General features: G+C 37.9%; 56 protein-coding genes and 2 pseudogenes (1 of these 58 running past the window's edge). 53 read left to right on the top strand and 5 right to left on the bottom strand.

All coding sequences use genetic code 11. The features are described 5' to 3' along the window. The 53 genes and pseudogenes from JZO85_RS02795 to JZO85_RS02535 all read left to right on the top strand — a co-directional run. Positions 1-677, top strand: the 3' portion of a protein-coding gene (locus tag JZO85_RS02795) for a winged helix-turn-helix domain-containing protein (RefSeq protein ID WP_207106982.1). 43 nt of this gene lie to the left of the window's left edge; only the last 677 of its 720 coding nucleotides appear in the window; its start codon lies off the left edge, out of view; the stop codon is at positions 675-677. Between the two features lie 18 nt (positions 678-695). Beyond that, positions 696-2,972 carry a glucosaminidase domain-containing protein gene (locus JZO85_RS02790; protein WP_207106981.1) on the top strand — a complete coding sequence of 759 codons (2,277 nt, stop codon included), beginning with the start codon at positions 696-698 and terminating at the stop codon, positions 2,970-2,972. A gap of 16 nt (positions 2,973-2,988) precedes the next feature. Then, a complete protein-coding gene (gene lepB / locus JZO85_RS02785) occupies positions 2,989-3,492 on the top strand; it encodes a signal peptidase I (RefSeq protein WP_207106979.1) in 504 nt (167 codons plus the stop codon). A 15-nt stretch (positions 3,493-3,507) separates the two neighbouring features. After that, positions 3,508-4,269, top strand: coding sequence for a hypothetical protein (locus JZO85_RS02780; RefSeq protein ID WP_207106978.1), 762 nt, complete (start codon positions 3,508-3,510; stop codon positions 4,267-4,269). A 4-nt stretch (positions 4,270-4,273) separates the two neighbouring features. Next, a complete protein-coding gene (locus JZO85_RS02775) occupies positions 4,274-5,395 on the top strand; it encodes a coiled-coil domain-containing protein (protein ID WP_207106977.1) in 1,122 nt (373 codons plus the stop codon). A gap of 18 nt (positions 5,396-5,413) precedes the next feature. Continuing rightward, complete coding sequence (locus tag JZO85_RS02770; RefSeq protein ID WP_207106976.1) at positions 5,414-6,913, top strand: immunoglobulin-like domain-containing protein; 1,500 nt, start codon at positions 5,414-5,416, stop codon at positions 6,911-6,913. 15 nt (positions 6,914-6,928) lie between these two features. After that, the gene (locus tag JZO85_RS02765) at positions 6,929-7,342 is read left to right on the top strand and encodes a hypothetical protein (RefSeq protein ID WP_207106975.1); all 414 of its coding nucleotides are present in this window, start codon (positions 6,929-6,931) and stop codon (positions 7,340-7,342) included. Between the two features lie 13 nt (positions 7,343-7,355). Continuing rightward, positions 7,356-8,450: a hypothetical protein gene (locus tag JZO85_RS02760; RefSeq protein ID WP_207106974.1), complete on the top strand. Its 1,095-nt coding sequence runs from the start codon at positions 7,356-7,358 to the stop codon at positions 8,448-8,450. A 92-nt stretch (positions 8,451-8,542) separates the two neighbouring features. After that, positions 8,543-9,259, top strand: coding sequence for a CPBP family intramembrane glutamic endopeptidase (locus JZO85_RS02755; RefSeq protein ID WP_207106973.1), 717 nt, complete (start codon positions 8,543-8,545; stop codon positions 9,257-9,259). 76 nt (positions 9,260-9,335) lie between these two features. Beyond that, positions 9,336-9,911: a hypothetical protein gene (locus JZO85_RS02750; RefSeq protein WP_207106972.1), complete on the top strand. Its 576-nt coding sequence runs from the start codon at positions 9,336-9,338 to the stop codon at positions 9,909-9,911. A 51-nt stretch (positions 9,912-9,962) separates the two neighbouring features. Continuing rightward, positions 9,963-10,571, top strand: coding sequence for a hypothetical protein (locus tag JZO85_RS02745; protein ID WP_207106971.1), 609 nt, complete (start codon positions 9,963-9,965; stop codon positions 10,569-10,571). Between the two features lie 95 nt (positions 10,572-10,666). After that, positions 10,667-11,485 (top strand): efflux RND transporter periplasmic adaptor subunit, encoded by an 819-nt coding sequence (locus tag JZO85_RS02740; protein WP_207106970.1) that lies wholly within the window; start codon positions 10,667-10,669, stop codon positions 11,483-11,485. Next, complete coding sequence (locus JZO85_RS02735; RefSeq protein WP_207106969.1) at positions 11,482-12,168, top strand: ABC transporter ATP-binding protein; 687 nt, start codon at positions 11,482-11,484, stop codon at positions 12,166-12,168. The genes JZO85_RS02740 and JZO85_RS02735 overlap by 4 nt, the downstream gene beginning before the upstream one ends. Next, positions 12,158-13,366 carry an ABC transporter permease gene (locus tag JZO85_RS02730; protein ID WP_207106968.1) on the top strand — a complete coding sequence of 403 codons (1,209 nt, stop codon included), beginning with the start codon at positions 12,158-12,160 and terminating at the stop codon, positions 13,364-13,366. Before JZO85_RS02735 ends, JZO85_RS02730 begins: the two co-directional genes overlap by 11 nt. 13 nt (positions 13,367-13,379) lie before the next feature. Further along, positions 13,380-14,222, top strand: coding sequence for a CPBP family intramembrane glutamic endopeptidase (locus JZO85_RS02725; protein WP_207106967.1), 843 nt, complete (start codon positions 13,380-13,382; stop codon positions 14,220-14,222). Between the two features lie 90 nt (positions 14,223-14,312). Then, positions 14,313-15,359, top strand: coding sequence for a hypothetical protein (locus tag JZO85_RS02720; protein WP_207106966.1), 1,047 nt, complete (start codon positions 14,313-14,315; stop codon positions 15,357-15,359). Positions 15,360-15,611: 252 nt separating this feature from the next. Beyond that, positions 15,612-15,818, top strand: coding sequence for a hypothetical protein (locus JZO85_RS02715; RefSeq protein WP_207106965.1), 207 nt, complete (start codon positions 15,612-15,614; stop codon positions 15,816-15,818). 420 nt (positions 15,819-16,238) lie between these two features. Then, entirely contained in the window at positions 16,239-16,508 is a 270-nt protein-coding gene (locus JZO85_RS02710; RefSeq protein WP_207106964.1) for a type II toxin-antitoxin system Phd/YefM family antitoxin, read from the top strand. A 35-nt stretch (positions 16,509-16,543) separates the two neighbouring features. Further along, positions 16,544-16,924, top strand: coding sequence for an ASCH domain-containing protein (locus tag JZO85_RS02705; RefSeq protein WP_207106963.1), 381 nt, complete (start codon positions 16,544-16,546; stop codon positions 16,922-16,924). A gap of 396 nt (positions 16,925-17,320) precedes the next feature. Further along, positions 17,321-17,554 (top strand): DUF3850 domain-containing protein, encoded by a 234-nt coding sequence (locus tag JZO85_RS02700; protein WP_207106962.1) that lies wholly within the window; start codon positions 17,321-17,323, stop codon positions 17,552-17,554. Positions 17,555-18,551: 997 nt separating this feature from the next. Continuing rightward, positions 18,552-18,902 (top strand): hypothetical protein, encoded by a 351-nt coding sequence (locus JZO85_RS02695; protein WP_207106961.1) that lies wholly within the window; start codon positions 18,552-18,554, stop codon positions 18,900-18,902. Positions 18,903-18,904: 2 nt separating this feature from the next. Continuing rightward, positions 18,905-19,315 (top strand): DUF961 family protein, encoded by a 411-nt coding sequence (locus tag JZO85_RS02690; RefSeq protein WP_207106960.1) that lies wholly within the window; start codon positions 18,905-18,907, stop codon positions 19,313-19,315. 180 nt (positions 19,316-19,495) lie between these two features. Further along, a complete protein-coding gene (locus JZO85_RS02685) occupies positions 19,496-21,310 on the top strand; it encodes a hypothetical protein (protein ID WP_207106959.1) in 1,815 nt (604 codons plus the stop codon). A gap of 183 nt (positions 21,311-21,493) precedes the next feature. Then, the gene (locus JZO85_RS02680) at positions 21,494-22,711 is read left to right on the top strand and encodes an FtsK/SpoIIIE domain-containing protein (protein WP_207106958.1); all 1,218 of its coding nucleotides are present in this window, start codon (positions 21,494-21,496) and stop codon (positions 22,709-22,711) included. A gap of 574 nt (positions 22,712-23,285) precedes the next feature. After that, complete coding sequence (locus JZO85_RS02675; RefSeq protein WP_207106957.1) at positions 23,286-25,094, top strand: reverse transcriptase domain-containing protein; 1,809 nt, start codon at positions 23,286-23,288, stop codon at positions 25,092-25,094. 188 nt (positions 25,095-25,282) lie between these two features. Next, on the top strand, positions 25,283-25,516 hold the full coding sequence (locus JZO85_RS02670) for a hypothetical protein (protein ID WP_242550174.1): 234 nt from the start codon (positions 25,283-25,285) through the stop codon (positions 25,514-25,516). Between the two features lie 34 nt (positions 25,517-25,550). Continuing rightward, positions 25,551-25,862 (top strand): hypothetical protein, encoded by a 312-nt coding sequence (locus tag JZO85_RS02665; protein ID WP_206918150.1) that lies wholly within the window; start codon positions 25,551-25,553, stop codon positions 25,860-25,862. A gap of 397 nt (positions 25,863-26,259) precedes the next feature. After that, positions 26,260-27,510: a replication initiation factor domain-containing protein gene (locus tag JZO85_RS02660; protein ID WP_207106956.1), complete on the top strand. Its 1,251-nt coding sequence runs from the start codon at positions 26,260-26,262 to the stop codon at positions 27,508-27,510. Then, positions 27,500-28,048, top strand: a complete 549-nt coding sequence (locus JZO85_RS02655) for a hypothetical protein (protein ID WP_207106955.1) — start codon at positions 27,500-27,502, stop codon at positions 28,046-28,048. Before JZO85_RS02660 ends, JZO85_RS02655 begins: the two co-directional genes overlap by 11 nt. Positions 28,049-28,064: 16 nt before the next feature. Continuing rightward, complete coding sequence (locus JZO85_RS02650; RefSeq protein ID WP_207106954.1) at positions 28,065-28,550, top strand: antirestriction protein ArdA; 486 nt, start codon at positions 28,065-28,067, stop codon at positions 28,548-28,550. 30 nt (positions 28,551-28,580) lie between these two features. Beyond that, entirely contained in the window at positions 28,581-29,093 is a 513-nt protein-coding gene (locus JZO85_RS02645) for a hypothetical protein (protein WP_242550173.1), read from the top strand. 93 nt (positions 29,094-29,186) lie between these two features. Further along, positions 29,187-29,780, top strand: coding sequence for a DUF1989 domain-containing protein (locus JZO85_RS02640; protein WP_207106953.1), 594 nt, complete (start codon positions 29,187-29,189; stop codon positions 29,778-29,780). Between the two features lie 170 nt (positions 29,781-29,950). Continuing rightward, entirely contained in the window at positions 29,951-33,235 is a 3,285-nt protein-coding gene (locus JZO85_RS02635) for a VaFE repeat-containing surface-anchored protein (RefSeq protein ID WP_207106952.1), read from the top strand. Positions 33,236-33,291: 56 nt separating this feature from the next. Next, on the top strand, positions 33,292-34,254 hold the full coding sequence (locus JZO85_RS02630; RefSeq protein WP_207106951.1) for a sortase domain-containing protein: 963 nt from the start codon (positions 33,292-33,294) through the stop codon (positions 34,252-34,254). Positions 34,255-34,400: 146 nt separating this feature from the next. Further along, positions 34,401-35,780: a glucosaminidase domain-containing protein gene (locus JZO85_RS02625; protein WP_207106950.1), complete on the top strand. Its 1,380-nt coding sequence runs from the start codon at positions 34,401-34,403 to the stop codon at positions 35,778-35,780. 65 nt (positions 35,781-35,845) lie between these two features. Beyond that, a complete protein-coding gene (locus JZO85_RS02620) occupies positions 35,846-36,397 on the top strand; it encodes a hypothetical protein (protein WP_207106949.1) in 552 nt (183 codons plus the stop codon). Positions 36,398-36,401: 4 nt separating this feature from the next. Further along, complete coding sequence (locus JZO85_RS02615; protein WP_207106948.1) at positions 36,402-36,761, top strand: hypothetical protein; 360 nt, start codon at positions 36,402-36,404, stop codon at positions 36,759-36,761. Between the two features lies 1 nt (position 36,762). Then, complete coding sequence (locus JZO85_RS02610) at positions 36,763-37,140, top strand: hypothetical protein (protein ID WP_207106947.1); 378 nt, start codon at positions 36,763-36,765, stop codon at positions 37,138-37,140. A gap of 17 nt (positions 37,141-37,157) precedes the next feature. Continuing rightward, positions 37,158-37,886 (top strand): LPXTG cell wall anchor domain-containing protein, encoded by a 729-nt coding sequence (locus tag JZO85_RS02605; RefSeq protein WP_207106946.1) that lies wholly within the window; start codon positions 37,158-37,160, stop codon positions 37,884-37,886. 35 nt (positions 37,887-37,921) lie between these two features. Further along, positions 37,922-38,878 carry a conjugal transfer protein gene (locus JZO85_RS02600; RefSeq protein ID WP_207106945.1) on the top strand — a complete coding sequence of 319 codons (957 nt, stop codon included), beginning with the start codon at positions 37,922-37,924 and terminating at the stop codon, positions 38,876-38,878. An 18-nt stretch (positions 38,879-38,896) separates the two neighbouring features. Continuing rightward, positions 38,897-39,115 carry a TcpD family membrane protein gene (locus JZO85_RS02595; protein WP_207106944.1) on the top strand — a complete coding sequence of 73 codons (219 nt, stop codon included), beginning with the start codon at positions 38,897-38,899 and terminating at the stop codon, positions 39,113-39,115. A 2-nt stretch (positions 39,116-39,117) separates the two neighbouring features. Next, positions 39,118-39,507: a TcpE family conjugal transfer membrane protein gene (locus tag JZO85_RS02590; RefSeq protein WP_207106943.1), complete on the top strand. Its 390-nt coding sequence runs from the start codon at positions 39,118-39,120 to the stop codon at positions 39,505-39,507. Between the two features lie 296 nt (positions 39,508-39,803). Continuing rightward, a complete protein-coding gene (locus JZO85_RS02585) occupies positions 39,804-40,670 on the top strand; it encodes a type IV toxin-antitoxin system AbiEi family antitoxin domain-containing protein (RefSeq protein ID WP_207106942.1) in 867 nt (288 codons plus the stop codon). Next, a complete protein-coding gene (locus JZO85_RS02580; protein WP_207106941.1) occupies positions 40,671-41,555 on the top strand; it encodes a nucleotidyl transferase AbiEii/AbiGii toxin family protein in 885 nt (294 codons plus the stop codon). Positions 41,556-41,559: 4 nt separating this feature from the next. Then, positions 41,560-41,730: a hypothetical protein gene (locus tag JZO85_RS02575; RefSeq protein ID WP_207106940.1), complete on the top strand. Its 171-nt coding sequence runs from the start codon at positions 41,560-41,562 to the stop codon at positions 41,728-41,730. 21 nt (positions 41,731-41,751) lie between these two features. After that, on the top strand, positions 41,752-43,320 hold the full coding sequence (locus tag JZO85_RS02570; protein ID WP_242550172.1) for an ATP-binding protein: 1,569 nt from the start codon (positions 41,752-41,754) through the stop codon (positions 43,318-43,320). Positions 43,321-44,039: 719 nt separating this feature from the next. Then, positions 44,040-45,869 (top strand): group II intron reverse transcriptase/maturase, encoded by a 1,830-nt coding sequence (gene ltrA, locus JZO85_RS02565; RefSeq protein ID WP_207106939.1) that lies wholly within the window; start codon positions 44,040-44,042, stop codon positions 45,867-45,869. A gap of 153 nt (positions 45,870-46,022) precedes the next feature. Continuing rightward, positions 46,023-47,015 (top strand): annotated as a pseudogene (locus JZO85_RS02560) (ATP-binding protein); the annotation flags it as partial. Between the two features lie 73 nt (positions 47,016-47,088). Continuing rightward, positions 47,089-47,532 (top strand): hypothetical protein, encoded by a 444-nt coding sequence (locus tag JZO85_RS02555; RefSeq protein WP_207106938.1) that lies wholly within the window; start codon positions 47,089-47,091, stop codon positions 47,530-47,532. 68 nt (positions 47,533-47,600) lie between these two features. Then, positions 47,601-49,664 carry a CD3337/EF1877 family mobilome membrane protein gene (locus tag JZO85_RS02550; protein WP_207106937.1) on the top strand — a complete coding sequence of 688 codons (2,064 nt, stop codon included), beginning with the start codon at positions 47,601-47,603 and terminating at the stop codon, positions 49,662-49,664. A gap of 48 nt (positions 49,665-49,712) precedes the next feature. Beyond that, positions 49,713-50,900, top strand: a complete 1,188-nt coding sequence (locus tag JZO85_RS02545) for a phage tail tip lysozyme (protein WP_242550171.1) — start codon at positions 49,713-49,715, stop codon at positions 50,898-50,900. Positions 50,901-51,051: 151 nt separating this feature from the next. Further along, entirely contained in the window at positions 51,052-51,675 is a 624-nt protein-coding gene (locus JZO85_RS02540) for a hypothetical protein (RefSeq protein ID WP_207106936.1), read from the top strand. 206 nt (positions 51,676-51,881) lie between these two features. Continuing rightward, positions 51,882-53,129, top strand: a pseudogene (locus JZO85_RS02535) (IS256 family transposase). A gap of 204 nt (positions 53,130-53,333) precedes the next feature. Here the strand turns inward: JZO85_RS02535 and JZO85_RS02530 are convergent. The 5 genes from JZO85_RS02530 to JZO85_RS02510 form a co-directional block, all read right to left on the bottom strand. Then, positions 53,334-53,834 (bottom strand): DnaD domain protein, encoded by a 501-nt coding sequence (locus JZO85_RS02530; protein ID WP_207106934.1) that lies wholly within the window; start codon positions 53,832-53,834, stop codon positions 53,334-53,336. Next, positions 53,827-55,485 carry a hypothetical protein gene (locus JZO85_RS02525; RefSeq protein WP_207106933.1) on the bottom strand — a complete coding sequence of 553 codons (1,659 nt, stop codon included), beginning with the start codon at positions 55,483-55,485 and terminating at the stop codon, positions 53,827-53,829. The genes JZO85_RS02530 and JZO85_RS02525 overlap by 8 nt, the downstream gene beginning before the upstream one ends. Before the next feature lie 123 nt (positions 55,486-55,608). Further along, a complete protein-coding gene (locus JZO85_RS02520; RefSeq protein WP_207106932.1) occupies positions 55,609-55,839 on the bottom strand; it encodes a hypothetical protein in 231 nt (76 codons plus the stop codon). A gap of 19 nt (positions 55,840-55,858) precedes the next feature. Next, complete coding sequence (locus JZO85_RS02515; protein ID WP_207106931.1) at positions 55,859-56,521, bottom strand: ABC transporter permease; 663 nt, start codon at positions 56,519-56,521, stop codon at positions 55,859-55,861. Next, a complete protein-coding gene (locus JZO85_RS02510; protein ID WP_347401778.1) occupies positions 56,518-57,261 on the bottom strand; it encodes an ATP-binding cassette domain-containing protein in 744 nt (247 codons plus the stop codon). Before JZO85_RS02510 ends, JZO85_RS02515 begins: the two co-directional genes overlap by 4 nt. Positions 57,262-57,671: the final 410 nt, after the last annotated feature.

The following is a 57,671-nucleotide window of genomic DNA, read 5'->3' as shown; positions in this document are numbered from 1 at the left end:
AGGAGCTAGAACAACAGCTGCAGCAGCTGGACTGTGAAGTGTATGTGAGTAAACGAGTGTTGGAGCAGTGTCTCTATGATGAAGTGAACCTGAATTTATTACGCAGCTTTGAAATTATTCTTGTCAGCGAGACCATCAGTAACAATGAACTCAGTTGGCTCCTGCCAGCGATCAAGGAAGCAAATGCCTTTATCATCCGAAAAACAGATAGTGACCTGTCTGGAGAAGAGAAAAGAGACTGGAAAAAGCAAGGCGTCTTTAGTTGGATCAAGACACACAATACATTAGAGGAATTAAGAGAATCCATCGATGAAGTGGTGAATCGCAAGAATGCGAAGTCGCTTACGTCAAATATCGTCGCTCTCAGACGTTCCAATGAACAAAAACGATTCAGTACTCTGACCCTTACCCATAAGGAGCGCCGGTTAATGACACTTCTTTTCCAAGCCAATGGGTCAACGGTTTCTCGTGAAGAGCTGAGCTATAAGTTATGGGGAAAAGCTCCTTGTAATTCCACCTTGACGCAATTATCGACCTTGACCAATAAAATGAAAATCAAACTGGCGGAACAAGGCATCTACGGAGATATTATCCAAACGGTCTGGGGTGTCGGCTACAAATTAATGGATGATTTCTATGATCAAGTGATCTCAGATGAAGTAGTCGTGGAGATGTAAAGACAAAAGGAGAGACTTATGAAGAAAGCCTTAGGTAGTGCAGCGGTTATTCTGCTACTGGGAATAACCCTGCGATTAGTAACCGGCCAACAATTAAGAGCCGATGATGCGCCGCAGCAAACCACCGACACTTCCGTCACCAGCGTCGACTCACTGGCATCAAGTGAACCAGCACCAGCTGAGGAGCCGCAAGAATCGACTCCTGCGGTAGATGACTCTGAGGAGATTCCGGTGATTCCTGAGAATTCAACGAGTGTTTCGATGGAAGAGTCTGTTTCTGAAGCGCCCAGCTCTTCAGAAAACACCACCGATTCTTCTTCTGAGGAATCAGTGGAATCCAGTACGAGCAGTTCAAGCAGCAGCTCAACCAGTACAACGAGTAAAACGTCAACGACGAGCGCCAGCTCTTCGTCAAGCACTAGTACGTCAACAACGAAGAGCAGTTCCTCGACCGTGCCGACAAAAGTGACCTGTGATCTATCTACGGATATATCGCAGACACATTCCAGCAGTACCCAAAGCTCCACGGTGGAACCTCCGAGCAGCAGTACCGATCCATCCATCCCAGAGACGGAGACAACGGTGGTGGTGCCAACAGGTTCAGCCTATTCCGGCATCAGTGGGCTGTCTAGTACAGCAACATTAGGACTGGACAAGGCGTATCAAACCAGTGACTTTGCGGATTCTGAGCTGAAGGGCTTCGAGTTGCCGCTATTGTCTTCCTTTAAGGATCAACGTCAAGCGGCCTTGATCTATGAAGCGATCAAGCAATTAAGTACGGAGCAAGAAGAAACTTTAACGAATGAAGGCTTTACTTCGGCTATCTATCAGCGTGTCCTGCAACAGGATTTGACGAATCTGATGGAGCTAGAACAAAGTGACGAACAGCTCGTTGCAGGCGATGTGCTTTATTTCGAAAAGGACAAAGAAAAAATCTGTGCGGGCATCTATCTTGGCGACGGCTACCTCTTGGCTGTGAAGGAAACAGCAGACGAGGAGCAGGAAGAAGCCGAAGAAACCCACAGGTCTAGTGAGAAAACAGAAACGACAAGCAACACAAAAGAAAAGAAGGCAGCAAAGAAAACAACTAAAAAGACCACAGAGTCTAAGGCGAAAACTTCCGAAACAACCACAAAAGACTCCTCAGACGAGAAAGTAGCAGCTGAGGATGAGAGCAAGGATGAGGAGGAAGTCGAAGAACGACTGATCGTCCAGCAAACCTCTGATCGCGATGCCAAAGGAAAATGGCTGGTGCTGCGGGAAGAGGCGAAGGAGCTGACTGACTATGGTCAAGGTCTATTGAAGGAATATCCGGCTTCCATGGACTTTACCGCAAGTGCCCAGACCCAGAAGTTTGTCGAAACAATTGGGGAAGATGCGCAAAAGCTGGGGCAGGAATATGATGTCTTCGCTTCAGTCATGATTGCTCAAGCCATATTGGAGAGCGGCTCAGGAACAAGTGGGCTTTCTGTTGCGCCTTATTACAATCTGTTCGGGATCAAGGGCAGCTACAAGGGCAATGCCGTAAATATGTCGACGCAAGAAGACGGTGGCAGCGGCAACATGTACACGATTCAGTCTGCCTTCCGCGCGTATCCAAATTATGCGGCTTCGTTAGGGGATTATGTCGAGCTGATTCGTGGAGGGATCAGTGGTTCTGAGAATTATTACCAAGATGTCTGGCGCTCAAAGGCGAAGAATTACCTGAGGGCCTCAGAGAAGTTAACAGGAAAATATGCGACGGATACGAGCTATCACCGCAAGCTGACTTCCTTGATCTCGGTCTATCACCTGACCCAATACGATAAGCAGCAGGTGCAGGCAGAAACACCGCTGAATGGTGGTAATGAAACAGGTATCTTCATTAAAGGCAAGGGTGAGATCCCAGAGGAATACGCCAAAATTATGAAATACGATGACTACAACGGTGTGAACTACAATACCTCGGGTTCATATCCAGTCGGTCAATGTACGTGGTATGCCTTCAATCGTGTGGCTCAGCTGGGCAAACAGGTCGATGACTTTATGGGCAATGGCGGTGAGTGGGCGATCAAAGGAAAAGCCCTTGGCTATGAAGTCAGTCAAAAGCCAAAGGTCGGTCGTCTGATCTCCTTTAGACCTGGCGTCGCTGGCTCTGATCCACGATACGGGCATGTCGCCTTTGTCGAAGCTGTCGGACCGAACGGAATCTTGATTTCAGAAGGTAATGTCTATGGCGGAACGACGATATCTTATCGGGTGATTCCGAATGACTTAGCCTTATCCAATTCGGTGGCTTATGTGACACCGAAATAGAAGAGAATGAGCAGGAATGAAAAAAATTGTCGTATGTAGTATCCCCGTTTTGTTCGTCCTGCTGGCTGTATGGATGATCGGTCATTTCAAGATTCATCCAGTCAGCGGGACATCAATGGAAGAAAAGCTTCATGACGGGGATCATGTCGTGGTGAATACACAGAGTACAATCGAACGTTATGATGTGGTGGGATTCTCCTTGGGTGGGGAGTCCGATCTTTATGTGAAGCGGGTCATCGGAATGCCGGGAGACCGGATCATCGTGGCGAACCAAACAATGATCATCAACCTAAATGAAGCAGGAGACTTAACAACGACCTATCAGGTGAAGCTGAGTAAACAGACCGCTGACAAATTGAGGCAGCTGAAAGAAATCCCTAAGGATAATTATTTTTTATTAGGGGATCATTTGGATGTCTCCAATGATAGTCGCAGCTTTGGTTTTGTTTCCCGTTCGTTGATCGAAGGAAAGATCCAGCTTCGCTTATACCCGCTGCAACGAATCGACACGATCAGTTAAGAGAGGAAGAATGCCGTGGCAATTATTTATTTCATAGGGATTATTCTGGTGCTATTAGTGATTAATATCGCCATCATCCTGTCAAGAATCTATCTGCAGGATCAATTGAATTATGCCAAAAAGACCAATACAGAGTCGATTTCGTTTCAACGAAAATTTTCCTATATTCAACAAAAAATCGTAGCCAAGCATTCTACTTGGCTGCTTATTATAAGTGCAAGTCTGACCGTGTGTCTGATCTTGATGGTCTTTGTCATTTTTCAGCTGTCGAGTGACAATCAGGCAGCCATGAAGCGACTGGCAAAAGCCGAAGAAGAGACGGTCAAGCTGACTCAGCAGCAGGAAGATATTATCAATCAGTCAGTGATTCAATCCTATCCGCAGAAGGGGATCGGGATTGCCGATTATAACTGGGAAGAGGTCTTCGGCGAGAAAGGCAAGGAGCAGCAAGCCGCCATCGAAGGCGAGCTTTCCCAGTCGATGGCTCCTTACTTCGGCTCAACAACGGCGTTGACAATGGTGGAGGTTTCTTCGCAGAAGCTGACGATCGCCTTTGCCAGCACCCCAGGAGCGAAGCACAATAAGAAATTGGTTTTAGATAATATCACCGCTTTGGTCAAGGAAGCAGAAGGAATCAATCAATTGACCCAAATCAATTTTCAAGCGGCCTTCAAAGAGGGCGAGGAAAAAGAAGATTATCAATGCTCGTACCAGCGAGAAAATGGAGACGCGCAATTTCAATTAATTTCAAAAGAAAATGAAGGGAACGGTGAGTAGTTCAATGGAGAAAAAGAAAAAACGCGAAGGATTTTTTAGTAAGAATATTATCGGAGATATCAATGATGTCCCTGATACGCTAGTGGATCTCGGTGAGAAAAATGATGAAGATAAGAAACGGATCGAAGAGCTGGAAAAACAACTAAAGATCGCTCGCGAAGAAAAAGCAGCGCTTGAAATTGTTCAGGATACGAAGGATTCAGAAATGAAGAACACCTTGGATGCACTGAAAAAGCAAAATCGAGAAATGGCATTACGAGTTGAGACGCTGGAAATGGAGAAACAAACTTTGCGAAAGGCGGCGGATCATTCGAATCAGCCTTCAGCGGAACACTTAGAAACCGTCGATGCCTTAAAACGAGAAAACAAACAGCTGATGGTCCGGCTAGGGAAATTAGAAATAGATAATGATGAACTGGAGGCTGACGTCCTGCAGCTCGAACCAGAAGTGCTGGAATTAAAAAAAAAACTTGAGCAAGTAGAAAGCGAGCGGCAAGCCATGATAGAAGCGACAGAACGATTGAAGGAAGAAAATCAAAAGGTGATCGCCTTGAATGAGGAGATCCGACAAGAAAATGAAACAGCGAAACATGAGATGCAAGCAGAAAAAGAAGCCATTGCTGAATTAAAAAGGCAAGTCGAAGCTTTGTATAACGAGAACGAAGACTTGAAGCTGCGTAATGACCAGTTGGAAGAAGAACGAACCGATGAAGAGGTCGAGATCATCCATAGTGAGAACAATCAGCTAAAACAGGAAAACAACCGTCTGAAGGTTCGCATCAAAGGCTTAGAAGAATCCACCTCAAGCAAACTCGAGCTCCATGAACAGGAAATGGCCTTGAAGCAGGAACGTGAAGCCTTGGAAGCAGAAATCTTCAAGTCCCAACAGGAAATCGGGGAAGTCCTCTTGAATGCACAAAAACAAGGGAGCCGTACGATTGAACGAGCGAAATTCGATGCGGATGAAATCCTCAAATCAGCCAACGAAGAACTACAGACGATCAAGATGCAGGTGAAGGATATCGCCTTAGAGGTGGAAGAATCCAAACAGAGTGTGGTAGGGATCTATTCGGAATTACAAACACGGATTCGTAAGATGGCAGACGGTGTGAACGAAGTCAATTAAGCAAAAAGGGAGAAGAATATGAATAAAAAAGTGTGGAGTCGGTTGATGGTGGTTTCTTCTTGTGGATTGGTATTATCTGGGTTGCCAGTCGCACAGGCGGAAGAAGTAAGTGACACTTTACCGACAGAAGAACAAGCCGTGACAATCGAAGAGCCAGCGGCTGCAACGGAACAATCAAAGGAACAAGTCGAAGCAGCTCCTGCCGCTACGAAAACGACTACTGAGGTAGAAAGTTCCAAGGAACAAAGCCAAAGGAACGAAAAAGCTAAAGTAGCTGTTCCCTCTCTCAAAGGCGTCAAGAATCAGACGATTAAAGCAGGCACTTCCTTTGATCCCAAAGCTGGAGTGACGGCTAGTGACGTGATCGATGGTGATCTGACCAAACAGATTCAGGTGATTGGTTCTGTCGATAGTCATCAGGCGGGTACCTATTCATTGACCTATACCGTGAAAAACAGTTTTGGTGAAACAACTTCAGAAACCGTAACGATTCTAGTAGAAAAAGCGGAGCAAACCGATCGGACGAGAGTTCGGCGGAGAGAATATACCTTGGAAATCGCGGACTTCGCCACTTGGCGAGGCAGCGATCTCAACGCTCAAATCATTGAGCGCCTCGTGCTAAAGGATGCCAATGGGGAGGTCGCTTCGTTGGACGATGTGGACGCCTTTACGATTGATCAGCCAAAAGCGACTGATACTGTGGGTAAGAAGACTGTCAAACTAAGTGTCACTGCCAGTGATGGGACAATCAGTGAGAAGACGATTACGGTGACGGTTGTTAACGGCTTACGCATCGAAACGAAAGATTTCAGTAATCGGGGCGATATGATTGATTTATTCGAGGGCATTCAGGCGTTTGAAATGCTGGCGGATGGTAGTGAAGTCGAATTAGGTAGTTATGATCCGACAACCAAAACAGGGATTGAAGTGATCAAAAACATGATTGATATGAAGACGCCTGGCGAGTATGAGCTTGTATATCGTGTTCACAGCAGTCTGGGTGAAATCGTTGATAAGCGTGTGACTGTCACTGTGGTGAAAACACTTTTTCCTCAATTGCTTGACATTGAGGTTAGCGATCAGGTGATGACGGTTGGGGATGTATTGACGAGTGAGATGATTTTAGATTGGGTAAAGGTATCGGAGGATTGTCTCGTTTCCTTTGAAGTGCTGGATCGAACCATTCCAGTGGATAGCGCTCAGCGCTTAACGACTGCTGGAACGTACCGCATCCGTTACACCGCTTCACTTGAAGGCGTTCCTTCGAATGATGTTGCAGTAAGCAAAGAAATCACGTTGACCGTTCGAGAACGACCTGTTTATTCGAATCCAACGATCCAGACTCGTACGCTTCGGACTTCGCCGCAATTAGGCAGCGTAAATACAGCGAAGCAATTACCAAAAACTGGCGACACATCGTCGAACTGGTTGATGCTGTTAACAGGCATCTCACTGGTGGCATTCGTAGCCTTTCTAAAAAGAGAACGACTGCTTTCACCGCTTACGAAGAAAAAATAAACGGAGGGGCAGAGTATGAGTTGGGAATATGATAGGGGAATGATTCTTTTCCTAAGTGCTTTAGGAGTATTTATCCTCTTTTGTGGAATCATGGCGATTCGCTCCGTCAAAAAGCAAAAACGACTCAGCCCAGAAGAACGACAGCTGCAGCAACGAATCAGTCAGGAAATGGGTCGGCGTGGAGTGGTCCTCTTTTTCGCGATTCTATGGTTAGCCAGTGGGATGTTGGTCTTTAGTCTTTACGAAATGGAGCTCTTAGATCAGACATTCAAGATTCCCCGAGTTTTAAGCTTCTTTTACGATGTATTTGGTATTTCTACAGGGGCGATTGTACAAGTTGTCCTTTCCATTTTGGTGATTTTTATCACTATAGTTTCGATGATTCGGAAACGGAGAGTATTGTTGGCAGAGTTTCATTCAAATGAGTAGGGGGAAAAGCAAAATGAAAAAGTTTTTTGCGAGTGTTAGTCTTGTTTTGGTGTTAGGCATTCTTGGCGGTTGCGGGCCAAGTCCGCAGGAACAATATAAAGAAGAGCTGAAGAGTCAGGCGAAGATGAACGATCAAACATTCAAGATTACGATTGACAGTCTTTCGATCAACTCGAGTGAAGAGCAGAATGCGGAAGATAAAATGACCTATGATGTCGTTGAAAAGCAGCTAAAGGGATTATCGCTGAAGGGCACTATTTTAAAGGATAAGAAAACCAAAGATGTGGTTTTAACACTATCGACGAATCTTTTTGGTCAAGACTTGGATTATGAAGTTTTCACCAGCAACAAAACCAAGGATTACTACATTAAGGCTGATGCCTATAATCAAACCATTGAGTTCATCAAACAGTTCACCACGGAATTGCCAGTGGATGTGATTGATTCCAAAGTGATTCAAGGAAAATATATTCATTTGACCAAAGAGGAACTCGATGAGTCACTGGATGAAGCCAATGAGGTGAGAAGCATTTCTAGTAAGCAATATTCAGACTTCTATGATTCCTTGGACAAGGATTCATTCAAAAAGGAGGGGGATAAAATCACGCATCAATTCACCAAGAAGGAACTGGAATCCTTCGTAGACAGTCTTTCTGAGAAAAAGGACAAAGAATTACGAACGTCGATTGAGGAACGTTTGGAAGAATTAAAAAAATTAACCATAGATTTAACTGTAGATACTAAGAAGAAAACCAAAAAAGCGAAATTTGTCGCAACTACAAAACCAGTAGATGGTATATCTTACACTCTAAAAATGAGTATCGATCAACGGGCAAAAGACAGTGAGAAGCGTGTTAAGCTGCCAAGTAAGAAAGACAGCCTATCTCTTACGGAGTTCGCAAGAGAAGCAGTCAGTCTTACGGATGTTGAAGTCAGTGAAGAAGACATGCAGACATTACTTGAGAAGATACGTCAAAATAGCGAGTCTGTCGATGCAGAGACAGCAGAAAGATTTAAAGAAACCTATAAACATCTTTTGAGTGACGAGCAATTTAAGGAGCTTAGTAAGGTCTTGGATGAAATCGTTGCTGAGAATAGTCAGGTATAGAATTTGACTGAAGAACCACTGTACTTTGAATGCATGAAACTAAAAAAATCTTAGTTTCATGCATTTTTTTATCAAAAAAGAGGAGTGTTGTTATGAAACGAGAACGATTCATGCAGGCACAAAATTTTGAAGATTCAAACATTATCCAAATCACATCCCAGGTACTTCCCATTTGGAAGGTGTTGCTTTCTTGGATAGGGATGCTTGCAGTGTTTTTCTTTTGTCAACAAATCCATTGGCTGTTGGCATCAATTCTTTTGACCTTTGGAATGGTAGGGATTTTAGGGTATCAATACGGACTTTCTTCGTTGCGAAAATTTTTCGGTCCTATGAAATCAGGAACGAAACGCTGGATAGGAGGATATCTGTTCCTTAGCTTTATTTTTTCAGTAGGCATTCTGCTCTTGTTTATGCCGCCAACTTCTTCACACTCTGCAATGGATGGTATGAGCAAGTTGTCTATCGTTGATTTTTTATTGGAGATAGGAGTCATGACGTTTAGTCTCATTGGTGAAGAAGTGGCTGTAGCGATCCTAGCCTTTCCTATGTTTGGTTATTTGAATCAATGGAAGCAGTTAAAAAAGAGTGCCTTTTTCCTTTCCAGTGTGTTTAGTAGTTTGATTTTTGGTTTGGCTCATTTACAGGTTTATGATTGGGATTGGTTTCAATGTCTAGTTGTGATTGGTTTAGGAAGGATTTTTTACAATTATGCTTGGCGAAAATCTGATAGTTTGTGGGCAGGCTTCTGGGTGCATACTCTCAACAATTGGATCGCTTTTGGATCTGCCTATATAGGCAAACTACACTGACCGGTTCATGGTAAATGAATTGAAAAATTTACCGATGCTCTAATAAAGAGTTCAACCGTTGATAGGGGGAAAGGGAATGCTAGTTTTATGGGCTGTCGTTGGTTTCATGACATTGTGTCTGCTGATTTATTTGATTGTAAAGGATGGAAGGAAGGATGAAGGAAACAGTTGGGCGCAAAAGGTAATACTCGGTCTCAGTGGTAGAGAATATCGTCTTTATCTTCCTAAGCATTGGGAAATCTCAGAACCGACTTATGTTTCAAATACTGACTACGAGTTTATGGTGGAAAACACCGATGGAACAGCATATCTTGGATGTATTGTTGAAGACAAACGCGACTTTGTCAGCCTGGATGTTTATGCGGAAATGATAGAAATTTTGATATGGGAAGATGAACACAAAGATATTTATTTTGAGCTTGTCAAAAGGAATGAAGAGAGAGTCTGGAAAGCAGACTATACAACAACAATTGAAGGGATAAACTATCATATTTTGTATCACGTTAAAGAAAGTGAAACACAATATGTTCAATTGGTTGTATGTACAAGAATCAGTCAATTTGATGATTTGAAACCACAATTAGAGACAATCATGAACAGTTTTTCGGAGGTTACACCAATCTCTTTGAAGAATACTGAAAAGGAGCAATAAAGTAGAGAAACTCTCCAATTTTCCCTACTGATTAATGAAAGAGGAACAGAAATGAAGAAAAGTATCTTTACTACGACCTTTTTTACACTCTTTTGTCTGTTACTGTCTGGATGCAGTCAGCTTCCTTCTACGTCAAGTAATAGTCAGAGTGAGCAAACAACAGCTACGAATCGTCAAAACACCTTTAGCAGTTCTGCCAGTTCAGAGGCTATTTTCTTGAGGAAAAATATTACGGGCATCAGCGGCAGTGTTTATCAGCTCACTTTTCCTTCTGATTGGATAGAAGAAGTTGATCCCCTCAGTCAAAACAAGGATTTAGAATTTATGATCTATGACAAGCAGGAAAGAGAGTTTGTCGCATGTATTTCGGAGAATAAGGAAGATTTCACTACGCTGGATGCGTATGCAGAACTAGTCTCGCAAAGATTGACTCGTACGAACAACATGCAAATTCAGTTCAATGATGAGCTGATGAATGGGGAAAAAATAAAAGTGTGTGAGTTTGTTTCAGATGTTCAAGGGTTAAAACTAAGCTATATTTATCAGATTATCGAAACAAAGAATCATTATGTTCAACTATATGGTTGGACCTTTACGCGGTTGTTTGAAACTTCTCGGGATTGGTTGAGGAACATTATGAGTAGTTTTGATGAAATGTAAAGAGTGCACTTCGCAATGGAGAACGGCGCTATTAAGCGGATTAAGCACTTTTTTAGATAGATATTAAATGATATAGAAGGAAGGAAAGAAAACAAATGAAGAAATTTATTATTGGTATCGGGGTAGTAGTTATTTTGGGAGTGGGGTATTTTCTATTACAAGGTCCGCCACCAGAGGAAGCAGAAGGAACCTCAGTGGAAATGTTTGAGGTGAAGCAGCAAACGCCGCTCCATCTGAAGGGACAGGTGAAGTCGACGAAGAAGCAAACGGTTCTAATAGATTCTGATAAAGGACCGATCCGGACGATTCATGTGAATGAAGGCGATCATGTCGCAAAGAATACCATCTTACTTACTTATCGCTGGGGAGAAGTTGTTCGGGCGGATAATGATTCGTTAGTGACCATGCTAAATGAAGATGCGAAGAACGATTCCCAGCAGCAGCTAATGGTGTTAAAAAGTGAGGAATCCTCTATAAAAGGAACCGTTACAGAATACGATCGATCGAAAATTGTGCTAAATGAACCGGTTGAGATTAAGTACGCCAATAGCGAGAAGACGGTCAGTGGGAAAATCATTTCTTTGGCTGAGATGAATAATGAAGCGGAGAAAGAAGACAAGGACAGCTTAGTGACCTATAACTTTACCGCAGTTCCAGATGAAGCGATTCCCGTGGGTTATTCGGTTGAACTATTGATTCCACGCAATGAGATCCATTTGCCATTGAAAAGTGTCGTAGAAAAGGATGGGCAAACGTTTGTTTATACTGTTTCAAATAAAAAGGCAAAAAAACAACCTGTAACCATTGAAAAGGGGAATGGCTACTATCTCTTGCATGAAGGGCTCAATGAATCACAGAAAATCATTAAGGACGCATCATCGATAAAAGATGGAATGGATGTGAACGTGAAATGATTGTGATGGAAAACATCAATAAATACTATACGGCGGATCAAGAACGCATCCATGTGTTGAAGGATATCCGCTTAACCATCGATGAACATGAATTTGTCGCGGTGATGGGGCCTTCCGGTTCGGGTAAATCAACATTAATCAATACGATCAGCTTCTTGGATGGGGATTTTGAAGGAACGTATCTTTTTGAGGGGAACGATGCCTATCGTTATAAAGATGAAAAATTGTCCGCCTTACGAAATAGGGCTGTGGGCTTTGTCTTTCAATCGTTTCAGCTCATTGAAAACAACACTGTTCTAGAAAATGTGGCGTTGCCTCTATTGTATGGAGGAAAGAAGCAACGCCAAACCAAACCGCTCGTCATGGAAGCATTACGAAAAGTTGGAATTGCCGATAAATACAATAAATTACCGAAACAACTGTCTGGTGGTCAGCAGCAGCGGGTAGCGATTGCACGTGCGATCGTCGGCAATCCCAAATTTATTGTGGCGGACGAACCCACAGGGGCCTTGGATAGCCATACTTCAGAGGAAATCATGGAGCTGTTCAAGCATCTGAATGAGGAAGAAAAGGTCACGATCTTAATGGTGACGCACGATCCAGAAGCGGCGGCTTATTGTCGGCGAATCATTACGGTAAAAGATGGCGAACTACTGGAAGAAGGTGTGCCCTATGCGAATTAGTGAAGTCTGGAAAACCGCTTTTAAGGCCATTGGGAAGAATAAACGCCGAAGCTTTTTAACCATGATTGGATTGATCATAGGAGTGTCTGCGGTGATCACAGTCTTTTCCATCGGTCGTGCGTTTGAAGAGTATGTTTCAGAATTTATGGGATTAAATCAAGTGGAAAATAAACTATCCTTTGATTTCAGTCCTAAAAGTGAAAACTTCACTGAAAACGGACTGAACGGGTTTACAGAGGAAGATATCAATCGAATTGAAAGTCTGCCAGGTGTCCAATCTGCAAATTATTATATCGATCAAAAATATGCTGCGCCTAATTTTAGTGACATTGAGAGTAGTGAACAGTCGGCATTTTTTAAGTTATTAAAAAAGACGGGGACGAAGACTATTTATGGTCGTTCGATCCAAGAAAGTGATTACTACAATGAGAATCCGGTGGTCGTTATTAATCAAAAAACGGCAAAAGCGATCAATAAAGAGGTTCCAGAGTCGATCATTGGCCAAAGTATCCGACTTGGCGGTCATCTGTTTGAGGTGGTTGGTATCATGAAGAATCGTGAGCATGGAACGATTCTTTCTACTCCGGAAAACAATGTAATTGCGGAGATACCTAAGAAAGCCTATGAGCATTACTTCAAGGGAACAGATTATAATTCGATTGATGTGAAGCTACGTTCAGGGGTCAAAGTGAAACGTGTGTCGCAATCAATTGAAAATAACCTTAAAAAATATGGCACCTGGAAAAAGCTTGGCAGTTATAAGAATCAGAATTCTGCGATGAAAAAAATGGTGGATCAATTACGAATGATCCTGACGGGGATTACGTTACTCGTCTCAGTCATTGGCGGAATCTCTCTATTTATCTCAGGAATTGGTGTGATGAACATGATCTATATTTCTGTCTCTGAACGAACAAAGGAAATCGGTGTTCGTCGTGCGATGGGTGGGACCAAAGGGAACATCATGATGCAGTTTTTATTAGAAGGAATCACCTTAACCCTCTTTGGTGGAATGATCGGCTTTTTGGTCTCGATCTTGTTAGGATACGTCGCATCAAGCTTTACACCATTAACTGTCCGTCCCGATTCGTTTACGATCGGCTTGGCTTTTGGTTTGTCCGTTGTCATCGGGATCGTTTTTAGCTGGCTGCCAGCTAAAAGTGCGGCGAAGAAGGATATTGTAACGTTGTTGCGATAATAGGGGTGATGGAATGAAAAAGATTGGAAAGGGAATGGCGGCTTTTGTTTGTGTAATCATTTTCGCTACTGCTGCGATGTCTGCATACGAGATCTTACCAAGCACATTGGGAAATGTAAATTCAACGGTTGCTAGTATGCTAGGAGCTGTCCTTAGTATCGTGCTTATTCTTGCCGGCTTATTACTAAGCGCAAAAATAGAAGGAAAGACCTTGGCTGATTACGGCATTTCTTGGAGCAAAAGAGAACCGAAAAAACTGCTTATTGGCTTGCTGATTGGGATTGGCGCATTTCTTATGGTGGTCATTCCACTATATTTACTGAAGGTTTATGAATTAAATACAAGTCATCATTCGTGGGAGAAAATCGTTAATCAATTATTCTTATTCATCGCGGTTGGTTTCCTAGAAGAGTATTTATGTCGTGGGTTCATCCAGCATCATCTTCTACGATTTGGTCCTTACACGGCATTAATGCTTACTTCTATTATTTTCAGTTTGTTGCATCTTGGAAATCCTGGAATCACGCCATTAGCATTGATCAATATTGCTCTAGCTGGAACACTGATGGGCAGTGTCATGTATGCCTTAAACAGTATTCATGCGGCGGTAGGTGTTCATATTACATGGAATTGGATTCAAGGAGCGATTTTCGGAATTCCAGTGAGTGGGACAACGCCGTCAGGTTATTTTTCCACCACTATTTTGAGTAATAACCAGCTGCTCACTGGTGGTGATTTTGGTGTAGAAGGGTCAGTCGCATGCACAATCATCACGTTTCTTTTGACTGTCAATTTTTTGATCATTGCGCTTAAAAATCGAAACTGGGGGAAGTTTGCTGAAAGGTGGGATAGATAGGTCATAATTTGTGATTAAGAGCTTGGACGTATATTTTCAAGAGCACCAGAAAACAGCTTTATTGAATTAAATAGACTAGGGGTTACTAAAATGCTTTCTATTATAATCATTCTGTTAGCCGCTTGTTTGCTTTTTATTTATCGCCATCAACAATCCACAGACAAATTAGCCAATCTAAGAGAAATGGAATTCACAGAAGAACAATGGATTAAGAGGGAGACCATTGGGAGAAGTGGTGAGAAGCATCAGCTTTTATTACCAGAGGATTGGGGATTCGTTCTGTTTGAAGAGATGGATGTGGTGGAAGCTGATTGCGAATTCATTGCTCGAAGTAATGATCGAGTAAAGCAAATGGGCTGCATTATTACGGATAAAAACGAGTTTTCAGATTTGCAGATATATAAAGATCGTTTTAGAAAGATTGCGGATGTAGAAGCTGTTGTTTTTAGTGAGACATATGTTGATATTAAAAAAATTAATCACACTCAGTTTATTGTAGAGTCGAACGGAGAATATGATCGTTATATCTATTATATTTTCGAAAGTGACACACATTTTTTTGAGTATTTTGCCAACTCACCTGTCGATCAATTCTTAAGCGATGAAACTACTTTGGATCTAATGTTAAGAATTGTTATTGAGCTTTCTAATGAGGTTTCAGAACAAGAGTATTGGGAAACAAAGAAAATTTTTATACGGCACCTCACTTTTTTAATTGATACGCCTGTTAACTGGCAAGATTCAGATACGCCAATAAGTGAAAATAGTATATTTGTTTTAACTAATTTTGACGAAACAGAAATAGTAGGATGTGCCTGTGACGATAAGAGAGAATATAAAGATTTAGATACTTACAAGTCATGCATGGAAAAAGATTTGAGAAAGTATGAAGGGCAGGAAATTGAATTTTTAGAGATTCTTACAGAAACTGATCGTTACTGGGTGACGGAGTATGAGTCGAAACAATGGGGATTACCGTATCATATCTTCTTTTACATTCTCGAAGGCAAAACACAATATATCCAGCTTCTTTCATGGACACCGATCAATCGGCCAGAAGCTGTTGATGAGAGAATAATAAAAATCATGAATAGCGTTCGAGAGATTAGTGATGAGTGGAAGGACAGTATTAAGTGAACATAATAATCAAAGACTTGATTAATCATTAAAACAATCAAGAAACACATCAGCCTTTTTCAATGAAGAGAACAAGGAATTATTGATTCTCTGTTTCCTCAGTCTAAAAAATCAAATGATCGAAAAACAAAAGGCCGCCTATCATTAGCAATATTTTCTAAAAACCGGAGAAGTTGAGCCGGAAGCTCCCGACTATATCAAAGAAGCAAAAAGGAAAATTGATTTTTAACATTGGAAAGCGAGGAAAAAGACATGATCATGAATATCGAAAAATCCAAAGCTATTTCTGACGCTGTATTTGTGACTGCTATGGAAGAAGGGCGTAAAGAAGGCGAGGAAAAGACGAAACAAGCATTAGCAATCGAATTCTTAAAAATTGGAGTTAGTGTAGAGCAAGTAGCAAAGGCTACTAAATTAACCACCGAAGAGATTGAAAAATTGAAGCAGGAGCATAGCTGATTTTCCATAAACTTTTCTAGTTGTAAAAAGTGGATTCCGTCAAGGACCTAATGGAGCGTTCGAAAGCGGAAGATTGAATACACGTCCATGGTAAGAATAGGAAGTCATGATGAACTTTTGTAGAACACTTGGCCTTCAATCAATTCTAACTCCCAATAGAGAGAAAAATGACAGAATCATGTGATAGTCTTGCTTTTTTTAAAGATGCAAGGCTATTTTTGTAATCGTAAGATCATTCACTAAAAAATAAATCAAAATAGTGATTGATACACAAAAGTCACAGCAGACTAAAATAACCCGTATCTAATGCAGCTTTGAATGTAAAATAAGTAAATTTAAAAAGAGAGATTCAAATGGATGTTACGTACAATATGTTGTACGTTTTAATTAGAAATGATAATTGAGAGGGAAGTGAAAAATATGGACGCAATCACTTATTCAAATTTTCGACAAAATTTACGAAGTTATATGAAACAAGTTAGTGAAGATGGAGAGCCGCTAATCGTAACAAGTAAAGAAGTAGAAGATACAATTGTTGTTTTGTCAAAAAGAGATTTTGATTCCATGCAAGAAACATTAAGGGTACTATCTAATGAATATGTAATGGGGAAAATCCACAGAGGTGACAAACAATTCTCTAAAGGAAATTTTAAGACTCATGATTTACTTGAGGTAGAGACAAATGAATAAAAATCTACAATCGTGATTAGGAAAAGGTGGGTATTGTGAAAGTATTGATGTCGATAAAACCTGAATTCGTTGCTGAAATCGATAAGGGAAATAAGAAGTTTGAATATAGAAAGAGTATTTTTAAAAGATCTGATGTATCTTCTGTTATTGTATATGCAACTAAGCCGTATGGAAAAGTCGTGGGAGAATTCGAAATAGAGTCCATTATAAAAGATAGGCCTTCTAACATTTGGAAAGAAACAAAAAATTTTTCAGGAATTACAAAAAAATTTTTTAACGAGTATTTCCAAGGAAGAGATGTTGGCTTTGCAATTCAAATTAAAGAATATATCAAGTATGATACCCCGATAGACTTGAGCTGTTTAGATGAAAGTATTAAGGTTGCTCCCCAGTCTTTTTGTTATATTGAGGAATAGATAGTATTTTGGCAAATCTGAAATTGTAGAGAAGAGAACTAAATAAGATTTTTATTCCGGAAGGAAAAAATAATTTTAGATGTTCATTTTCTCTATTAGATAATCCAAAAAATGTGGTCTTACTTGATTTTTTCAATTTTTTAAAGATAAAGAAATGATTAAAATAATTCTAAAAAATTGAACGGCTATCAGTTGTTCAACGAAGGCTATTTGATAGAGATGATAATTTATAGATATCAAAATTATTGAGAATTTCCAGAAAGTTGAACAAGAGCAAACTTACAATTTTTCATAGCTTAATGAAATTCCCGTTTTTTTGTATGACAATGAAAATTGCTTTATAGACGCAGTTAATTTTGTTAAACTTTAGGAGCTTTACAAAGAGGGAGGTTTTTCATGACTCATAAGCTAAAAATTAGTGAAGAGTATTATATTGCTGTAGAAAATAAAGAAAAAAAATTTGAAATAAGATTTAATGATCGAAACTTTCAAGTAGGTGATAGAATTCTTTTGCAAGAGATTACAGAAAATAAAGATTATACTGGAAGAGAAATTTCTGGAGTGATAACCTATATTACAAAATACGAGCAGAAAGAAGGATTCGTTGTTTTCGGTTTCAAACAAATTTGATTATTGCTAATTGTGATAATTAAAATAAGGTCTTGATATTCTGAAGGGATAGCTAATATTGAAGCCTATCCCTTTTTTTGTTGTCTAAGTGGATGTTTGAATCAGAGCGATAGTCCAACTCACTAAGGCATGGATTCTAATCAATATCTCGGATACGATTTATGATAGTTTTTTTGAAGATTCTCATGAGTAAGCGTTCCATTGTTTCAATCACTCTCTATATCGGATTGAAGTAAGAAAAGCGTATGAAATCTAGGGGGAACGGAATTTTTTACCGCTGTTTTTCTATATTTTAATGATGTTAATTACAAGGATATTTACAGCATCGAAGGTATTATTATCTATTGTTAGGAATTAATTGGATTATAAGATTTGATTGGCTTGCGATTGATAAATGGTTAGAAGTGCGAGTATAATGAATTTATGTCAGTCTTGACATGCAATTAAATGAGGGATGGAATCATTCTCGTTTTAAAAACTAAACGTAGTAGGGACTAAAAAAACACCTTCCATCCATAGATGAAAAGTGTCATAAAAGCTACTATAATAATGCGCCCTGAGGGAATCGAACCCCCGTCTCAAGAACCGGAAAATAACATATTTGTTCAATGGGTTTAAAAACAATTTAATAGCAATGATTTTCTTACTACTTGATTTCAACCTATTTTACTTTAATTGAATAGGTTTTAAACGAATGGTGGGGATTTAATTAAAAAATGTGCGAGTCAAAGATGATTGCTTATAAATATTGTTCTGTTATTTTGAAGATTCCTCAGTTTTTGAAAGATTAGTTCCATAACGCATCTAAATTAGCTTCTAAGCGATTTTAAAGTTAGATAGTAAGGTTTTTGTTTAGTGCTCAATGAGCAAGCTTAAAATGCTAAATGGAGCTATTAAATTGAATAATAGATACAAAAGTTTAAAGGCATTCCAAACGAATGGCTTTTTTTGTTTGTCGAAAAGAGAAAATGAGAATGAATAGAAAGAAGGAAAGAATTTGAAGTTAACTAAGATAAAAGTAAAAAGAGAATGGGTAGGGAGAGTTTTCATTTTAGGTACACAATTTAAGGAAGCGCCAAAAGAAATAAATGGAGTTCTTGGCAGCTATGTAAAATTCTATGGAGATTCAGAGAGACATGGTGCTTTACCAATTGTCGTTGATAAAAGTGCTGCAGCTTTACCAGAAGGCGAAGTGGAGGTTGAATTTGAAGAGGCATACTTGGTACCTGATAAAGTTCGAATCACAAGTCGAGAAACCAATGATGATGGCCGAATGATTAATTCGGTGAATGGCTATTTAGATTTTTCTCTTTATTTATCTGGTGTAACAGTTAAGGAAGGTGTGTAAGTATGGTATTAAAATTTAAGGACAATAACAACATTACTGCTGCTTTAGATATTTCAAGTTTAGGCGCAATCCGTTTTAGCTCATTAGAAGATCATGTTTTAGGCTTTGATGAAGAAACCCGCCAAAGCACGGGTGAGATCACTAAAAAAAGAGCAGAGTTGGTTTTTGGGGATAAACGAAAAATTTCAAGTCGGGTCACATTTCCACCGACTGCTGAGATTGAAGAGTTCAAATGGCGTGAGTCAGTTGAATTAATGAATCCAGAATTTCATTTAACATACATTGCCGCTCAAGATGGAAATCGAGAATACTACGAGTTAGATATTTACGCAGATGGGCTAAAGAAAGTATCTGAACCAAAAGATTCAGTAAATGTAACTAAATCTGATGTTAGTGTTAAAAAGATAAAGTAGTAGAGAAATAAGATAATTTCGAGTACTCTAACAGAATTAATTCGACTAGTTGATATAGTTTTTTAACAATGAAGCTACTATGTGATAAAAGCTTTTAGTATCAAACTGTTTAAGGCACTTCGATTATAGTAAATTTAATGGTAAAATTGATCCATGATTATTATAAGGGAGAGGCTTGTATTGGATACAAAAAGCATCGAAAAATATTCCATTAATCAATTATGCAGTTTGTTAGATTTGAATCCTTTTCTAGATCAAAACATAAAGTTTGATGATAAAGAACCGTCTTGGGATGGGACAGTAATAATCCATGGAAAAGAAGGAAAGAAAAAGGATAGCATAGTTGGACGTGTTTCAGTACAAGTTAAGGGACATGAGATGAAGAAATTTCCCGATAAAATAAGTGAATCAATCCAGATTGTGGACTTAAGAAACTACTTACTTGATGGTGGAGTCATTTATATTGTTGCGTATTTGAATTCGGAAGGGAGAATTTCATTCTACTACGTTACTCTTGAGCCTTTGAAAATTAAAAGACTACTAAAAATAAAATCAAATAATACAACGACAATAAATGTTAAATGTAAAAAACTACCTGATAAACATGCTGCAGTCAGAAATATCTTTCTAAATTTTTATAGGGATAGTAAAAAACAGATTAGTTTTGTTGATTCAGAGCCCATTTCAATAAGTGATTTAGAAGAGAAATTTCCTACTCAAGATTATAAAATATCATTTTCTGGTATTGCGCTTAAGTCTGAAAATGTTCATGACATTATAGAAAATAGTTCTAGATTTTTGTATGTCGAAATTCCTAATTATCCTACTCCTATACCAATATCAGAACAAATTCACGATATTATTTTCAGTGAGGAAGTTAACCGAGAGGTTTCCATTGGAAATATTACCTTTTACACTAAATACGTAAAAGAAACAAATAAAAATGAGACAACCTTTCATTTTGGAGAGTGCAATGAGGTAGTATTTGATTTAAAGAAAAAATCTATGAAAGTAAATTTTGAGAATAAACCTTATGTGAGACAGGTTTCAAAAGATTTAGATTTTTTTATCAAGGCGTACGAAAATTCGGGTTTCTATGTTGGGGATAATTGGATAGATTTTTCAGCATCAGAAGAGGTCTCTTTAGGCCTTGATTTAAATACTCAAAAAGAGTACTTGGTCATTTGTAAAAAATTCCAGGCTTTGCTAGATTATTTTGAAATAGAAAGAGACTTAAACATCGAAAAACTTACTACTGATGAAGTCTCTGATTTAGATATCCTTTATGAGTGCTTAATAAATCGAAAGACAACTAAAAATATTCGTGAAGATATACCTTTATTAACAAATGTAAGGATCGCTGGACTAAATTTACTTTTGGTATTTCATGAAATAGATGAAAATAGTAACTTTAGAATAGTTGATCCTTTTAGATCAGAGAAACCTATAAATTGTGTTAGAAAAAATGACGAAGACCATAGAGTCTCAATATTTAACTTTGCTAGAGATACTTATCTTTATAAGCTTGACAATATTATTTTTAGTGAGTTCTTGGAAAGTTATAAGAAGATTGGTATAGGAAAATTTCATTTTGATGATGCTAATGAACTATTGCTAAAACTAATAAAATCTGCTGATTTAGCTCGAGAGGAAGAAATTCGAGATTCATTTTTGGAAGCTGCCTTAGATTTTTCTAATTGGTTGTTAAGTATCTCAAGCTCTTCTGATGATGAAATCCACAGAGTAACAAAGATGATTAATCATGCTCAAATAAAGAAAAGAATGAGTTTACTAGAAAGAAAAGACATGCTCGAAATTTTGGAGATTGCTAAGAATGATTCCTTATCTCATGATTTTCGTTTGAGCGCATATTTAATCTTAGGAAATGACTTAGAAGCACAAATTCACTTTGAAGAAATGAGTGAAGAATCAAAAGACAGTTTTCCAGATTATCCAATTTCAATTTTTTATAAAGAAAAAGAAGTACCGATGTAATGAACAAATAGTTAAAACATATAAAGTAGAGAATTGAATAGGATCTAAAATTCATTTTTTAAAAATCGAATAAACCTCAAACCTAATTAAGAATTGACGAGTAGTTTTGGTCATGTAAGTGATCATTCAACTACTCTTATTTTTTATTGATCAATATAGCTTATTTGGAGAGAAGGTGATTGTTTGACAGGTTTGTTTTCCTATAAAGGAAAGAGGCTTCAACTGTATTACAAATACTTAAATGTATGGTACACCTTTCTTTTTTCACTTCCATCATTTGCCATGGTTGTTTGGTTATGTTGGTCAAAGCAGACAGAAATCATATCTTTGGTGAATGGGAATCAGCGGTATTTCCAACAAATTGTGACTGCAGGAATGCTTGGTTTGTTTTTACTACTCTCAAATATTTGTGTTTCCATATCAGTCATTAAGCAATCCAGATTAAAAGGCGGCTATTTTAGCAGGCTTCAAAGATGCCAATGGTTGCTGAAATATCTGATCGAAAATAATTTGGTAGATATAAAAAAGAGAAAGATGGAGAACGGATCGCAAGAGCTGATTCAAACACCGAGTGTTTATTATCGGAGAAAAGATTCCCTAGATTGTTTTACCTTCAAATTAGGTGGGAAACACCACAAGGAATTTTTATCGATGGGATCAGTTCTAGAAGAACTCTTCTTAGGTGATCTAGTTGAAGTGGATCGTGTGCCGATGTTTGTCACTTATAAACTGATGCTGGATACGAAGGATCGCCGTTTATCTATTCGAGAGGTCAAAGCTAGAAATGGATCAATCGAGCTGATGAAAGGTGTCTTATGGGACTATGATAAAATGCCGAATATGTTGATCAGCGGAGGAATCGGTGGTGGAAAGACCTATTTCATTTACACGCTAATTAAGGTGTTCATGGAAATTGGCACAGTAAAGATTGCTGATCCGAAACGGTCTGACTTAGGTGTTTTAGCTGAACTTCCTGCATTTAAAGGTCATGTTGTGATGGAAAAAGAAGAGATTTTTAGGTTGTTAGAAGACAGTCTGGAAATGATGATCAAGCGCTATAAGTTTATGCGTGAACATGAAAATTACACAATGGGGAAAAACTATGCCTTCTATGAAATGCCACCATACGTTGTGATCGTGGATGAATGGGCGGCATTTTTTATTACCTTAGATTACAAAGAAACCGAGCGAGTCTTAAAGGTACTAATGCCATTAATCCTACAAGGTCGTCAAGCAGGAGTTTATATGATTATTGCCTTGCAGCGACCGGATGCTCAAAATTTACCCAACGGGTTACGAGATAATTTACTGGCAAAAGCTTCACTAGGTCGATTATCTGAGCTGGGCTATAAAATGACTTATGGAGTGCGCCCGTACGGGCCTGTAATGATTGTGTGCTAACAACACACTAGAGAATAAGATACGAATTTTTTACTCTATTAACAACCAACTTATCTGCAAGGGAAACTAAGCAGGGAGTGTAGCATGTTGGTAAAGCCGCAAGTTGGAAAACTATCTATCCACGACTGAGCTGGCAAGTTAAAAAATAAAAACAAGGATGAAAGCTATACTGCTTGAATGGTGGTCTGTCTGAGTCAGTCATCCCTACAACGAAAGATAGTTAGATACGTTGTATGTTGTTAGATGTTATAGGTATCGCCCGAAGTCTATAACATACGTATCTCTAACAACGAGAACTTCTATAAAGAAGAATACAGATGAAACCCACATCCGAAATTTTATGCAGTTATTATTACAGGCGCTAAACGGGGATTACCTAAGCTGGAATGCTCGTAAGAGCTATGTGCAATGCCAGTCATGGTGATAAAGCTCAAGAGGAATCAAGAGCGATGGCACTGAATATCCAATAAGGTAACGGAGATTTCGTAGTAGTCTGAGCTAGGGAAAGCCTAGTACATGGCGAAGGGAATCAGCTTGTTTCGTTTAAATAATTAAGGAAGGAGCGTGAGGCTCTATGAGAAATCCAGAAGTTATTCTAAACAATCTAGCAAAGAAAACAAAGCAAAAAGACTATAAGTTTGAAAGAATCTACAGAAATCTATACAATCCAGAATTCTATATTATGGCTTATGGGAATATCGCTTCAAAAAGTGGCAACTTAACACCTGGTGTTTCTAGCGAAACAATTGATGGTTTTAATCTGACAAAAATAGAAAAATTGATTGAATCTCTAAAATCAGAAAACTATCAACCTAAACCAGTGAAACGTATTTACATTCCAAAGAAGAATGGAAAGAAACGACCACTAGGTATCCCTACTTTTATAGATAAACTTCTTCAAGAAGTTATTTGCATGGTTTTGGAAGCTATTTATGAAGGAGAATTTAGTTCTTCCTCACATGGATTTCGACCTAATAGAAGTTGCCATACTGCACTTGGAGACATATCCAATACATTTAACGGAAGTAAGTGGTTTATTGAGGGCGACATTTCGTCTTTCTTTGACAACATTGATCATCATATTCTCATTCAATTATTGAGCAAAAAGATTAATGATCATCGATTCTTACGTCTATTATGGAAGTTTTTGCGTGCAGGCTATTTAGAAGATTGGAAATTCAATAAAACTTATAGTGGAACACCGCAAGGTGGAATCATTTCACCAATCTTATCAAACATTTACTTGAATGAATTGGATAAGTACATGGAGGAATATAAAGCATCATTTGAACTAGGTAAAAAACGGAGAAAAGATGAAAGCTATAAACGGCTTGAATCGAAGATGTATTGGCTAAGGAAAAAACTAAAAAATGAGCAACTAACAAATACAGAGAAACAAGTAATCATAGATCAGTTGAAGGCTATGCATGATCAATTAATACAACTACCTTATTCAGATAGTTTTGATGAAAGTTATCGAAGAATCAAATATGTTCGATATGCCGATGATTTTATTATTGGTCTGATAGGTTCAAAAAAAGATGCAGAAACTATCAAAAGTGATATACAACGATTCTTAAAAGAAAAATTGAAAATAGAACTTTCAATGGAAAAGACATTGATTACTCATTCTGGAAAGTTTGCGAAATTTTTAGGTTATCACGTAGTCGTAAGTAGAGATAAAGCAGTCAAGAGAGATAAAAACGGTATAAAAAAACGCTATTACTCCTATAAGTGTAAACTCTACATCCCTAAAGAAACATGGATTAACAAATTAAAAGAATTGGGGACAATTACAATCCGACAAGATGGGTCATGGATGCCAAAGCATCGAGCAACACTCATCTATTTAAGTGATATTGAAATTTTAAGTACTTACAATGCAGAAATTCGTGGGATTTACAACTATTTTTGCCTAGCTAGCAATACAAATGTGCTAAATTCGTTCATGTACGTAATGCGCTATAGCTTATTTAAAACATTAGCTGCAAAGTATCAATCGTCTATCGCTAAAATTCTTAGAAAATATAAGCAAAATGGCGAGTTCATGATTCCTTATGAAACGAGGCAAGGAACAAACTATCGTTTGTTATATAATGAGGGATTTCCCAAAAAGAAAACAGTAAACAGATCCTCTAAAATTGACAGCTTTCCAGATACGATTATCTATAAGTCACGAACGGAATTAACCCAACGGCTAACTGCCAACAGATGCGAATGGTGTAAAGAAACCGAAGGTAGAATGGAAGTTCATCATGTTAGGAAGCTGAAAAATTTAAAAGGAAAAAAACAATGGGAACAAGTAATGATAGCAAGAAGGAGAAAAACACTGATTCTTTGTCATAACTGTCACGTGAAATTGCACGCTGGCAAGCTAGATTAAACAAGTGGAAAGCCGTATACATCGAGAGGTGTACGTACGGTTTGGAGGGGAGTATTTGGAAACCTGCTATAGAGATATAGCAAGGCGCTGGGTACTTACCCTACGACGACAACAAAAATAAAAGTTTCGTTAATAAATCTGGTGTCGGTAGAGGGTATCTGGATATTGGTAAAGGCATTCCTCAAGAATTGTACAGTCCATTTGTTCCTGATGACTTTGATTTTCTAACGGAGTTCGCTAAATTTGATCGAATGATCGAGCTTGATTTTGATGCGATGCGAATCACGAAAAAGGACCAGGAAATGATGGATGCCATGTATAACGAGGAAGATGAGCTGCAGACAAGAAAATTGATTTCAGAAGAATATCAAAAGGAAAGACAAGAACGACTGAACCAATTGGAAAACATTACGATAGAGTAGCTTGTGTTGTTCTGTATCAAGGAGGTGACGGACTGTGAGTGAAAAATACTACCGAGTAAAAACGGCTGCTAAATTAATTGATCCAAATTTTTCTGCTCGAACCTTGTATTCATGGATCGCAAAGGTTGAAAAACGAACCACCTATCATTTTTTACGAAAGAGTATTTTGCGAAATGGGATTCCTGTTGTTCAGATTTTATTGAAAGAAGAGGACATTCAACTGCTAAAAAAGTTGTATTCATTGAGGAATAAGGAAAAGAAGGATTTAACAGCGGCTATTTTCGCCACCTTCTTGTCACCAGAAGAACTCGATGAACGATTAACCATGGAACGAAATATTTTTTAACCAACTACTAACCAACCTAGATACTGGTGGGTAACTATGCCCAGCATAGCCATGCACCCAATCGAGCGTGGCGTTTGCACTGACAGCGGCGCCAGCCGCTTATGTCAAGGGCAAACGCACACGCCATGAGTGTGCGTGGATGGATGATGGCAGGCGGCAGCCTGCCATCATCCGTTCCCCCCCAGTATCTAATAGGGGGGGTAGAAATAAAATAACGAAACAAAAAAAGATCAATAAAGAGCGCTATGGCAAGCTTCATCGAAGATGAACTTTTGTGTCCTTTTTAACGATTTTGAAGGGACACAAAAATTAAGAGTCAATAATCCCAAAGGTTTGATTGCTCTTTTTGAAGAGTCCAAAAAAATCGATTTCGTTATTTAATTGAGGTGTAGAAAAATTGGAGCCTAAAGAACTGCGAAACTATCGATACAAATTTGGGTTATCCAATGCGAAGACTGGAAAACAAAAGCCAGTTTCTCAACGAAAATTTGCACAAATACTGGACATCTCTTTGTCCTATTACAAAAAAATGGAACAAGGCAAGCGCTCGATTCCAGAAGAGGTGAAACAAAAGCTCGAAGATTATTTTCGTGTCTACATGAAACATGGGGTAGAAATGCGCGTCATGATCGATTATTTGCGTTTGTCCTTTTTTGAAGCAGCACCTAAAGATATTATCCAACGAGTGTTAGGCATGGATGAGTTAGAGTTTGAAACCCGTTCAACAGGACTCTACATGTTTGACCAAGTATCTGTACGAGGGAATATCTGGGTGTTTTGGCACACAAAAGAAACTACGAAAAATGTATTGATCCAGTTTTCAGGGCAAGGATGCCGTGAATATGAACTGGTATTGAAGGAACGAAAAACAGACTGGCAGGAATACCTATTGCACCTTTGGCAAAAACAAGGAATGCTAGAAAGCTGCTATAGTCGTGTGCAATGTAGCCGGATTGATATTGCCATTGATGAAATGTGGATGCGAGAAGATGAAGAATACTTTGATTTGTTTTCCATCTTGGAAAAAGAGCACAAAGGATTGATCGAAGACAGCTTCAAATTATTTGAAAATTATGGTGGGTATTATACGGAATCGGGGGTAGCTAGAAACAAAGGGCTATCCCTTTATTTTGGTTCAAGAAAATCACCAATGTACTTCAACTTCTATGAAAAGCGATATGAGATTGCCAATCGTGAGCGGATTTCAGTGGAAGATGCCTTACTAAAATACGGCATCTACAACCGTTATGAATTGCGCTGTGCTGCGGAAAAAGCAACCGAGATTATTGATCTCTTTATTACCGGAACGAACTTAGGAGAGATCGGCGCTGGATTGATCAATGACAAATTGACAGTTTATGACTTGCTTGATTCTGAATCAAGAATTGTGAATGAGCGTTGGGCCAAAATGTTTCGAACCGTCAGAGAGTTGAATTTTTCCATGAAGGCAGAAAAGTTTTCGATCGAACGTGCAGAACGTTGGTTTGAAACCCAAGTAGCGCCCACGCTAAAACTGCTAAAAATTGTTGATGAACTTTCCGGCCGAGATTTTGTGAATGCGACGATTGAAAATGTGGAGTTGAGTGAAGATAAAGAAAGCTATCTTGCTTGGTTCCAATCATCAGGAGGTGATTTAGTTGGAGGATAACAAGGATCACCTTTTTTCAGGAATCAATTATTGTCAGAGAAAAATCTGTGCGATTGATCAACGAATTCGAGCATTGAGTGTGTTCAATTATTCGATGGATTTGATCGAACGAATTCTCGAACGTGGTGAATTCCAGGATGATCCGGCATGGCAAGAAATTGCACGATTGCTAGAGGTTCGAAATAGTTATGAACTCAAACTGGAAGAGTTAAGTTGGCAAGTGAAACCAAGTAATTTGAGTCAAATTGAGTTTTACTCTTTTACGCTTCCGAAAAATGCTTTGATCGCTGTGAAGGCAGGTGTAAAACCATTAACAGTTTATGCAAGCTGTGTAGCAGAAGTCTACAACCAGCAGGTAGGATTTATTCTTTTATCAGTCGATGAAGTGCGAAAGATATTAAGACAATCCATTTGTGAAGAAACAAAACTTGTCGTAACCGAAGAGTTTATCCAAGAAGAATTACTTGATCTTGGTCGCTATGCCAATGAACCTTTTTATCAAGGATCAGTCTTACTGATTGAAAATAAGTTCGTTTAGATAAGGAGTGTATTTGATGGAGGCACAAATTTATATAGCCAATTTGTCTAAATATGTTAGTGGAACAATTCAAGGTGGTTGGTTTGACCTACCAGTGGACTACTCTGACATTGCCACAAAACTTGGTCTAAATGAATCCGAAGAAGAAACCATTATTTTGGATTCAGATGCACCATTTACTGTGACCCAATATGATAGTTTGGATCGATTAAACGAATTGTATGAACAGTATTCGGAATTACCCAGTGAAGTACGTGATCATGCCAAAGAATTAATAGGAGATTTGTTTTCGTCAGAAGAAGATTTACTGGAGAACGCTGAGGATGTCATGTTCTTTGCCGATGTTGATACAGACGAGAAACTTGGAAGTTACTGGGTTGATCAAGGTTTGATTACTGTACCCAAGGAATTAGAAAACTACATTGATGAAGAAGCACTTGGGCGAGATATTCGATTGGATGGACAAGTTGTCTATGTTTCGGATGGCTGTTTCATGAAGTAGCTCTTCTTAGGTTAGAAAGGTGTTTCTCATATGATGAAGTTGATCAAATATGCAGGTTCCTTTCACCTTGGGAATCAAGATTTATTACAAAGTATTGCGGAGGGAAAAGCCTTCTTTGGCGAAATTTATTACTGGTACAAAGCGAAATTGACTGAGTATCTTTTGACAATTCCGTTTAAAGATTTGAACTTTGATGAATTGTTCGAACAGTTTAGAAATTTATTTTTACGAGAATTGAAACAGTTGGATGTTATAACTTATCCAGTAACTTTCGAGTGGTTAGATGGTCAGTTTAAACGACTTATCTATGATCCGATCTTTGTTCAGGTGATTGAGCGAATGGATGAGGTGAATCAAGAGCGATCCTACTTTATGAACTATGTCAAAAAAAGGCAATGGAATGTGACAGAACAGTTTTGGTCATATCTTCAAGAATATGGTGAAGTTCGTGTAACGGAAATCAATTCTGCATATGCTGAGAAGATGATTCCTATAGATTTTGTAAAGAAGTGTCATTTGAAAGTAGTGTATCCAAAAAATTAATGTAAATGTATAGTATTCATTTCAAGCGTTATCATGATGCAACTATATTCCTGTGATAGAATAATATGGAAAAGAGAAAGTAGGGGACAGATGATGGAAAATGAATATATTGTAGAAGCAAAGTCGGGATTAAATATTACGGTAACAAAGGGCGATTTAATAGAGATAATCGATATAGCAGGGCAACAAGTAGTTGATTTCTTTTCAGTAAATCAAAAAAATCCCAAAGAATTTCTATCTGCAGGTGTAACGATTGATTGTAATGAGAGTTTGAAAGTCAGTGAAGGAGATTCGCTTTATACAAACTGTTACAATAAAATGTTTACTATCATTGAAGATGATGTGAAGGAGCATGATTTATTACACCCATGTTGTCGACCAGAAATGTATGATTTCTTTTACAAAACGGGGAAAGGCCATTCTAGCTGTTTAGCCAACATCAATGAGTCGCTTACAGAAATTTTTGATATCAGGAAAGAAGAAATCACACCTTTTAATATTTTTATGTACACTAAAATACTACCAAATGGGAAGATTTCTGTAGAGCCACCAAAATCTAAAGCAGGAGATAAAATTGTTTTGTTAGCTGAGATGGATGTTCTATTAGCTGTGGCGGCATGTAGTGTATCTGAGAGTGATTGTAATGGAGGAGAGTGTACACCTATAAAGATTGTTGTCAAAAATTAGCAATAAAAAATTGAATAAAGTACCTAAAGCAACGTCCTAAGAAGCCTCATTCATAGAACGTTGCTATTTTTTTTGTCTAAAAAGGTGGTAAACGCCTTTCATCAGGTAAGAAATCGAAGTCCATAAGTGAACTCGAATGGAAAAATACTAACTATTATTGGAGGAAGTTTATGAAAACGAAAATCAGTAGAATACTTGTTTCGCTCGTGATGATCGTCACGCTGCTTACGCAAATCATTCCAATTCAAGCGATCACAGCTTATGCGGAAAGCACCAGTGCAACTCAGGTACAAAAGAGTGATGAGAAACCGAAGTCCACAGAAGCCACGAAAGCTGATCCGGTAGAATCAACCAGTGAATCGAGCCAAGAAAACTCGGAAAGTACAAACAGCACGGAGTCTTCTGAAAGTACAAAAGAAGAAGAGACTGTGACATCTGAGGATAAAGAAGAGGTACAAAGAGAAGTAACCTTGGATGGCAGTGTTTATGGTTCTGGAGCTGGCGTTCCTGGTGATCCAGTTCTTTTCCGAAGTGCGAGAGCATTATCGGCAGATTTACCCACGTTTTTCGGTATTTCTACAAAAGCAATTAACGCTGAATTGACTGCTCATCAAAATGACGGTTTTTATCTAGGGACCCCTTATCGTGGATTGTATATAAATCCAGACGAAGATTACTGTTTGAGTCCAAATGGAGCACCAACAAGCTACGGGCCTGGGATGAACTGTACAGGATTTGTGGCTACCGTTATTCGTAGAGCTGGAGGCGATATTTCAAGAATTACGAATAATAGTACGGGATTTGGTGGTGCCGCAAACGCCTATAACTGGCGTGATGTTTTACGTGCGACAACTTATGCGGATACGTACAATACGGTTTCTGAAATGTTAGCGAGTGGCACCATGCGTAAAGGGGATATTATTTATTTTGAACCAGATGTATCGGTAACCAATTATGACTGCCATATTGGATTCTTCTGGGGAAATACACCGAGCGAGAATAAGTTCTGGCATTCGTATTATCCTGATGGAAATATTGTTTCTGATATTAAAACGAAGTCGCCTGCTGAGAAAATCTATGTCTTTCATAATGCGAAGGAAGAAGGCTATATTTCACTGAAAAAAGTAAATGACAAAGGCGACAATGTGGCTGGCGTTTCTTTCAAACTAACGGCCGATGGAAAATCAACCACCGTAAAAACAGACGCAAATGGGAATTTAAAATCACCAAATTATCCTATCGGTACAGTGGTGGAGTACGAAGAAATGGCTACGATCGCTGGTCACTATATTGATTCTGCTTCTTCAAAAGGGAAGATCACCATCAAGGAAGGTTCCAATGAAATTAAAGTGACCAATCCTCGATATGCGAATGTTACGCTGAACAAAAAGAATGACGTGGGTCTAAACCTTGAAGGCGTTCAATTCAAATTGACTTACAATGGGAAAGATCATACTGTCAAGACCGACAAAAGCGGTCAAATTCAAGTGACAAATGAATTGAAAAATAATACGAAAATTGAATGGGAAGAAACCGCAACAATTGCTGGTCACTACATTGATTCAGCCAATGCGAAGGGATCGTTAGTAGTGAAATCCGGTTCAAATACGATTAATGTGAGTAATCCACGTTACGCCAATTTAACACTGATCAAACAGGATGATAAAGGTAAAAACCTTGAAGGCATAGAATTTAATCTTCACTACAACGGCAAGGATCATAAAGTAAAAACGGATAAAAATGGGACAATCAAGATCACCAATGACTTGAAGAACAACACAAAAGTCGACTGGGAAGAGCTTAAAACCATCAAAGGTCACTACATTGATCCAGAAAAAGCAAAAGGATTGATCATAGTGAAATCTGGAGAAAACACGATTAACGTAAATAATCCAACGCTTAATTTTGGTATGACTTCTCAAGCAAGTAACCAAGACGGAGCACAATTTGTGAATCCAATGATCGGACAAAAGCTACGAGATGAAGTCATGATTCAGGCAAATCAAGCACCTGCAAATGCGAAATTACGTCTGACTTCTGATTTTGTCGAGTTTGGAACAGGTGAACAGCTTGGCGAAGAATCCTTGAAGCAAGTGAATGAGTTCGAAGCAAAACAAGCCCAATTCGTTAAAAATGTGTATTTAGAATTTGATGCCACAGGAATGTATGGTAAAAAGGGTGTTTGGATTAATGTCTTAGAATTCTACAATCCTTCAACGGGTGAGTGGGAAGAAGTCGCTCGTCATGATGATTTGACGAATGAGGCAGAAGCGATTCAATTTGTGACTCCAGAAATCCATACCGAGTTTTTCTTCTATGATCAGAACGAAAACGAAACAAAAATCTCTGATCCATTGGCAAAAGTAAAAGGATTCGATCGGGTATTCTATAAGAACCTTATCTCAGGACAAAACTACAAATTTGACTTAATCATGATGGATCGTGAATCTGAAAAAGAATTCAAAGACCCGAACGGAGACAACGTGACAGGATCAATCACTGTTGTTGCTGGGAAGGATGGCACCGTCACTTCTACTATCAACTCGAGAGAATACTATGAAAAACTCGCCAAAGAAGCGGCTGAAAAAGAAGAATCAAAAGAAAACGATAGCGACAAAGAAAAAGAAGCAACAAAAGATTCAGATGAATCCAAAGAAATGATTCAACCAAAAGCAGCCACGCAAGATGTTGTCGATACCGAAGAACCAGCAGATGTGGAAGAACAAGAAGAAGCCACTGAGTTTTCAACACTGAATGATGTTGAATTATTGGAAGGTTATGTCGATGTTCCATTTGAAGCCAACTTATCTGATGCGAAAGGAAAAGTCTTAGTTGCATATGAGCAGCTATCAACAAATGACACACCGATTGCCGATGAAAAAGAACTTGAGAATGAGAAACAAACAGGGAAAGTAAGAAATCCTAAGATCGGTACGCAAGCTCTTGTGAATGGCAAAATAGAAGTCACTTTCGATGGCAAAGTGACATTGACTGATAAGGTTGCTTTTGAAGACTTAACGCCAAACGTTGAGTACGATCAAAAAGTGACTTGGATGGATACACGGACAAAACTACCAGTCATGATTGATGGGAAAGAATTAACTTCAACCATCAAATTCACACCGAAAGAATCAACAGGAACGATCGTTGTGACGATTGAAGATGTCGTTGTTCAACAATTATTTGGTAAAGACAGTAAGATCCAATTGGTCGCTTTTGAAGAAACGACTTATAATGATGAGCCTGTAGCTTCTGAAAAAGACTTCAACAACAAAGGCCAAACGATAACGATTAATAAACCAGTCGAACCAGTAAAACCGACTAGTCCAGCAGGTGCGTTGCCTCAAACATCAGGATCATTAGGAAGTCCAGTGACTTGGATTTTCTTAGGCTTTGTGTTCGTTGCTAGTGCTCTTTTTATTGTTGTAAACAAGAAACGTCAAAATAAAAAATAAGCTAGATCAACGAAGCGTCCATACCAGGGCGCTTCTATTATTTTAAGGAGGGTATCGTGAAAAAGCTATGGAAGAATCTACCATTTCTATGGATCGTTTTAGGGATTGTGATTTCTTGTGCGAGTTACTACGGCTATCACTTATTACTACAAGCCAATGATCATGCGGAACAAATCAAACATCCGATTGAATTGAAGCAAAATAATCGGAATGAACAAAAAAAGAAACTAAAAAAAGGGACTTACTGTCCCCGTCAAATCAAACCAGTTACTCCCGCTGCTTATGCGAAAGCTCAGTTGCGGTACGCCGAGATCGTGAACCAGTGGGGCATAGGTGCATTGTATATTCCCAGCTCTGATATTCATTCGAAAATTCTTGCAGGAATCGATAACCAGAATCTAATGGTCGGTGTAGGAACGTACTATCAAGATCAGCGATTAGGCAAAGGCAATTATGTTCTCTTGGCTCACAATTTGGTTCAAGGCGGCGGAACACTTGAAAATCTGCCAAAAACAACCTTGCAACAAATTTTTTATCTGACTGACTTCACCAATGTTTATGAATATGTGTCGATAAAAAATGATGTCGTTGATCAAAGTCGAGGAGACTTGATGGCAATTCCTGCGGATGATCAGACAGAAATTGTGACGCTTATTCGTTGTGAAGGTGGAATAAACACTTCCAATCGAGCGGTTGTGCAAGGCGAATTTTTAAGGGAATATCCGGCAAGCGAAGCCAGAAAAGCCGTGAAACTTGGTTTGGGACTCATTGAAGAGAGTTGGACCAATGATGAAAAAATCTCGAATCAACAACGTTCCAGCACTAGTGAAGAATCATCGATTCGAATACGAAAGCGTTCGGCTGAAACGTCCAACGAACCGATTTACTCACTATTCCAAATTACCTGCATTTATTTATTTACGTTCTTAAATGAGGTGCCTGTTGTAATCGGGATCGGTTATTTGATTGGACTTCTAGCTTTTACCCATATAGCCACACGAAAACAGCACGAATTTTAAAATGAAAAGGGGAGTTTTGTATGTTTTGGATCATCGTAGCCTTCATGATCGGTACTTTCTTTGGTGTGATCATTATGGCAATACTGAGCGCTGGAAAATATGACGATATGGTAAACAACAGAATTGAATGAGAAAGGATGGACTAGATGAAGAAATTTTCGAGAATGGCTTCGGCATTGATTATTACGCTACAAGCATTTCTTTCGACACCAATGGCAGTCTTGGCAAGTGATATGTCCTCAACCAAAGAAGCGACAGAACAAGTTCAAAAAGCTATCGATACCACAGAAACAACAGAAAGCAGTACCGAGTCTACAGAAGAGTCTTCGACAAAAGAATCTACCGAAAGCAGCTCTTCAAGCAGTGAATCGAATACAGAATCAACTAGTAGTGGCACGAAACCTTCGGAATCTTCGACACCGAGTGATCAAGAAACTCCGAAAAAGGAAGAACCAAAAAAAGAAACAGAGAAACCGGCAGCACCAAAAGAAGAATCCACGGCGGAACAATTAAACCAGATTTCTCAAGAAGTCCCAACACCAGAAACGAGTGTCGATCAAGAAGCGACCGTTGATCTATCACGAACGGTTCCTTCAAGTACCGTGACACAAGATGGATCGATTCATTTTGAAAAAGATGAATCCGTGGATCACTTTATTCGTGAGATTGGTGAGTCGGCTCGAAAGATTGGGGAGGAAAAAGAGTTGTATGCGTCTGTGATGATCGCTCAAGCAATCCTAGAATCCGATTCGGGTCAAAGCCAGTTAGCCCAGGAGCCAAACTATAATCTGTTTGGGATCAAGGGAACACACAATGGGAAATCCGTCTCACTAGCAACACAAGAAGACCTTGGAAATGGCACGCTTTATGCCACACAAGCAGGTTTTCGGGTGTATGAAAGTTATGAAGATTGCTTCAATGATTACGCCACGCTGCTAAAAGAAGGAATCACTGGTGACGCCAATTACTATTCAGGTGTTTGGAAATCGAATGCGAAAACATATCAAGAAGCAACAAAGTATTTAACAGGACGATATGCCACAGATACTCAGTATGATCAAAAACTGAATGGTCTTATTGAGACCTACGATTTAACAGACTATGACAAGGAGCTTCAAGGGCCAATTATTAGCAGCTCAGGCTATAAAATTCCTTTGCAAAATTACACCATTTCAAGTGTGTTTGGCAATCGGAATGGCGAGTTTCATCGTGGGTTAGATATGGCGGCAACTCAAGGCGAACGAATTTATGCAGTGAAATCCGGTAGAGTGATCAAGGCAGAATTTCATACCTCTTGGGGCAATTACGTGGCGATCCAGCATGAAGATGGGACAACTGCTTTGTATGCACACCAACAACAATCTATCGTCAAAACAGGGGATACTGTCTCGCAAAGTCAGATAATCGGTTACGTAGGCAGTACCGGAAACAGTACAGGAAGCCATTTACATTTTGAACTTTGTAAGGACAGCAGCCTTTCTCAAGGAATGTTGGTTGATCCGCAAAGCGTTTTGTTTGGGAACTAAAAGTAAATCACTTGAATCCAAGAGACTCGATGGAGCCTCTTTTTTGTGGAGGTGACGCATAAAAAATGGAATTTATTGGAGAACCAATTGTTGAAGAGGAATTTATTGAGCATTACATGTATCTGTTTGAGTCTTCGATTCGTCAGTTGTGTTCAATTGATGAATTCTTACCAAAGGAAAAAGAATACCTGCAAGCAGAATATCGTTGTGCTTGGTTGTTGTATCAAAAGTTTGAAGCAGAACAGAAACGTCCGCCGGATTATCGTTTCCTCAGTGATAGTGTGACGAACGCCGTGATTGCTCGTGAGTACCTATTCCAAGAACGAGAAAAGAACATCATGAATTCGGAACACTTTGCGGAACGCTATATTGTTCTTCTACGATCCGAGGGGTTACTCACACCTGTGGTTTTTGGAGCCACTGACTTTGCCTTCATCATGGAAAGTGAGCGACACCGAGCAATCAAACGTTATGACGAGGAAGACTCCTTTACTGAGGGGTATGAAATGATGCGCATTCAGAATAATCGTTTCCTGCAAAATTTTGTGATTCAGCAATTGGCGGATGGGTTTCTTGATCTTTATTCTGTGTACATGAAGAAACGGCAGGAGGGATAAGAGAATGCTTCGATTGATCCTATACACAGTGATCGGATTTTTCATAGTCAGTTTTATTTGGCCGTTTTTGGGTGCCAAATTTGAATGGCTACAGAAGAAGGATCGTTTGGTTTGGAAGCAAGGTTTCAAACGGAATCGGTATGAGCTATTCCTAACCTTTGATGATGGACGTTTTGCCTGCTATCAGCTATTTGCCAATTATACAAAGTATCAAGCAGCCGACTTGTTGCTCAAGCTTTTTGAAAGTAACCCATTTGTCGGGATTGAAGAGAATGGCCGAGTTTTCTATTATCGCTATTCTCAAATTGAAAAGATAGAATCTGAAAAATATCCGCTAAAACTGGAAAAGAAAGGTCTGTTTTGAGGTGTCTGATTTTTTTATCTGGTATGAGCATGATCAGTTTCAAGAGTTTCGCCAATTGATTGAGGCTGTTTTAACTACGTTGAAACCAAAAAATGAGCCATTCGTTGGTTTACCAAAGGAAATGAAGACGAAGTATCTAAATGATACAGCCCTGTATCAACGTTATGTGAAGCAACGAGTACGCTATATCAATGAGCGGGAGCAGCAACGGCAACGATTTATCAAATGGTGTAGTAAAGAAGTCATTGAACAGTTTATCCAACTCTATCCAGAGGTGTATTGGGTTCAAATTGTGTCGGAAACCATTTTTGGATTGAACCAGTTATTTTTAGAACGCTATGAAAGCCTAACAACATACTCTTTAGAAATAAATTTTTAGTGAATGGAGAATAGAACATGAAAAAAAGAATAATCACAACCTTAGCAATTACCAGCGTAACCTTATATGGTCTACAGCTTGGAAGTTCGTTTGTACAAGCTGGTGAAGTAGATGTACCAGTAATCGAAAATGAAAAACAAGTTGAACTTGTCTCTACGACAGATAGCTTGAATGAAGAGTTACCTGGAGAATTACCAACAGACCCAGAGCTTCCCACTGATCCAGAATTACCCGAAACGCCGGAGGTTCCTGAAACACCAGAAGTACCAGAGACACCAGAGGTTCCAGAAACGCCAGAAGTACCGGAAACACCAGAGATTCCCGAAACACCGGAAGTCCCTGAAACGCCAGAGAAACCAGAACAGCCGGAAAAACCTAGTAAGCCAGAAATATCTGTTCAGCCAGAACAGCCACAGACACCCACACCATCCAATCCAGGAAGCCAACCAGGAACAGACGTTGTATTGAATCCAACAGTAGAGGCGCCTGTGGTAACAGCGACTGGTGAACAAATTGTTTCAGTGAAAGACGGTGTAGCCTATAAGCAAACAGCAACCGGATTAACACCCATTGAAAGTGAAGTCACTGCCTTGCCTAATGGAAACATTTCTATAGAAGCTGCGGATGGTTCGACAAAAGTTTTACCAAACACAGGGGAGGCGACTACCGTAAGTTTGTCTGCTTTAGGTTTAGGGTTGATTTCAATGGTTGGATTGATCTGGAAGTTTCGATTTTTCAAACGTTAAGATGGCTCGATTAATCAAAAGGAGCTGTTTGTAGGATGAAGGAACGGCGAATTAAAAAGAAAGAAAAAACGACTAGTGAAAAAATACCGAAAGTTCGTAAGATTCAGACTAAAGCAATGAGGCGATTTTTCTGGGCAGGAATCTTTTTTCTAAGTATTTCTGGAGTTTTGGCATTTCTTCAAACGCAAGGCTTACGAGTAAAGGTGAGTTCACTAAACAAAGAGGTCATTACTATCCAACAGAAAAGCAAAGTAGATGCTAGTCATTCGGTAGTGCTCACGCCTGAAATTGAATCATTTATGAACCGCTTTGTCGCATTGTACATGGCGGTTTCAGATGATAGTGAGACTCAAAAATTACGTCAAGAAACTTTACTGAACGATTACTTTGCACAAGGAATCAAGGAAAGTAATTCGATCTTTTCAGGAAAGCGAACTTTAAAGGCAGCGGCTTTTATTTCGTTGAAAAGAGTGTCAGGTGTTTCGACTGCTTCTTACAAAGTGTCGTATATTATCGAAACAAAAGGAGAGGATACTCAAGAAAAGGAAGTCACGGTCAATCAGCTATTGAATATTCCTTTCCAAACTTCTAAAGCAGGAAGTCGAGTGATCTCTTATCCGTATTTCACTGCGTTAAAAGAAAACAAAGAGAAGGCGAAAATCTTAGATTTTGATTCGGATGATTTTGAATCCGTTGACGGACACATTCGAAGAGAAGTAATGATCTATATAGAGGAATTTTTGGAGAAGTATGCGAAAAGCTCTTCAGCAGATATGCGCTATATGATGGATGATCCAGAAGGGCTGCAAGGTTCAGCCAGCGTTGATGAAGTAACAGGCCAAGTATTTAAGGAAAAAGACTATTTTATAGTGAAAGCTGCGGTCAAGTTCAAAGATAAAGGAACAGAATTGATTTGGCAAGAAAACATGTCTTTTGAAGTGGTAAAAAAATCGGGCAAATATTACGTCCAAAAATTAAACCATACATGGTAGAAATGAGGGAATCACAAAATGGGATTAAAACAACTGTCTGATTTTATATTGGAACAAGGGAAATATGTGATAATCATGTTGGTTGTCTTTTTAGCATCTAAAAACTTTGCGAAGTCGAAAGTCGTTCAGATTATTTCTGCATTTGTAGGTGGAGCGATCGCTTATTTCTTCTTGAATGATCCAGAAAAAGTATTTGATGGCATGGGTACGATTATTGAGAAGTTGTTTGGTGGCTAATCATGAAATGGGAACCGTACAATTACTCAGCAGCGTTTAAAGAACCGTACCGCATACAAGATTTAGGAAATTTAGGTCGCTTGCCTGCGCCAATAGCAGTGGTGAATATTGGCAGCTTCCTTTTTGTGTTGGGATTAATGTGGGGCATTTTTCGTGAACTCATTCAACGAGGGGCTGAAATTCTGCCATTTTTACCAGCCGTATGTTATATAGGATTCCCAGTGGCCAGCGTCTTATTGTTAAACAAGGTTCAACCAGACGGGAAGAAGCTTCATTACTATATTTTTGATCTGTTAGTTTATGTTGTAACAATCCAATGGAGAGATGTAGTGTTTTTCCAGGGGAAAATTTATAATCGATCCGAAGTCGATGAAGAGATCCGTTTTTATTAATAGAATGAAGAGCAAATGAGTTCGCTGGAGAAGAACCATTGGCAAACCATGAATATATATGTAGATATTTATCCCTCAAAACAAATAATTTGAGAAATGCATCTATTAAACTATAATTCGTTGAGTAGTTATAATTGTAGTTATATTTGTTTCAAAGACTCCTTTTGAGATTTAACGCAATAGAACCCTTATTAAGATTTAATGTTTTAAAAAACATATCCATATTTATGGTATTGTGATAACATTAAATCATAAATCGCTTCATTTTGCTGTTAAAGTTGAAAGGAGGGAATCTGATGTCTTATAGATCTGATGAATTTGAGAATAAGAAGAACAGATTTTCAGATGAAGAATTGCGAGGACTTATCTCTCAACGAATTAAGAAATTATCTTCAAAACATTTATGCGAACTAATGAGATTTATTGAGCCACTATACGAAAAGGATATTCTAGAGCCCTATTTGCTAGGAAATGAAATGCCCAATCCAGATTCTCAAGAATATGCGTTTCTAAAGTTAGCCAGTAAGTACAAGGGAAATATTATCCGAACGCTTTTTCTTAAGGAAGATATTAGTAGATATAACTTTCAGTCTTTTGTAGAAAAATATCAGTTGCAGGAAATTACAACAGGATCATACATTTATCCAAACAGTACAATAGATGCTCCATTTATGTTCCAACAAAAATATAGCAAGGCCACGATTGCGTTGGAATCAGCGCTGTACTATTATGGCTATTCTGATGTGATTCCAAAAGAAACGATTATGTATATGCCTAGAACATACAATCTGAAACAAATTCATTTTGGAGAGTATTCGCTAGTAGAAGTAAAAGATATAACTACTTCTGAAACGAGACAACAACTCAAGATTTTTTATCCAGACAATGATCCAATCCTACTGATGAAAAATGTAAAGGCAACGATAAAACAAAGTACCCAAATGTCTTTGGAAAATGGGCTGCCTATCTTGATTACTCCTCTTGAGCAAACGTTGGTAGACATTGTTAAGCCACAATTTTCAGTAGAAGAAGAAGTTAAAGTTCAGGCATATAAGCAATATATTGAGAAAAATCAAAAAATGCTGCCAAAACTTCAACATCGTGCTTCAATCGATGGGGTACTGAATAAAGTTAATTACTATTTAGAAAGAAGGTTGTATTAATTGAACTCCCAACGACTTAAAGATTTGATCAAGAATATGCCTGACAATGTAAGCTTTGAAGAGTATTATGTTCGTTTTGCAACTGAACGATTTCTTGCTAGACTGCAAAAGACGCCCTACCTAGATAAATTTATTATCAAAGGAGGATTTTTGTTAGAAACGATCTATGATATCCAACAACGTACTACGCAAGATTTAGATACATTGATTCGGAATATTTCTAATGAAAAAGAAGAACTTTTGGTTATTCTAGAAAGAATTACCACAGTAGATTTGAATGATAATGTTACGATTGAAGTTTCAAGTATTGAAACGATTCAAGAGCAAAAGAAATACGCAGGAATCAGAGCAAAAATGATTTTAAAATTTCTTGATGCGAACTCAATCTATAATTTTATCTTGGATATTGGAGTAGGTGATGTGATTACACCTAAACCTTATTTACGCGAGATTCCATTGTTATTCAATGATACAAAACACGAAAGTAAATCTATCAAGGTTTATTCTTATCCAATAGAAACGATTCTTGCAGAAAAGACGGAAACGATTCTCACATTAAGTACAAATAATTCTCGTATAAAGGATTTTTACGATATCCACCTACTCTTATCTGATCCGGAGCTTCCTTCAATCGAAGCCTGTTATTCAGCATTTTCGAATACATGGACTTATCGTAGTGGTTTGCCTTTAGATGCAGAACTGTTCGAAGTATGGTTATTCGTTATTGATCAGATAAAACAGGATACACTTATCCAGAAAACGTATTGGCCCAATTATATAGCCAAACGTTCATACGCAGAAAGTTTGAAATTAGGAGATATTTTATTGTTGTTTGAAAGTTATATCAAACAACTCCAACAAGAATATTTGAGACAGAAAAGCTAAGGGAGTGACTAAGATGACAGAGGATGAATATCTTGCGCATATTGCTGAAATACTTAAACAAGAAAATGTAGAGCCACAAGTGCAGCGACAATTGCTAGATGCAGTATCAGAATTATTGAAATATTATAGTTTAGAATATGTACGTGAACTGTTACCGTCGTTGTTGAAGACATAATTAGAGAGGATAGGCTTCTGTATGTCAATTGTAAAATGTCCTATTCAGGCATTAAGAGGAAATCTATTACTAACAAGTGATAAAGATATTTGGGCATACTACCAAGTATCACCAAAAACGATTTCGCAAAACAATCCTAAAGCGATTCAAGAAAATAAGGAACAGATGGCAAATTTAATGCAACTATTGGCATCTTATGAAGACGTGGAACTGATCATGTTCCCACGAACCATGAATTTATCCAGTCGATTTATAAAACTGTCTGAAGGTTTTGATCAAAATAATCCTGATCTTGGAGAATACTATTCCAAAGAAACAGTCAATTTATTGGAAAGAGAAGGTACGATTTATCGACCTTCTTTTTTGTTGGGAGTAAAGATAAAAGACCAATATATTGCTGAAAACTTGAAGGAGGCCATTAAGAAAATATCCAATGAACTAGCGGATGAGGTATTGGGATTCGTTGGGTATGAACGAACTGACGGTAAAACGACCCTCGAACAAATCGCCTCAGTTTCAAATGAAGTCACTCAATTATTGTATTCATTTTCAATTCGACCTTTATCAAAAGAAGAAATGATTTACGTGAATCGCCTGCAATATATCAGAGGAATGCCTCATAAAATTGAAGATGAAAATCATTGGCAAGATATTGAAGACATTCAATCTGCGATCATTCGTCCGGTAAAAAATGGAAAAGGTATTTTGAAGATCGAAGACGAACTTGGAGAAAGCTATTTATCTATTCTTCCGATTGGGTCTTTTCCAGAGAATATGAGTAATATGAATATCTTTCAGTTTGCTCAGGATTTGAACTTTCCCGTAGAATTTCGGATGAAGCTTCATTATCCAGAACTGGGTGGTTCGCAAGGACTTCAAATGCGAGCAGGCTGGTTAAACAATCGGTTTAAGGATGAACAAACTGATCAAGAAAAACATGGGGATGAACCCACGGATCGTGTTTTGACCATTCGCTATTTGCTAAAGCATATGCGAGAACGTATGAACAACAATGAGCCGATCATTGATTGGTTGGGCTGTTTTATTGTGTATGGGAATACGAGAGAAGAAGTTCGGCAGCGTAGTTTATCCATTATCAAACTATTGAGCCAAAGTGTGCGTGTCTGTCGTGGAAAAAATGACCAAGTGAAACTATTCTATAAACTACTCATGGGTCAACCATTAGGAGGTCAGATGCATTGGAAGCAGCGAACGAATGTCGATGCCATTGCAGAATTACTTTTTGGAACGATCACAGAATTAGGAATGGATTCGGGATGGTACATTGGCCGTCAAGATGTTGTCGGATTGAATGGTTCCAAAGGTGAAAAAACGGAGCTGGAAGAATTGATCTATGCTTCAAATAAGTATGTTTTTTTGAATCCTTTAGCGATTGCCGAAGGAATTAGAGGGGCGCTTTATGATGCGCCCCACATGGCGGTTACGGGAAAAACGGGCAAAGGGAAAACCTTTCTTGTGGGATTAATTTTCCTCTACAGTTCTTTTTTAGAAGCCCAAAGCCTTTTTATTGATCCTAAAGGGGGTGCGACACGTTCCCGTGTGAAAAGTACGGGGGTCGCGTTTAATTAATAATTAAATACGATACAACTAAACACATGAATAGTCGAATGACAGGGTAACGCCTCGAAAGGCTATCTTTAATCCTCCGAATAGCATAAACGCTGGTAAGAGTGGAATTGTTATAAGCGCGGAGAAGTCGGCAGAGAGATACCGTAACACTAAAAGCTAAAAGGTGACGAAAGCGATCTAGAGGTAGACCGTGTATCCTATATGCCGGAAGTCTATAAAGTAACTATGGTTAGAATGTGTATAAGAAACTTTTGAGAAATGTTTTGAACACTGACGAACCTCTGAATGTACGGGTCTATATCGGGAGCAGATAGAAATGTCAGCTGACACAATTAGTGTCGCTAGCGTGGATGAGTAAAACTCTCCTTTATGAAAGTCCATATGAGATTACAGGTCGCATCAAACTAGCAGGCTCATAGGAGGAACCTAAGGTTACAAATGATACAGATAATGTGTTTGGAACGTGGAAAGCTAACAACATGGAGAGCTTACACTCTAAGAAGTGTTTTCAAGGAAAAACATTGTGACAATAGCAATGATTATAACTTGGATTTATGTTAGTGATAGTGGAGTCACAGTACCTATGAAGTAGCGATAATAAGTTGCGGAGGGATAGGCTCTAGTCGTAATGAAGAATGGAAATTATCGTCAAATAGTTAATGTGGGTTCGAGTAAGACTAAACAGATGTAACAATCTCAACAACGAGAGGTTGCAGACCATGTTAAAGAAAAGCAAACTCCGATATAACGAGTATTATGATATGCAAAGCATCTATGATCAGTTATATGCGGATAGTAAAAACGGTAATAACTTTTATAAGTTAATTGAGATAATTGGTTCAGAAGACAATATTCGACTGGCATACAGAAGACTAAAAACAAATAAAGGCAGTAAAACTGCTGGTATAGATGAACAAACGATTAAGGAATTACAGTCACTCACAGATAATGAATTAATCGCAAAAGTAAGGGAGATGCTAGAATTTTATATCCCTGAACCCGTTCGACGCGTCTGGATTCCAAAACAAGGATCTAATAAGAAACGACCGTTGGGAATTCCAACTATTTGGGATAGATTATTTCAACAGTGTCTTTTACAGGTATTAGAACCAATTTGTGAGGCAAAATTCCACCCTCACTCCTACGGATTCAGACCCAATAGAAGTACGCATCATGCAGTGAGTAGAGTGGTTACTCTGATCAATATTTCTAAACATCACTACTGTGTAGATATTGATATTCAAGGATTTTTCAATGATGTCAATCATGGAAAACTACTAAGACAACTGTGGCATATAGGTGTAAGGGATAAGCGATTGATTTCAATAATGGGAAGACTTCTGAAAGCTGAAATTGTAGGAGAGGGTGTTCCTGCTAAAGGAACTGCCCAGGGCGGTGTCATCAGTCCGTTACTTTCTAATGTAGTGTTGAATGAATTAGATTGGTGGGTGAGCAGCCAATGGGAAACCTATCAGGCCCACAATTTTAAAGACATAGGTTCTTTCAGAGTATATGCAAGAGATTATACAAATCTGAAAGGCGGCTATATCGTTAGATATGCCGATGACTTCAAAATCATGTGTAGAAGTTATCCTGAGGCACAAAGATTTTATCACGCAACAGTTAAATTCTTGAAGGACCGTTTAGGTCTCACTATCAATGAAGAGAAGTCCAGAGTAGTAAATCTTAAGAAAAATTCATCTGAGTTTTTAGGATTCAAAATAAAAGTCATTAAAAAACAGTCTTCTAGGCATAAGTTTGTCGCTAAAACAGACATGAGCGATAAAGCTATTGCAAAAGCTAAAAGAATTCTCAAGGAAAAAGTGAAAGAAATACAGCGTAATCCAAGCAAAATTAGAGTTGTAAATTACAATTTAACTGTATTGGGTATCCAAAACTACTACAAAATAGCTACAAATATTTACAATAATCTAACGATTGTTAGTTACACGCTGTGGAAGTCATTAAGAGTAAGATTGAAAAACTGTTCCTCTATTATAGAATTTCGAAATATACCTAAAAATTTTCAAAAGCTATCAATGGGAATCCGTAAGGATACCAAGATTTATCAAGTTAAAGGGATTCCAATGTTACCCCTAACGGGCCAGCATCATATATATCCTAGAAATTTTTCGCAAAATATCAATGACTATGTTGCATCGAGCAGAAAAAAATATCATAGGGATTTAAAAGCAATTCCTAAAGATATTTTGAAACAGGTCAGGAATACTTATTCTTCATCCAGAAGCATTGAGTACAATGACAATAGAATTTCTAGATATATTGCTCAATATGGAAAATGTTATGTTACAAAGCGGATTATTGATATTGATAGAGTCCACTGTCACCATACCTTACCAATAAGCTTGTCTGGCAATGATAGCTATGAAAATCTAGTAGTTGTGGATGAATTTGTTCATCGATTGATTCACGCAACAAGTGAACTGACGATTGAAAAATTATTAGCAACTATAAAACTTACACCAGAAGATTTTGAGAGACTCAATATACTGAGAGAACAAGTAAACAATTTACCCTTAAAACCTTAATATTTAACTTATAAACTCATCCATTTGAATACGATGGAACGCCGTATGAGTTGAAAAACTCATGTACGGTGTGAAACGGGGGAAAAGTAGGAGATGATATTGATTTTTAATAGCTAAGAAAATCAATCATCAAATACTTACCTATCGTTATAAAAGAAAAAATGGTTCCAAAAGCTCATCAATAATCCCTATTACCAACAAAATTATCCATTGTTTGTGCAGCACTTGAATAGCATTAACTACGTGACGTTGGATGTAAACAAAGAAGGAAATTATGGTGTGTTAGACCCATTTGTGTATCTGGATCGAATTGATGCTAAACAAGTGGCTCAGGATATGATCAATGAACTTAGTCCGTTAGGAAAGGATCACAAGTTAAAAGGGGCGGTACTAGAAGGAATTCAAGAAGTATTGGCTTTGCGAGAAAAGGGCGAACAGGTGGGATTAATGCATGTCGTTGATTGGTTAGAAGAACATATGGATGAAAAAATTCATGAATATGGTCGCTTCCTGCGTTTAACCATTACTGATTCGATCTTACGTTTAGGTTTTAGTTATGGTGAAAACAGTGGACTTGATTTCAAAGAGAAAACAACCGTACTGGAAATCCAAGATTTGTCTTTACCCAAAGATGATATATCTCCTGAGTTATACTCAGATGCCGATAGAAAAGCGCTATGCTTAATGATCAGTTTGGGACGCTTTTGTGAGATGTTTGGGAAACGTGACATAGAACAAAAGACAGCCGTCTACTTCACAGAAGCTTGGGTCTTTAACAAATCAAATTCCGGTCGAGCAATTATTTCATCGATGGCTCGTGTGGGACGCTCTCAAATGAACCAGCTAGTGTTGGATACTCAGTTTATTGATGATCTAGGAACAGAGGATGAAAAAGGAAACTACGGGATCGTCTTTGCTTTTGATGAAGACAGCGAACGAGACAAAATACTCACTCACTTGGGTCTTGAATGTAATGAGGAGAACCGAAAAGAAATGAAACGGATGATCAAGGGTCAATGTTGGATGCGTGATATTTATGGGCGTGTTGGAAAATTAAATGTTCACAGCCTGTTCGAAGAATTTACAGAAGCATTGAAAACGACAGAGAAAACGAGTAATAGTGAAGCAGAAGAACAGGTCGCATAGATCAATTCCTTGTAGACAAATGAAATCATTCATTGCTATACTTTTATGCAACGATTAAAAAGGTTGGGGTAAAATGAAAAAATATGGGATGTCTGCGTTACTATTTTTTTCTTGTCTTCTTATGGTAAGCTGCGGTAACTCCGTGAGTAAAATGGATGATCAAACAAAAGTTGCTGTGAAAACAGTCATGGATTTTAAGAGTAAATACAACAAGATAGATAATGAGGAACGAAAAGACTATGATTTTGATTCAGGTTATTTTCCGACTGATTTATCTGAAAAAGATGTATCGCAAGTTTACTTGATGAAAGCAAAAAATGATGAGAACAATGTTTACTATATCAAGTATAACGAAACGGAGTATTCTGATCCTAGCTTGAAAAAGAAAATAAAAGATCATGTTCGTGAATCTGCGGCAACTTCAAAGGGAACAGTATATGAATCCATTTCTGAAACGGAATTTAACCATGCAATTGAACAAGAAAATGTGACGAAAGTTTTTGAAGCAAAAGAATAGTTTATAAAAGAGTCTGGAAGCAGGCTCTTTTTTGATGTCTAAAAATAAAAAAAGGGAGGTATTTAAAATTGGTCAGAACGAACAAACGAAGGCGATTGTTTATCTTACTTCCCACCCTTTTGATCCTGCTTATATCTGTATCAGCCTATGCAAAGTCGGATAAAGAAGCGATCTATACTGTGGGCAAATACCACCTAGATACCTTTTCCTCATATATAGGTGATACGGAATTTTCGCTTGGAAAGATGCTCTTCGGGAAAAATGGCACTGACTTTATCCAGATGATTACCAACATGTCGTTTAGTACGAACAAAATTATTTGGCAGGTGTTTGATTTTATCATCGAGAAACTTTATAAAGGTGCGGCAATGGATGGCCTTATCCATACTTTTTTTCAATTCTCTAAAAATATTTACGATAAGCTATTTAATATGGTCGGTCTAGGATTGACTGGAGGGTACGTCATTTATATCTTCTATTTGAAGGTCTGTAAAAGTGGGAATCAAGCAAAGAGAGCACTGGTTCAATTTCTATGCGTTGTTGGTTTTTCGATCCTTTGGTTTGGAAATGGCACAGTAACCAGCCAGGGAGAAAAAATGACGAAGGATTTAAATACCTGGTCAACCGCTGTTGAAGGGTTGATTTTTGAAGCGACAAACGGGATCGATGATTTGAGTATTGCGACCACCAGTGAGGATGCCATCACACAAATTCGTGAAATGTATTATCAGAAGGCAATTGTCGATCCGTATCTATTATTAAATTATGGAACGACTGATATTGAAGAGTTATCAAAGGCCGGTATTAAACCCACAGAATTTTTGTCTGAAAGCATCAAAAGTGAGAACTTAGAAAATATTTCTGATGTTGTGAGAGAAGCGGCAAAAGAAGAGGATGAAAAAAAAGAATCTTATCGTGCGTTCATTCAACCAACAAAGAGTATTTATAAGATGATCGTTGGATTAATGAGTCCAAGTTTAAATGTATCTGTCGGGATTCCTGTCTTGATGATCGGAATGATTCGTTTCTTATTCCAGTTAGGTGTATTGCTAATGCTGCTGGCGATCGCTTTCATGTTGATCGTTTCCTTTTTTCCCGGCATGGACTATATGATTTTTCGTGGGTTAAAAATGTTTGTGGGATTTGTTTTTCAAAAATCAATTTATAGTGTGTTGATTCTAGTGGCGTTCCTTGTCTTCAATATTATTGATGATTTGATTCTGATGAATACCATTGCTGGGTTTATCGGTAATATGTTTGTTCGAGGGATCATTTCATTGATTGTATTCCTAAAACGGAAAGATATTATAGCAAAGCTGGGATTAGGACAAGCGGATCGTACATTAGCTAAGACGAAATATAAAGCACAAAATACGACAAGAGAAGTTAGCCGAACCATTCATAGAGGAAAAGATTTAACGGAACGAGCAGTTTTAAAAGGGGCGAATGTTGCTGGGAAGATCCATCCAGGCATACTAGCGGCAAGTCAGTTATTCCAACGAACAAAACAGCAACAAGCCACACCAGTAAAACAATCGAATGCAAAACCTTCGGAAATTGCTTATGGCAGAAGAAAACAATTGCCATTTGAAGGGGAGAAATTGCTTTTAGAAAATCGACCAATCATTGGAAGTCCGCTTGAAAAAATGCCACGTCCACGAAAGACGATAGAGCCCCCCAGCGTACAAGTACCAACTCCAATTGGTGGTTCCATTGCATTATCGGTTTCTGTTTTACCAATTGATCAATTGATTCAAAATGGTAAAGTTGCTGAAAAAACCAACCGAAAAATGAGCTTGGCACAACGGCCAAAAAATTATGTTGGTCAGTTAGTACCATTAACTCAGAAAACACCAAAATTAATTGCGAATGATTCTTTGACGCAACAAATTACTCAATTGAAGCAATCACGATCAATGATTACCAATCAAAACTCGTTACAATCGATGCAACAAATAAGTGGTCACACACAAAATGATCGAACAATAAAAATGACGGGAAGCTCAAAAGAGCAGATTACTATCGATCCAGGTTCAAGTGACCACTCGAATCATAGTGTATCAGGTAAAACGATTGAAGCAAAACTTGGGAAAGATTTTACTTTGCCGGAAGGCAGAAGCCCACAAATTTAATACACACGTTCAACCCTAGAGAAAATCAATCTCTAGGGATTTTTCTTTTTGGAGAGGATTGCTGGGATGGAAGAAATCAGAAAAAAACGAGGCTGCGGATGTGGCTGCTTAGGGTGTCTGATTCCAGTTTTAGTCGTTGCCTTTTTGTTCATTTTAGGAATGTACATTATGGGCGTAGATGATGAAAATCTTTGTGAAGATAGACCTAGTGCGGTATCTATTAATATTGATAATGCTGGATCAGAAGAAAATGCAAAAGCCATTTACGATTTTTTTATAACGGAACTAGATGCAACGAGTCAAGGTGCAGCAGGGCCAATGGGATGTATGGATTTTGAAAGTGGCGGATTTAATCCCGCCATTGAAAATCCATCAAGTGGCGCATTTGGTTTAGCGCAATGGTTAGGTTCTCGGAAAGAAGATTTACGATCGTTTGCGGCAGAAAATGGGAAAGAAATGTCGAACCTAAGTGTCCAGTTGGAATTTTTAAAAAAGGAACTAGAGAATCCTTACTATGCCAAAGCGAAAGCCGCATTACAATTAACTGATGTTCATGAAGCCCAACATCAATGGTTACTCTGGTTTGAAGGACTCAGCCAAGATTCTTCTCAATGGCATTCAGAAGAACGGAATGCTAGGGCAGACAAATGGTTTGCGAAGTTTGGCAGCAGCGACCCCATTTCTGGGGCGGCTATGGAAAATGCAGCAAAAGGTCAGTTAGAAAGTTTATCGGCAGAATGTGCGTCAGCCAGTTCAGGTAATGGTGGTGACATTCTTGAAAACGCAAGAGATTTGTTGGGCTATTTTAGTTATTCCCAAGAAAGACGAACGCAACTTGGAACGGTTGGTAGTCCTGATAAAAATGGTTTTGCGGATTGTTCTAGTTTTGTTTGGTTTGTATTGACGAAAGCTGGATACAAAACTCCTGAAGTACCGTGGGCGACACCTTCCATGACTTCTGATGCACGAGGATCAAAACAATACCTTCAAGAAATTCCAGAAAGTGAAGCGAAAGCGGGCGATATTATTGTGGTGAATTTAGGAGCTGGACTCGGAAATGACGGCCATACCGCTGTGTTAGCAGAAGATTATCACGGCACGAGTACAAAGATAATTGAAATGGGTGGCTATGGTGCAGATTCGGTACATGAGGGACAGATAGATACTTCATTTGGATATTTACTGGCTGGTGATATTTGTTTTGCGCGAGTCGTAGAAACACCAAAAGATATATGAGATAAAAAGCTTACATACTGTAATCAAACAAAATCATCGTTAAATGAAGTCATCGTGTATGACTAATGAACCAACGATGCTTCAAAAAGCTATCACTAGTGACGGACTCTAAAGTTATTAAAGAAAAAATCTGTATGAAATGGAGTAATATATGAAAAAAAATCGAATAGTCGAGTTAACGCTATTAATTATTATTCTTGGAATTGGTTTCTGGAATGTGAAGCAGCAACAAAAAATACTCTATCTAAGAAGTTCAGTAGAGAGTTTAGTTGATGATAACAAGAATCTAAAAGTGAAGCAAAATGAGCTTATATCCGAAAATGACCGATTAGAAAAAGCAGCAGAATCCTCTGCTGAATCTCTGAAAAGAATTCAAAAAGAAATCGCTAATACAGGTGTTGATTTAAACGATGAGTTCATTACATTCGTCTCAAAACTGTTTGAAGCCAATTTGAATTTTTCACCTAATAACTATAGTGATAGAAAGAAGACAGTCTCGGGCTATCTATCTGATGAGTTGATCAAGGAATACTTTGGGCAAGGTAGAAATACTTATCAAGAATCCAATCATACCAATTCAAAGTTGGAGTCAATAGAGGTTTACCCTAAAGGAATTCAAAATTCTAAGTTAAGTGGATTAGTAGTTGTTTACTATAAAAGCAAGCAAGTTGATCAAGATTGGATGGAGGGAATGAATATATTTAAAGTAACGTACGATAGTCATACTAAGAAAGTTACTGAAATAGAAAATTTAGGTAGTGGCTACTTTGGATAAGAGGAATAAGTACTTTTTTAGATAATGTTTTTAAAAAAGCTAAAGTCAAAATAGGGTTCATCATTTTTTATTGAATGTACTAGAGAATTAGTTAATACGGTAAGAGGAGAGTGTAATATTAACTGTGTAAGTAACCGCTAATCCTAGGTAGGTGGTTGCTTCACAGTTTTTCTTTTTCTAAAATGAAGCTAAGAGGTGATTTTATTATGGCTAGAAAGAAAAGAAATCCTGATGCTGAAAAGCTAGCTGAAACCATTTTAAACGCTTATCAACCTGAATCTGTAGAAGACATGCAAGATGCCTTAAAAGATGTATTTGGACCCTTATTTGAGAAAATGCTGCAGGGAGAATTAAACAACCATTTAGGATATGATCCTCATTCGAAAGAACCTAAAGAACATGAAAATCGCCGAAATGGTTACGGAAATAAAACACTTAAAACAAGTTTTGGCGAAGTAGATATTCATGTCCCTAGAGATCGTGATGCCTCTTTTGTTCCTGAATTGATTCCTAAGAGAAAGCGAGATGTCTCCGACATCGAAGGCAAAGTTCTTTCGATGTATGCTCGTGGAATGAGCCAGCGAGATATTGCTGCAACGATTGAAGATATCTATGGCTTTGATATCTCTCATGAAATGATTTCAGATATCACAGACGCCGTACTTCCTGAATTAGAAGAATGGCAAGCTCGTCCATTAGCTAAATGCTATGCCTTCTTATTCGTTGACTGTATGTATGTCACCTTACGTGAAAACTATGAAGCCAAGGAATATGCGGTGTATACGATTCTTGGCTATGACCTTAAAGGAAACAAAGAGATCTTAGGCTTATGGCTCCATCAAACAGAATCTAAAAATCGCTGGATGCAAGTATTTGATGAATTGAAATCTCGTGGCGTAGAAGATGTCTTTTTCATTTCGATGGATGGTGTTTCTGGTCTCGAAGAAGGCGCGAAAGCGATCTTCCCGTCCGTCATTGTTCAACGTTGTATTGTTCACCTTGTTCGAAATGCGCTGCGATACATTCCAAGTAAAGATTACAAGGAAGTCTGTAAGGATATGAAAAAATTTTATGGGGCGTCTTCTCTTAATGCCGCACACGCCGCTTTTGATAGTTTCCGAAATCGGTGGTCCCAATATTCTGGTGCAGTAGATGTATGGAAACGAAACTTTGCCCATGTTGAACAATTGTTTGATTATGGCAGTGCCATTCGAAAAATCATGTACACGACGAACGCCGTGGAGAGTGTCCATTCCAGCTTTAGAAAAGTCACCAAAAAATGAGCGTTCTCCAATGAGAATGCGCTCCTTAAGTTGCTTTATTTACGTACGAAAGAGTTACACACGAAGTGGGCTGGCGGTCGTATCCAAAACTGGGCTATGGTACTCAATCAGTTAATGGTCAACGAAACCTTCTCTTCTCGAATTGAAAAGTATGCCCTTTACCTTCCGTAAGGGCAGGTTTATTTAACTATACACGTTCAATCAGTTTTCTACTAGTCGCTTAAAAATACTGTGAGAGGCTATTTACTAGAAAACTTAATTAATTAACTTCCACAGTTTAGTTGACAAACCCGGTAAGAGAGTGTAATGCAGATCATGAAGCAACCGTTTAGTTATTAGGTTTATTTACCGGTCTATATTACACTCTGCTATCTGTTAGTATTTCAATTTAATTGTATAGTCCTTTTCGAAAGAATAACTTTCAATAAATCCTCTTTCTTTCAGAATCTCAAGTTGTCGTTTGAGAGCAACCTCCATATCCTCTTTAGAATTAAATTCGATCTTTTCCGTATTAAACTCATGTCTTTTTCCTTTTTTTGTCTTTTTTATTTCTTTCTGCTGAACCTTGACGTGGCTCATTACCATTTCAGCGGATGTTAGTCCACTTTGTATCCAATTATTCAATAGGACCTCGATGTATTTTTTTTGTACTATAGAATTGTTTTGGATCACCAATATATAACTGAGGGCCATGTTGATAACTTCTTTAGAAATTCCCTTATCAAGATACTTTGTAACGAGATCAATTTCTGCTTTTGTTGCAAAGCTGCCTTTCTGTCGTTTAATAGATTCTAAGAAATTAGCAGGTGATATAGTCTTGGCTTGTTCAATGAGCTGTCTTTCAGTATTGGTCAAGTCATTTACTTGTTCATTCATTTTTTGTATCCTCTCGAAGCTTATTAGTTTTAAGTAGTTCTTTTATGAGAGTATAAATAGTTGTGGAAGTGTAGGGCTGCCCAAACTTCCATGACGTATGATCTGAAACGGTATTCCAGTCAGGATGATAATAGTCAAAATCTAATTTTTGTTCCATCTCGAGATTCTCCATCAAATAAAACAAATCTCTTTCGGTGGCAAATAGTTTTATTTCATGATCGATTTGAGCAATCAAGCCAAAAGGAATAATTGAAGCACTTTCAATTATCTTAGCTAGTTCTTCTATTTCATATTGAGAAAGAAAGGACTCATGGTAACGAATTGATTTATAAAAACTCTTTTGAGTCCATTTGTTCGTGTTTTCAATCTCTCGAATAGATGGTATTTTAGTGTAAAACCAATTTTCATTATTAAGAATATCTAAGAAGAAAACTGAAGCACACTTTGGAATAGGGATTGATGGATTCAGACGAAAACCTTTTATAGGATATTTCTCGATCCTTCTAAATTCTATTTTAACCTCGATCATTTCAACCAGTTTGTCAAAAAGGTGAATTTTATAATTATTCTTTTCGTGATATGTCAGTTCAGGATTTGATAGAAACTCAATTGCATCTAATCCAGTCTGTCTAAATGCAGGCCAGATAATTTCATATACTTGTGCAAGAGAGTAATCTTCTAAACAACTATATAATGAGTTATATAGTTGCTTTTCAGCTTGTTTAGATACTTTTGAAACTGGAATGTTTTCCTTATTAATACGAAAGTCAACGATCTTATAAATGATATTCATGCTGTAACTTCGCCAGATATCTCTAAACTGTACTTCATCCGTAATTTGAAATTCTTTAGCAAATTTAAGTTTGTCAAAGAGGATACGATTGTCTTGAATAAGTTCATCATAAACATTCAAGTCGAATTCGACAGCTTTAGGATCAAAATCCACCTTCTCTTCCTTTATTTGAAAAATATCTTCAGGTGGTACTCCATGAATTTTAATAATTCCATGATCATGAAGAATACGTAAAGTATTATGGTGGATGGTTGTAGGTGATGTACTATATTGTCCAAAATAGGGAATAGGATCACCAAATTGTATATTACTTTGTTGGAGAATTGTTGCTATATCTATCCGGTCTGTCATTGACAGTGATTGAAACGAAATCGGTGACTTTTCTTTTTCATTTTTCAAAAAAAGTTCAATTTTTTCTAAAGGATTCAAATTTAAATCCTCTTGTTGATTTTTCTCACTCTGTCGAATTCGTTCGCAATAATGACAGTTACATTTTGGAGGATTGGTAATATAATCCTGATCATAGTGTCCACAATTTTTACAAGAAAGTGGAGATTTTGTGAAGGGAAACTGTGTTTTACTAGGGAGCTCTAATTGATATTTACAATTATCATACGGACAACGTAATTTTGTATAAACCTTTGGTAAAATTTGGTATAAATGATTAACTTGATTTAAAGTAATTCCATATTTTTTTATGATTTTATTGTTTTTCAAATTATTATAGAAGTAATCATTTAATAAATTCGCCAAAGAGTCTTTTGATAAGTGGTGTAGAGGATGCCCTTTATCTGAAAAAGGAACAATATCGTTGTCAGTAAAATGGGGAAAGTGAGTAGTCAATTTTATTTTGAGCATCTTATCTAGCCTTTCTTTTTTATTTTTCAAATTCTAATTAAAAAAAGGTATCCCACATGTTGCTGGATACCTTTTTAAATTCCATAGGGTTGATAAAAAGACAATCAATCTGTTGAATAAATGTTAATTTATCCATTCTATTATTCTTGTAAAACATGCTGTAAGTCCTGTAGCGACAAATAACCAGCCAATTATTGATTTGTGTTTTAGTTCTGATTTTTTTAGTAAAAAAAGTCCAATCAATATGAGAAGAATGCCAATAGCAAGGTTGATTAAAAAAACGTTTTGGGGGTTATCAACTTGTAAAAAAGGAATTCCTAAATCATTCATCTCTTTAAGTTCTTTATCTGTCATGGCTACCTCCTAATTTTGTCTATACGATTACATCTCTTCTGGATTGCATAAATAAAGTGATAACAGCGGAAAAGAAACCAACAATCCCAAAAGGTATTGTAAATGACAGCTGACTAACAAGTGCATCAAATCCCATGCCAGAATTACTCGAAACAAGTAATAGAATAATCGAGGTAACCAAAGTTGCAACTGTTGAATAATTGATCATCCCTACTGCTAAAGGTAGTAGTCCAAAAAGTGCGACCATAATTGATGAGAAAACATAAACCAAAATATCTGTTGTACCAATGTCATATCTGATCATGGGCAGATTAATACTTAAACCCCAGAAAACTCCATTTAAAAATAACTGAGCAAAAACCATTGATGATGCGGAAAACAAAAAAATCAAAATTATTTTAGCGGTTAAAACTTTTGTAATCCTAACAGGGGTAGTAAAAAGAACCAAAACACTTTTGGATTTGTATTCTTCGATAATGACTTTTGAAATCCAAACGCCCTCCCAAATAATGAAGAAGGCCTTAACGAGTAGATCAATAAAAACAGGAGCACTATCATCAGTGATCGTATCAGAAGAGAAGAGAAAGGTTAGGAAGCCTATTGATAAAATCGATAGAAGAACGTATATGACCTGTTTTCTAAAATTATTTTTTTTCCATTCTATACTTATTAGATTAATCATAAGGCCCCTCCAAGAATTGATTGATAAAAGTAATTTTCAATATTACCACCTGTTTTATCTCTCATTATCTCAATTGTAGTTTCTTCGACCATACGTCCTTCATCAATGATCCCAACGACTGAAGCAATCTTATCTATTTCACTAATGATATGACTAGAAATTAAAATACTTGTACCATATTTCTGATTTATATCAAGAATTAATTCTCGAATTTCCTTTATTCCGATAGGGTCAAGACCATTAATAGGTTCATCTAAGATTAACAATTTTGGTTTTGATAAGAAAGCTCTAGCTAATCCTAATCTTTGCTTCATGCCTAAGGAAAAGTCTCTAACTTTCTTAGTTGAAATATCACTTGTATTTAGTCCCACCATTTTTAATACATCAGGAATATTTGATTTAAACTCTTTTCCGATGTAATCACAGTAGATTTCTAAATTATCTACAGCTGAAAGATTATAGTAGAAAATTGGAGTCTCAATTATTGATCCAATATTTTTAAAGACAGAATTGTCATTATTGTTAGAGGTCTCCTGTCCAAAAATTTTGATTTGTCCTGAATCCTTTTTTAAGATATTAAAAATTGTTTTCATCAATGTCGTTTTACCAGCACCATTTTTTCCTAAAAGAGCATAGATTTCTCCTTTACGAATGGATAAAGAAACATCGCTGAGTACTTGGTTCTTACCAACGGTTTTGCTTAAATCAGTAATTTCTAAAATTTGTGATTGATTATTCACTATAAAGTCATCCTTTCGTTTTTATTTATGGATTTAATTGATTGAGGATAGGTTTTTTTATTAAATTCGACTACCAATAAATCCTTGTCCTAATCATATGTTATATGGAATTACCATTCTATACGTAAATCAAGCAACTAGAAAATTGCCTAATTTACGTATAGAACATTAAAGATAAAATGATTATAGTTGTTGCATATTGAGAAACAAATAAAAAATGTTGGAAAAAAAAGAAAGGTGTGTTTGGTTTTATGAGCTATTTAAGGTTAATAATTTATTGAAAATGTAACTATTATTAATAGTTTCGATTTTTTCACAATAGTTAGGTATTTTTATTAATTAAATTTTCAGACAAAATCTAATGCAGAATTATTAAGTAGTTTAGTGATAGTCATTAATCTAGAGCTTTC

This window comes from Candidatus Enterococcus murrayae (assembly GCF_017315985.1).
In the GTDB taxonomy this organism is placed as follows: Bacteria; Bacillota; Bacilli; order Lactobacillales; family Enterococcaceae; genus Enterococcus_A; species Enterococcus_A murrayae.
The sequence above is the reverse complement of the archived record's forward strand: the minus strand, read 5'-3'. Positions and strand labels throughout refer to the sequence as shown.

What these genes read in the sequence shown, in the direction of transcription:
- JZO85_RS02760 (WP_207106974.1), top strand. Translation starts at nt 7,356, where the DNA reads ATGAAAAAGTTTTTTGCGAGTGTTAGTCTTGTTTTGGTGTTAGGCATT.
- JZO85_RS02605 (WP_207106946.1), top strand. Translation starts at nt 37,158, where the DNA reads ATGAAAAAAAGAATAATCACAACCTTAGCAATTACCAGCGTAACCTTA.
- JZO85_RS02620 (WP_207106949.1), top strand. Translation starts at nt 35,846, where the DNA reads ATGGAATTTATTGGAGAACCAATTGTTGAAGAGGAATTTATTGAGCAT.
- JZO85_RS02740 (WP_207106970.1), top strand. Translation starts at nt 10,667, where the DNA reads ATGAAGAAATTTATTATTGGTATCGGGGTAGTAGTTATTTTGGGAGTG.
- JZO85_RS02765 (WP_207106975.1), top strand. Translation starts at nt 6,929, where the DNA reads ATGAGTTGGGAATATGATAGGGGAATGATTCTTTTCCTAAGTGCTTTA.
- JZO85_RS02755 (WP_207106973.1), top strand. Translation starts at nt 8,543, where the DNA reads ATGAAACGAGAACGATTCATGCAGGCACAAAATTTTGAAGATTCAAAC.
- lepB (WP_207106979.1), top strand. Translation starts at nt 2,989, where the DNA reads ATGAAAAAAATTGTCGTATGTAGTATCCCCGTTTTGTTCGTCCTGCTG.
- JZO85_RS02735 (WP_207106969.1), top strand. Translation starts at nt 11,482, where the DNA reads ATGATTGTGATGGAAAACATCAATAAATACTATACGGCGGATCAAGAA.
- JZO85_RS02690 (WP_207106960.1), top strand. Translation starts at nt 18,905, where the DNA reads ATGGTATTAAAATTTAAGGACAATAACAACATTACTGCTGCTTTAGAT.
- JZO85_RS02710 (WP_207106964.1), top strand. Translation starts at nt 16,239, where the DNA reads ATGGACGCAATCACTTATTCAAATTTTCGACAAAATTTACGAAGTTAT.
- JZO85_RS02530 (WP_207106934.1), bottom strand. Translation starts at nt 53,834, where the DNA reads ATGAATGAACAAGTAAATGACTTGACCAATACTGAAAGACAGCTCATT.
- JZO85_RS02645 (WP_242550173.1), top strand. Translation starts at nt 28,581, where the DNA reads ATGATGAAGTTGATCAAATATGCAGGTTCCTTTCACCTTGGGAATCAA.
- JZO85_RS02585 (WP_207106942.1), top strand. Translation starts at nt 39,804, where the DNA reads ATGTCTTATAGATCTGATGAATTTGAGAATAAGAAGAACAGATTTTCA.
- JZO85_RS02700 (WP_207106962.1), top strand. Translation starts at nt 17,321, where the DNA reads ATGACTCATAAGCTAAAAATTAGTGAAGAGTATTATATTGCTGTAGAA.
- JZO85_RS02675 (WP_207106957.1), top strand. Translation starts at nt 23,286, where the DNA reads ATGAGAAATCCAGAAGTTATTCTAAACAATCTAGCAAAGAAAACAAAG.
- JZO85_RS02745 (WP_207106971.1), top strand. Translation starts at nt 9,963, where the DNA reads ATGAAGAAAAGTATCTTTACTACGACCTTTTTTACACTCTTTTGTCTG.
- JZO85_RS02590 (WP_207106943.1), top strand. Translation starts at nt 39,118, where the DNA reads ATGAAATGGGAACCGTACAATTACTCAGCAGCGTTTAAAGAACCGTAC.
- JZO85_RS02775 (WP_207106977.1), top strand. Translation starts at nt 4,274, where the DNA reads ATGGAGAAAAAGAAAAAACGCGAAGGATTTTTTAGTAAGAATATTATC.
- JZO85_RS02525 (WP_207106933.1), bottom strand. Translation starts at nt 55,485, where the DNA reads ATGCTCAAAATAAAATTGACTACTCACTTTCCCCATTTTACTGACAAC.
- JZO85_RS02520 (WP_207106932.1), bottom strand. Translation starts at nt 55,839, where the DNA reads ATGACAGATAAAGAACTTAAAGAGATGAATGATTTAGGAATTCCTTTT.
- JZO85_RS02595 (WP_207106944.1), top strand. Translation starts at nt 38,897, where the DNA reads ATGGGATTAAAACAACTGTCTGATTTTATATTGGAACAAGGGAAATAT.
- JZO85_RS02540 (WP_207106936.1), top strand. Translation starts at nt 51,052, where the DNA reads ATGAAAAAAAATCGAATAGTCGAGTTAACGCTATTAATTATTATTCTT.
- JZO85_RS02635 (WP_207106952.1), top strand. Translation starts at nt 29,951, where the DNA reads ATGAAAACGAAAATCAGTAGAATACTTGTTTCGCTCGTGATGATCGTC.
- JZO85_RS02625 (WP_207106950.1), top strand. Translation starts at nt 34,401, where the DNA reads ATGAAGAAATTTTCGAGAATGGCTTCGGCATTGATTATTACGCTACAA.
- ltrA (WP_207106939.1), top strand. Translation starts at nt 44,040, where the DNA reads ATGTTAAAGAAAAGCAAACTCCGATATAACGAGTATTATGATATGCAA.
- JZO85_RS02770 (WP_207106976.1), top strand. Translation starts at nt 5,414, where the DNA reads ATGAATAAAAAAGTGTGGAGTCGGTTGATGGTGGTTTCTTCTTGTGGA.
- JZO85_RS02570 (WP_242550172.1), top strand. Translation starts at nt 41,752, where the DNA reads ATGTCAATTGTAAAATGTCCTATTCAGGCATTAAGAGGAAATCTATTA.
- JZO85_RS02725 (WP_207106967.1), top strand. Translation starts at nt 13,380, where the DNA reads ATGAAAAAGATTGGAAAGGGAATGGCGGCTTTTGTTTGTGTAATCATT.
- JZO85_RS02730 (WP_207106968.1), top strand. Translation starts at nt 12,158, where the DNA reads ATGCGAATTAGTGAAGTCTGGAAAACCGCTTTTAAGGCCATTGGGAAG.
- JZO85_RS02715 (WP_207106965.1), top strand. Translation starts at nt 15,612, where the DNA reads ATGATCATGAATATCGAAAAATCCAAAGCTATTTCTGACGCTGTATTT.
- JZO85_RS02600 (WP_207106945.1), top strand. Translation starts at nt 37,922, where the DNA reads ATGAAGGAACGGCGAATTAAAAAGAAAGAAAAAACGACTAGTGAAAAA.
- JZO85_RS02640 (WP_207106953.1), top strand. Translation starts at nt 29,187, where the DNA reads ATGGAAAATGAATATATTGTAGAAGCAAAGTCGGGATTAAATATTACG.
- JZO85_RS02615 (WP_207106948.1), top strand. Translation starts at nt 36,402, where the DNA reads ATGCTTCGATTGATCCTATACACAGTGATCGGATTTTTCATAGTCAGT.
- JZO85_RS02750 (WP_207106972.1), top strand. Translation starts at nt 9,336, where the DNA reads ATGCTAGTTTTATGGGCTGTCGTTGGTTTCATGACATTGTGTCTGCTG.
- JZO85_RS02555 (WP_207106938.1), top strand. Translation starts at nt 47,089, where the DNA reads ATGAAAAAATATGGGATGTCTGCGTTACTATTTTTTTCTTGTCTTCTT.
- JZO85_RS02790 (WP_207106981.1), top strand. Translation starts at nt 696, where the DNA reads ATGAAGAAAGCCTTAGGTAGTGCAGCGGTTATTCTGCTACTGGGAATA.
- JZO85_RS02515 (WP_207106931.1), bottom strand. Translation starts at nt 56,521, where the DNA reads ATGATTAATCTAATAAGTATAGAATGGAAAAAAAATAATTTTAGAAAA.
- JZO85_RS02650 (WP_207106954.1), top strand. Translation starts at nt 28,065, where the DNA reads ATGGAGGCACAAATTTATATAGCCAATTTGTCTAAATATGTTAGTGGA.
- JZO85_RS02720 (WP_207106966.1), top strand. Translation starts at nt 14,313, where the DNA reads ATGCTTTCTATTATAATCATTCTGTTAGCCGCTTGTTTGCTTTTTATT.